Genomic DNA, 55,545 nt, shown 5'->3' with positions numbered 1-55,545 from the left:
TCGACGTCGTCGAGATGTACGTGCCGTTCTCGTGGTTCGAGCCGATGTGGTTGGAGAACCTCGGCTTCGCGCCCCGCGGCGACGGTTGGCGTTGGGTGGAGGACGGCGTCACCGAGATGACCGGCCGCTTGCCGGTCAACCCCTCGGGCGGCGTGCTCTCGACGAACCCGATCGGTGCCTCGGGCACGCTGCGCTTCGGCGAGGCGGCGATGCAGGTGATGGGCAAGGCGGGAGAGCACCAGATCGACGGTGCCCGCCGCGCTCTCGGGCACGCTTACGGAGGCGGCTCGCAGTTCTTCGCGATGTGGGTCGTCTCCTCCACCAAGCCCTGAACCCCGGCGGCTCAGCTGCGTTCGGCGCGGGTGATGTGACTGTGGACCGCCGCCAGCTCGACGTCGGGCGGGAAGTCGTGCAGCACCCACGTCACCCGCAGGTCGACGAACGCGCTCGGCCCGTCGCTCAATCGCACGGCCACGTCGAAGCCCTCCAGCGAGCCGCGCTCGGCGGCGACGGCGTCGAGCATCCTCGCGAGCCGGCTGCGGTCCACCTCGATCGGGAAGAGGCCGTCGCCGTGGCGCCCGGCCCGGCGGGCCGGGCGCAGGGCGTCGCCACGAGCAGCGAACCACGTGGGGATGCGCGGGCGCTGCACCGGTCGTGGCAGGAACGTGACCCCGTCGACCCACACGTCGCGACCGTGCACCGTCGTGCGCTCGCCGCTCCACAGCCCGTGCAGCGCGACGACGGCTTCGTCGGTGTGCTCCCCGCGGCGGCGGGGGTCGGTCTCTTCGCCGAACGCGGACAGCTCCCGCCCGCCGTCCACCCCGAGACCGATGCCGAGCACCAGCCGCCCCTTGCTCAGGTGGTCGAGCGTCACCGTCTGGCGGGCGAGCACCTGCACCCGGCGCCGCACGAGCGGCGTCACCATCGTGCCCAGCCGGATCCGCGTCGTGGCGCAGGCCATCGCGGCGAGGGCGATCCACGCGTCCGCGATGTCCTGGCTCTCGTCGGGCGGTCGGAGCACGTGGTCCCACAAGAACACGCCGTCCCAGCCGGCCTCCTCGGCCGCGGCCGCGACGTCGACGAGCGCGTGGGGATCGGCGAGCTGGTCGAAGGGGGCGAGGAACAGCGCGTGACGCACGGCGCCTACCGACGCCGCCACACGGGGGGCCGCTTCTCGGCGAAGGCCCGTGGTCCCTCTTGCGCATCTTCGGTGGCGAAGATCGGCCAGCCGATCTCGAGCTCGAGCGCGAGCGCCTCGGTCTCGGGAAGCGACGCCGTCTCCTGCACCGAGCGCAGGATCGCCTCGACGGCGAGCGGCCCGTTCGCGCCGATCAGGTCGGCCAGCTCCATCGCCTTCGCGAGCGCCTGCCCGTCGGGCACGACGTGGCCGACGAGACCGATCTCCTTCGCCTCGGTCGCGTTGTAACCACGGGCGGTCAGCAGCATCTCCAGCGCGTTCGTGTAGCCGATCTGGCGCTGCAGCCGCACGGTGCTGCCACCGACGGGGAACAGGCCGCGCCGCGCCTCGAACACGCCGAACGTCGCGCTCTCACCCGCCACGCGGATGTGCGTCGCCTGCAAGATCTCGGTGCCCCCGGCGACCGCATACCCCTCGACGGCCGCGATCAGCGGCTTGCGCAGCCGGTAGTGACGCAGCAACGCCTTCCAGTGCAGGTCGGGCTCCTGCGCCCAGCGCTCCTGGTAGGGGTTCGGTGCGTCGCCGGCGGCACGGGCCTTCAGATCCATGCCGGTGCAGAAAGAGCCCCCTGCACCGGTGAGCACCGCGCAGCGCAGGTCGTCGTCCTCGTTCAGCCGCACCCAGGCGTCGGCCATGCCGACGAGCATCGGCGAGCTCAGCGCGTTCTTCGCCTCCGGCCGATTCATGGTGACGACCAGGGTGTGACCCACCTGTTCGACGAGGAGGTGCTCGGTGCCTGGCGTGTTCGACATGTTGGGTACCCCGGTGTGTTGCGTGTGGCTTTGAACGAGCGCGAGGTCTACTACCCCGAGCGGGTGATGTCCGACTCCGGCGACGGGTCGGAACGGAGCGTCCGGACGTGGTAGACGTGGCGCATGGGGGCGCGCACGTTCAACATCGCCGACCTGTTCGAGCAAGCGGTCGACCGCTGGCCCGACCGGGCCTACCTCGCGGCGTGCTCTGCCAAGCACCCGACGGTTCGGCGCACGTACGCCGAGATGGACGCGCGTGCCAACCAGTTGGCGCACCATCTCGCCGAGCAGGGCATCGGGCCCGGCGACCACGTCGGCATCTACGCCCTCAACTGCGTCGAGTGGGTGGAGGCGCTGTGGGCGGTGTTCAAGCTGCGCGGTGTGTGGATCAACATCAACTACCGCTACGTGGAAGACGAGCTCGCGTACCTGTTCGCGAACGCCGACCTGTCGGCTCTCGTCGTCGCTCCGGAGTACGTCGAGCGGGTCGAGGCGGTGCGCAGCCACCTGCCGCTGCTCTCCCACGTGCTCGTGATCGGCGAGCAGTACGAGGCCGCGCTCGCTGCCCAGTCCGCCGAGCGCGACTTCGAGCCGCGCCGCGGGGACGACCTGTACATCCTCTACACGGGGGGTACCACCGGGATGCCGAAGGGTGTCGTCTGGCGCCACGAAGACGTGGTGATGGCGCTCGGCGGCGGCATCGACGTGCGCACCCACGAGCAGATGCGATCACCGGAGGACTTCGTCAGGAAGGGCGAGGCCGGGTTCCCGATCATCTCGTTCGCCCTGATGCCGCTGATGCACGGGGCCACACAGTGGAGCGTGATGGGACAGAGCTTCGTCGGCAACACCACCGTGCTGATCGACCAGTTCGACCCCGCGCACGTATGGCAGACCGTCGGCGACGAGAAGGTCAACCTGGTGATGATCTCCGGCGACGCGATGGCCCGCCCGCTGTGGGACGAGCTACAGCGCAGCGATGCCGCCTACGACCTCTCGTCGCTGTTCGCGATCTCTTCGAGCGCGGTGCAGTTCTCGGCGACGATGAAGGATGCGTTCCTGGAACGCTTCCCGAACATCGTCCTCACCGACGCGATCGGGTCGTCGGAGTCCGGTGCGACGGGGATCACGATGGTCGCGAAGGGCACCGCCATGTTGGGTGGCCCGACAGTAACCAAGGCCCCCGACGCGGTGGTGCTCGACGACCTGCTGCGCCCACTGCCACCGGGGACGGGCGAGATCGGGGTGCTGGCGCGCACCGGCAACCTGCCGATCGGCTACTACAAGGACCCGGTCAAGACCGCGGCGACGTTCGTCACCGGCGCGGAAGGCCAGCGCTACGCGCTGTCCGGCGACTACGCGATGCTCGAGGCCGACGGCAGCGTCACGCTGCTCGGCAGGGGCTCGGTGTGCATCAACACTGGGGGCGAGAAGGTGTTCCCGGAAGAGGTCGAGAACGCGCTGCGCAGCCATCCGATGATCCTCGACGTGATCGTCGTCGGCGTCCCCGACGAGCGGTGGGGCGAGACGGTGGCGGCGGTGGTGCAGGTGGCCGAGGGCGCGACGCTCGACCTCGACGAGCTGCAAAAGCATGCCCGCAAGCACGTCGCCGGCTACAAGGTCCCCCGCCGGTTGGTCATCGTCGACTCGATCGTGCGCTCGCCCGCGGGTAAGCCCGACTACCCCTGGGCCAAGGCGTTGGCCACCGATCGATGACGGGGCCGCTCGCGGGGTTGCGCGTGGTGGAGCTGGTCGGGCAGGGGCCGGGGCCCTACTGCGCGATGGTGCTCGCCGACATGGGGGCCGACGTCGTCGCCGTGGACCGTCCCGACGTCGCCGCGCGCGTCTCACCCGACGCGCCGGCGACGAACCCGATGATGCGCGGCAAGCGCTCGGTGGCGCTCGACCTGAAGGATGCCGCCGATCGAGAGTCGCTGCTGACGCTGCTCGACCACGCGGACGTGCTCGTCGACCCGTTCCGTCCGGGGGTGTGTGAGCGCCTCGGGATCGGCCCCGAGGTGGTGACGGAGCGCAACCCGCGGCTGATCTACGGCCGGATGACCGGATGGGGCCAGGACGGCCCACTCGCCGAGGTGGCCGGCCACGACATCGACTACATCGCGCTGTCCGGTGCGCTGCACATGATCGGCTACGCCGGCCAGCCGCCGACGATGCCGATCAACCTGCTCGGCGACTTCGCCGGCGGGGGGCTGCTGCTCGCGTTCGGCGTCGCGTGTGCGGCGTTCGAGCGTGAGCGCAGCGGTCGCGGCCAGGTGATCGACGCGGCGATGGTCGACGGCGCGGCGCTGGTGCTCGGCCCGTTCTTCGCGGCCGTGGCGAGCGGCTTCTGGGGGGAGCGGGGCACGAACCATCTCGACGGTGGCGCGCACTTCTACAACGTCTACGCGACGGCCGACGCTAAGTGGGTGGCCGTCGGCGCGATCGAGCCCCAGTTCTACGCCGAGCTGCTGTCCCGGCTCGGCCTCGCCGACGACGGTCGCCAGCACGACCGCGCGGTGTGGCCGCAGTGGAAAGCGCGCCTGCGCGAGCTGTTTCTCACCCGCACGCGCGACGAGTGGTGCGAGCTGCTGGAGGGCTCCGAAGCGTGCTTCGCCCCGGTGCTGGCCCCCGACGAGGCGGCGCGGCATCCGCACCTCGCCGCGCGCGGGACGATCGTCGAGATCAACGGCGTGCCCCAGGCGCAGGCTGCGCCGCGCTTTGGCCGCACCGGCGCGAGCGCGGGGGTGCCGTGCCATCCGGGCGAGCACGACCTCGGCGAGGTCCTCGAGTCGTGGCCGCTGTCGCGCTGAGCGCCCGCTAGCGCAGACCAGCGCCCGATCAGAGCTCGCGGCCGGTCTGGATCGGCGACAGCTCGCTCGCGACCAGCAACTTGTTGCGCCAGTCGCGGGCGAACGCCCGAACGTGGCCGCGCCACAACGCCACCGACGGATCGGCCTCCTGCGCCGCCTCCCAGTGGGCCCACGCGTCCCATGTCGGCACCGCCCAGACGACGAGCGCCTCGGAGTCGTTGACCATCGCCGTGCGGTAAGCCCCGACCAGGCGCCAACCGAAGTGGTCGGCGAGTGCCAGCCGGTATCGCTCGACGAGCTCCAGGTAGTCGCGTGCCCGGCCCGGCACGCACGCGACGAGTTCGTGGTAGTAGCACTCCCCGCGCACGCCGTCGGCGAGCAGCTGCGCGAGCGATGGCGAGTATCCCGCCGGCACCAGCAGCCGGTCGTAGCCGCCGCGGCGCAACGCCGCAGCCGCCGCCCACCACTCGACCAGCACGTCGTCTTGGTGGCTCGGGTTGGAGAACTCGGTGCGGAAGTGAGCGGCGACGCCGGGCCACCCGTTGGCGTACTCCCACAGGTTCGTGCTCTGTGGCCAGGCTTCGGTGCTGCCGACCGTGGAGAAGACCCCCACGCAGTGCAGCCCCCGCCCCTCGCGCGCCTCTCGCCCGAAGTTCGCGGTCATGTGGTGGTTGTACGCGGCGCGCCCCTGGCCGACGATGTCGATCGTCTCGTGGAGGTACACGTGCGGGTTCATCTTCCGGTGCTCCGTCGCATCCTCACCGGCACACCGTCGCCCCGTCGACGAGGATCGACTCGCCGCACACGAACGACGCCCGGTCGCTGCACAGCCACACCGCCGCCTCGGCGATCTCGTCCGGGCGGCCGAGGGTTCCTCGCCCGATGCCGCGGCTGACCATCCGTTCGAGCTCGGGATTACCCGCGACGAAGCCCTCGATCATCGGCGTGCGGGTGGTGCCGGGCAGGATCGCGTTCACCCGGATCCCCTTCGCCGCGTACTCCTGCGCCGCGCACTTGGTCAGCCCGAGCACGCCGTGCTTGGCCGCGGTGTAGTGGGGCAGACCCGGCGCGGCGACGACGCCGGCTCCGGAGGAGGTGTTGACGATCGCGCCCGATCCCTGGACGGCCATCAGCGCGAGCTCGTGCTTCATGCAGAGGAACACGCTGGTCAAGTTGGCGGCGATCATCCGGTTCCACTCGTCGAGCCCGAGCTCGCTGAACGCGCTCGGTGCACCCGAGACGCCGGCGTTGTTGAACGCGCAGTCCAGACGGCCGAACCGATCCTGCACAGCGGCGACCATCGCCGCCACGTCGGACTCGTCGGTGACGTCGGCCACCACCTCTCCCGCGTCGCCCCCCGCAGCCACGATCTCGCGCGCTACGCGCGCGGCGTTCGCGGCGTCGAGATCGGCCACCATCACCTGCGCGCCTTCCCTGGCGAAGAGCTTGGCCGCCGCCTCGCCGATGCCGCTCCCGCCGCCGGTGATCAGCGCGACCTTGCCCTGGATGAGGCCGCTGCTCGACTCGCTCGACATGGCCTCGACCGTAGTGGAGTGCTGCCCGCTACGGTCGTGCCGATGGGGGACGGGGCCGCGCTCAGTGCCGAACGGCAGGTGACGAACCTGCTGCACCGCTACGCCGAGGCCGTAGACGACGGCGACTTCGACGCCGTCGGCGAGCTGTTCGCCGGGGCCGGCTACCACGCTGCCGATCCCGGTGCCCCGGTGCTGCGCGGGGACGAAGTGGCCGCGGTGATGCGCCGCATGGTGCAAGTGCACGAAGGAGGTTCGCCGCGCACCAAGCACGTGGTCAGCAACGTCATCTTCGAGCTCGACGAATCGGGGGAGGTCGCGCACACGCGGTCGTACTTCACGGTGCTGCAGGCGACGAGTGGACTTCCCCTGCAGCCGATCGTCACCGGCCGGTACCTCGACACGTTCCGTGTTGCGGAGGGGGTGTGGCGGTTCAGCGATCGCAGCATCGTCATCGAACATGTCGGTGACGTCTCCCAGCACATGGCCACGGGCACCTTGTGAGCGCATTCGGCGATTCGACCGCCGTGGCCGTCGAGCGGGTCGGGGTCGGAGTGGTGCTGCGACCGGCGTTCGATCCCGTTGCACGCTCGTTCGACTCCCTGACCGACGCCGACTGGGAGCGGGCCTTCGAGCAGCCGTTCCGCGCGACGGTGACCGCGATGCAGGACGCGTACCGATCTGGACTGCGCCGGATCGTCGTCGTCGTGCCGGTGACGGCGATGTCCGGAGGCGCGCGCTACGGCCACGTCGCCGCGCCCGCCGAGGCGCTCCGCGTGCTGGTCAAGTCCGCGGCCAGGCAGTGGGGCGCGCAGGGGGTGACGGTCAACGCCGTCGCGGTGTCGCCCGACGCCGTGCTCGACGACGCCGCGGCGGCAGGACCTGTCGCGATCGCGCCCGCCGCGCTCGGCGCCGCCGACCCTGCCGCGGTGGTCGCGTTCTTGTGCAGCGAGGCCGGCGGTGACGTCACCGGGCAGACGATCACCGTCGACGGGGGGCTGTGGATGTGAGCGCGCCCCGCCTCGCGGGCAGGACGGCGATCGTGACCGGCGCCGGCCAGGGCGTGGGCGAGGGCATCGCCCGCCGCCTGGCGGCCGAGGGTGCGAACGTCGTCGTCGCCGCGCGCCGGCGGGCGACCGGCGAGCCCGTAGCCGAGTCGATCCGGGCCGCCGGCGGCGAGGCGCTGTGCGTCGAGACCGACGTCACCGAGCGAACCTCGGTGAGGTCGTGCGTCGCCGCGGCGGTGCAGCGATTCGGCGGGCTCCAGGTGATGGTGCACAACGCGTTCACCGGCGGCATTCCGCACCGCCTCGAGGACGCCGACCTGACCCGGCACTGGGAGGCAATGTCGCGCACGGCGGTGTGGGGCACGCTGTACTGCGCGCAGGAGGCCCTGGCCCATCTCGGCGCGTCGGGGGGACACGGCCGGCTGCTGCTCGTCACGTCGCCGTCGGGGGTGGAGGGCAGCGCGAACATCCCCCTCTACTCGCCGGCGAAGGCCGCGCAGCGGGCGATCGCGAAGAGCCTCGCTCGCGAGTGGGGCCCGTTCGGGATCACCGTCAACTGCCTGGCGCCGGTCGCCTCCAGCCCGGCGCTGCTCCGGGCGTTCGAGCGTGATCCGGCGCTGCAGGCCGCGATCGAGGCCCGCACACCGCTCGGCCGGGTGGGCGACGTCACGGCCGACATCGGGTCCGTGGCCCTCTTCCTCGCGAGCGACGACGCTGCATACGTGAGCGGCCAGACGATCGTCTGCGACGGCGGTTCCTTCCTCGGGCTCTGACCTTGGTCCGCGGCGTGCGGTAGGCAACACTCGCGGAGATGATCCGTCTGATCGCCCTTCTGAAGCGCAAGCCCGGTACCACCCATGACGAGTTCTTGGAGCACTGGCTCGGCTCACACGGGCCGCTCGTCGCGACCAGCTCGGCCGCGCGCTACTGGCGGCGCTACGAGCAGTACCCCGTCGCCTGGCCGGAGCCGGGCAGCGACGCGGCCGAGCCCGAGTTCGACGGCGTCACGATCCAGGAGTTCGACTCGGTGCGCCAGTTCTGGGCACACACCACCGAGGCGGACTTCGCCGCGGTGTCCGCCGACAACGAGCGCTTCCTCGACGTCGACAGCCTGAAATGGGTGCTCGTCGAGGAACCCCATGTCGTCGTCGCGGCAGCGCCTGCAACAGACGCCCTCGACGCCGACGGTGGCTGACCGCGAGGTGTTCGTCGTCGGCGGGGGCCTCGTCCGGGCCGGAGCCGCCGACGCGCTGCGTGAGCTCGTCGCCCGCAACGGCGGCATCGGCGTGCTGAACACGTTCACCGCGAAGGGGCTGTTCCCCTGGGACAGCGTCGCGCACCTCGGCACGATCGGCCTGCAGGAGCGTGACGTCGAGCTAGCCGGATTGGCCGGGCGGGGAGTCGTCGAGATCGGCGTCGACGACGGTGAACTGCCCTCGGGTGCCGTCCGCTCGTGCGCCGCGTCGTGGCGGGAGATCCCGGCCCATGAGCTGATCGGTGCCGATGCCGCCGAGCTCGGCCTCGCGGACGCCGATCAGCTCGGCCTCCCGCCGCCCCGCCCGCCGCTCTACACCCGGCTGTCCGCTGCCCTCCAGCCCTTCTACGCGGCGCCCGGCGCGCCGCTCAACCCGGCGCGCGCCGCCGCCGACCTTGCCGGGTGGCTGCCGTACGGGGCCAGCGTCGCCGCCGACGCGGGGCGGGCCGGCTTCTTCGTCGGGCGCACGTTCCCGACGCGCGAGCTCGCCAGCGTGCAGCTCCCCGTGCACCACGTTCCCGGCTTCGCCGCCACCCGCGCGCTGACCGCCACACGCACCGGGCGCACCGCGGTCGCCGTCGTCGACGGCATCGACGACGCCACCCAGGCTGCGCTCGACCGTGCTCGCCGCGCCGCTGACGGCGCCGCCGGCTCGGGCTGCCTGGTGGTGGAGGTGTGGTCGTCGGCGGGGCCGCGGCTCGGCGCGGCCGAGCGCCTGGAGCTACTGGACGAGGCCGTCGGGCGCGGCGGTGTCCACGTGCTCGAGCTGGGTGTCGACTTCGGGCCGACGCTCGACGCGCTGGTCGCGGTGGCGGGTCGGCCTCGATGGCACACACTGTGGGGATGATCGAGCCGTTCACCCTCGCCGGCCATCGCGTCACGCTCGAGCCTCTGTCGCCGGCCCACGTCGACGATCTGGTCGCGGCCGCGTCCGAGAACCGGGAGACCTACGGGTGGACGGCGGTCCCCGACGGTGTCGACCCGATGCGTACGTACGTGCAGGGCCTGCTCGCCGACGCCGCGGCGGGGCAGGTGGTGCCGTTCGCGCAGCGGCGGGCGAGCGACGGCGTGATCGTCGGCTGCACCCGCTACATGGAGCTGCGCTTCCGACCCGGGCGCGCGGTGCCCGACGAGGTGGAGGTCGGTGGCACCTGGCTGGCGGCGTCGGCACAGCGCACGACGGTCAACACCGAGGCCAAGCTGCTGCTGTTCTCCCACGCGTTCGACGTCTGGCACGTCCAGCGGCTGCAGCTCTGCACCGACGCCCGCAACGAGCGCAGCCGCAGCGCGATCGCCCGTGTCGGGGCGTCGTTCGAGGGCGTGCTGCGCCAGCACAGGACGTCCCATGTCGTCGGCGAGGAGGGTCGGGCGCGGGACACCGCCGTGTACTCGATCGTCAGCGCCGAATGGCCGGACGTGCGGGCGAGGCTCACCGGCATGCTCGGCGCGGGTTAGCGGCTGGGTAAGTCGCCAGAGGGTCAGCTCGCCCAGGGGCGCAGCACGTCGTCGGTGGTGGTGATCGCCGCGATCGGCCAGATCGCGTTCGCCAGCACCGCCTCGCCGTACTCCGCGGGCACGCCGGCGACTGCATCGCGGGGCACGACCACCGAGTACCCGAGGTTGACGGCCTCGATCACCGTGCCGATCACACCGATGTTCAAGGACACACCGGTGACGACCAAGGTGCGGGTGCCGAACGAGCGCAGCAGGGCGTCGAGCCCGGTGCCGGAGAACGCGCTGACCCCGTGATGACGGTCGACGAACAAGTCACCCGGCTCCGGCCCGAGCGAGGGGAGCAGTTGGGTGGAGGGCGAGCCCTGCTGCATGTAGCCCGGCACCCGGCGAGCGACCGACATCAGCGGGAAGTCGAGACGGGTGCCCGCCTGGTCGGAGCGGATCGAGAACGTGCAGTGCACCACCCGGGCTCCGGTGCGCCGCGTGCAGTGCAGCAACCGCGCGACGTTCGCCTCCACGTGCAGCGCCTCGACCACCTCACGCAGCGCGGGGAACGGGGCGATGTCTCCGCACACACCTCGCTGCAGCTCCATCGTGAGCACGGCTGTCTCCGCCGGTACCAGCTCCATGCTGAGACGGTACGGTGTCCGCCTGCATGCCCGGCAATCCGAGCCGGTGCCGGTGACGAGGGGGAGCGAGTGAAGCAGTACGGGATCCAGCTCGGCACGCTGCTCTTCACCATGGTCGAGCCGTGGAAGGGCCACGAGGTCGAGTACAACCGCTGGTACGAGCGCGACCACTTCTACGGCGGCTGCATGGTCGGCGCCTACAACTTCGCCGGCGACCGCTTCGTCGCCACCCGGTCGCTGAAGGAGCTGCGCTATCCCGCCGACTCGCCGATGACACCCGAGCCGAGCGTCGGCTCGTACCTCGCGATGTACTGGGTGCTGAACGGCCATCACGACGACTGGAACCGCTGGAGCGTCGACAACGTCCACATGCTGCACGCCGCGGGCCGCATGTTCCCCGAGCGCACCCACGTCCACACCGTGCTGTACCAGCACGAGTGGTCGCTGCCGCGAACCCTCACCGGCACGCCGATCGAGCTGGCCCTCGACCGCGACTACGCCGGGCTGGTGGTGAACGTCGGCGAGCTGCGTGAAGGCCACCGCCACGAAGATCTCGAAGCCTGGACGCGAGAGCAGTGGTCGCCGGCGGCGTTCGGCACCGATTGGGGCCCCGACCTCGTGTCCTACGCGACGCCGCTGCCGCTGCTCGACGACGCCCCCGCCGACGTGCCGCGGGTGGCGAACGCCGAACGGCGGTTCCTGCAGCTCCACTTCTGCGACCACGACCCGGCCGCGGGCTGGGACGACGGCTACGGCCGCTTCGGGGAGCAGCTCGAGGCGAGCGGGCTCGCCACACACCTCTGGACGGCGCCGTTCAAGCAGACGGTGTTCGGCACCGACATCTACACCGACGAGCTCTGGTGACCCCATGAGCGCCGCCGACGTGGAGCAGCTGAGCAATGCCCGGATCCTCGTGACGGGGGTCACCGGATGGGTGGGCGGGCCGATCGCCACGTCCCTCGCCGCGGCCGGCAACGAGGTCTACGGTGCGGCCCGCTTCGCCGACCCGGCGGCGCGTGAGCCCTTCGACGCGGCAGGGGTGCAGACGGTCAGCGTCGATCTCGCCGGTGGGCGCTTCGACGAGCTGCCCGCCGACCTCGACCTGGTGTTGCACTTCGCGGTGTCGAAGAGCCGGCGCTTCGACGCCGCCTTCGCGACGAACGCCGAGGGCAGCGCGAACCTGATCGAGGCTGTGAGCGGGCGCAGTGACCGGCTGCGGGCTTTCCTCCACTGCTCGTCGACGGGCGTCTACCAGCCCCAGGGTCACGAGCCGCTCGCGGAGACCGCAGCTCTCGGCGACAGCCACCGGCTGATGCCGGGCATGGCGACGTACAGCATCTCCAAGATCGCGGCTGAGGTGCTGGTGCAGCACACCTGCAAGCGCCTCGGCGTGCCGACGGTGATCGGCCGGCTGAGCGTGCCCTACGGCGACACCTACGGGTGGATGCTGTTCCACCTGGCGATGATGGAGCGCGGCCTGCCGGTGCCCGTCCACCCCGACGCTCCGAGCAGCTACTCGCCGATCCACACCGACGACATCGTGCGCAGCCTCCCTTACCTGCTCTCGCTCGCGTCGGTGCCGGCCGCAGTCGTCAACTGGGGTGGCGATGAGGTGGTCTCGGTCGAGGAGTGGTGCGCCGAGCTCGGCCGGCTCACCGGGCTCACACCCGAGTTCGCGCACACCGAGGCGACGATCCCGGCGATCGTGCCCGAGCTGACGAAGCTGCGGGCGACCGGTTTCCGGCCCCAGGTGGGTTGGCGTGACGGACTTCGCCGCCTCGTCGCCAACTCGCGGCCGGAGCTGTTGCGCGCGTAGCGCAGTACCTCGCGCGTCAGGCCTCGCCGAGCTGGCGGGCGAGGAGGTTGCGGTTCATCAGCAGCTCCTCGGGATCGTCGGGCGCCGGGCGGTTGCCGTAGGCCACCTCGCGGCTCGACGTGCGGACGGAGATGATCGCGAAGCGCATCGACGCGAACAGGCGGTACCAGTCGAGGTCCTCGACGTGCCTGCCGCCGGCGGCCTCGTAGTCGGCGACGAAGTCCTCCGGCCGGCAGAAGTCGGGGAAGCCGGGCAGGTCGAACACACCGGCCAGGCTCTGGAAGAACTCGTGCATGAAGATCGTCCAGCCGACGTCGATGCCGGCCGGCCCGAGGTTGACCATCTCCCAGTCGAGCACGGCCGTGACCTGCAGGTGGTCGTCGAACAGCACGTTGCCCGGGCGGGCGTCACCCCAGTTGAGCACCGTCGGCCCTGGGTCGGAGGGGATGCTCCCCGCGAGCCGGTCGAAGGCGCGCTCGATGATCGGGACCACGTCGTCGCCGCGGGCCCAGTCGTAGTACCGGCGTTGCTCGTCGAGCTGGCGGGCGAGCGCGTCGCCCTCACGAGGGGCGATGAACGACGTGTCGGGCCCGGCGAGGTCGATCGCGTGGAGCTCGGCGAGCACCTGCGCCGTCCGCCGCCCGATCGTGCGCAGCTCGGCCGGCGCCAGCGTGTCGAGGAAGCTGCCGCCGAACACGTACGGCGGCATGTCCGGCAGGGCGCGTCCGTGGACGCGGTCCATCACGATGAACGGCGCGCCGAGGTATTGCTCGTCGCTCTCGACGAAGCGCACGTTGGGGACAGGGACCCGGCTGTGCTCGCCGACGAGGCGCATCGCCCCCGCCTGCACCCCCAGGTCGTAGACGGCGAACACCGGCCAGTCGGACATGTCGGGGCGGACGCGGGCGACGAGGTGTTCGGCGGCCCCGGCCTGTTCGAGCCCGCCGAGCTCGAACAGCAGCGTCTCGCTGGACATCCCCGTGCCCTCGGGGATCGACAGCTCTCCGACGGTGCAGGGCGCACCAAGGCGCTGCGCGAACCAGTGCTCGAGCGAGCGGCGCAGTGCTTCGGGATCGCGCTTGGTCGGCAGTGGCACGGCGGAACCTCGGCTTCCTCAGGCGGGGCGCATGTAGACGAGCTGTTCGAAGCGATCGTCGATGCGCCACCCGTCTCCCGTGCGGCACATCGAGTCCTGGTACCAGCCGCACGCCTCCATGTACGTGGGCTGGGCGGCCGCGTCGCCGGCGGCTGCGGGCACGCGCATGACCATCTTGAACAGCGTCCGCACCCGGGCCGCGTCGTCGGCCGCGAACTCGATGACGACGTTGCCGACGTGGCTGATCGCGACGTCGAACATCGCGAACGTCTGCGCCAGCCATGCGGCGGACTCTGCCGGGGTGCCGGCGATACCGCCCGCCGTCGTCGCGTCGACGCGCGCGGTGGGGGTGAACACCGCCTGCCACGCCTCCCAATCGCGGTCGGCCATCGCCCAGGAGTAGCGGTGGAGCAGCTCGGTGATCTCTATCCGGTCGGCTGTGCGATCGGCCATCGGTGTCCCCCTTAACGATGCGGCGATGCCCCCGCGCACCGTCGGCGTGTGAGGGTAGCCGCGAGGCACCGCCGGTATCTCCGCGGCCGGAGACGACACGGGTCCGTAGAATCCCGAGATGGCCGCCTCGACCGTGCTCGGCACCTGCCACCACGACTGCCCGGACTCGTGCGGCTGGGTGGTCACCGTCGAAGCAGGCGTCGCCGTGTCTATGCGCGGCAACCCCGCCCACCCGTTCTCCCGCGGTGAGCTGTGCCCGAAGGTGAACCGGTTCCTGCACCGGGTGTACAACGCGGATCGCGTGCTGCACCCCCTCGTGCGCACCGGGCCGAAAGGCGAGGGGCAGTTCCGGCGGGCGTCGTGGGACGAAGCGCTCGCGCTCGCCGCCTCACGACTGCACGAGGTGATCGAGCGCTGGGGCGGTGAGGCGGTGCTGCCGTGGGTGGACGCGGGCACGCAGGGGTTGATCCAGCGGTCCTCGCTCGATCGGCGCCTCTTCGCCGCGCTCGGGTCGTCGCGGCTCACCGGCTCGCTGTGCGGAGCCACGGCCGGCGCCGGCGTCGCGTCCACGCTCGGTTCCTCACGCGCGTGCGAACCGACCGACGTCCGCCACGCCCGCCTGGTGCTGCTGTGGGGCACCAACACCAAGCTGACCAACCGCCACCTGTGGCCCTTCGTCGAAGAGGCGCGTCGCACCGGCGCCACCGTCGTCGTCGTCGACCCGCTGCGCACCGCCACCGCCGAGGCCGCCGACTGGCATGTGCAGCCGCTGCCCGGCACCGACGTGGCCTTGATGCTGGCGATCATGCACGTGCTGGTGCGCGACGACCTCGTCGACCACGACTACGTCGATCGGCACACGGAAGGCTTCGCCGACCTCGCCGCGCGGGTCGCCGAGTGGCCGCCGGCGCGGGCGGCCGAGGTGTGCGGCCTCGACGCCGACGAGATCGAACGCCTCGCGGTCGCATACGGCACCACGCGGCCGGCGTTCATCCGCACCCTGATCGGCGCCGAGCACCACGAGCACGGCGCCATGTTCTTCCGCACGCTCGCCTGCCTGCCGACGATCACCGGCGCCTGGCGTCATCGCGGGGGTGGGCTCGCGCGCAGCGTCGGCACGTGGTTCGACGCGGCGGTCGACGACTCGGTCTTCGACATGCCCGACCTCGGGGCCGGCCGCCCCCGGCGCGGGATCAGCATGAACCACCTCGGCCGGGCATTGACCGACACGCACCTCGACCCGCCCGTGCAGGCGCTCGTCGTGTGGAACGGCAACCCCGCGGTGACGGTGCCCAACGCGGCGCTCACGCGCGCCGGCCTCGCCCGCGAAGACCTGTTCACCGTCGTCTCCGAGCAGTTCCTCACGGACACCGCGCGGTACGCCGACGTCGTGTTCCCGGCGACGACGCAGATCGAGCAGGTCGACGTCGTGCCCGCCTGGGGGCACCTCAACCTCGGCTGGAACGAGCCGGCCGTCGCCCCTCTCGGCGAAGCGGTGCCGAACACGGAGCTGTGGCGCCGCCTCGCCGGCGCGCTCGGGCTCACCGACCCCAGCCTGTTCGAGGACGACGAGTCCCTGATCCGCTCCGCCTTGCGCGGGGTCGACGTCGACGCGCTTCGCCGCGACGGCTTCGTGCGAATCGACGTCGACATCGACCTCGTGTACGCGAACGGCGGCTTCGCCACGCCGAGCGGGCGGGCCTTGCTGCGCAACGACGCCCTCGCCGCCATCGGCCAGGACCCGTTGCCCGCGTACGCCCCGCCCGTCGAGGGCCCCGGCAGCGCGACGGCGCAGCGCTTCCCGCTGGTGCTGCTCACCCCGAAGACGCACGTGCGCCTGCTGAACAGCTCGTACACGCACCTGCCTCACCACGGCCCGCCCGAGGGCGGCCCGTTCGTCGAGCTCGATGCCCACGACGCGAAGGAGCGCGGCATCGAGGAGGGCGACACGGTGCGCGTGTGGAACGACCGTGGGTCGCTGACGCTCACCGCGCGGGTCACCGAGCGCGTCCGCCCCGGCGTCGCCGTGGTGCCGTTCGGCTGGTGGGGCGACGACCACCGTGAGGCGGCCACCGCGAACTCGCTGACCAGCGACACCCTCACCGACTGGGGCGGCGGCGTCGCCTTCTTCGACACCCTCGTCGAGGTCGGCCCCGTCGCCTGATCAGGTCTCGGTACCGAGGATGGAGACGAAGCTGACCATCTCGCCGGGGTAGCCGCCGAGGTTGTGGGTCAGCGCGAGGGTGCGGTCGGTTTCGATCTGGCGCTCCGCAGGTGCCTCGCCGCGCAGCTGCAGCCAGGCCTCGAACATCATCCGCAGCCCGGAGGCTCCCACCGGGTGGCCGAACGACTTCAGCCCGCCGTCGGGGTTGACGGGCACCTCCCCGTGCAGGTCGTACACGCCGTCGAGCACGTCACGCCAGGCCTCACCGCGCTTGGACAGCCCGAGATCTTCCATCAGCACGAGCTCGGTGATCGTGAAGCAGTCGTGCACCTCGGCCATCGCCAGTTCACGGCGGGGGTCGCTGATGCCTGCCTGCATGTAGGCGTCCGCCGCGCACGCGGAGATCTCGGGGAACGTGGTGTAGTCGTACTCGGGGTCGATCAGGCCCCCGCCGTTGCCGGCGATGAACGACAGCGCCTTCACGTACAGCGGCTTGTCGGTGTAGCGGTGGGCGTCCTCGGCGCGGCAGATGATCGCGGCTGCGGCGCCGTCGGCGACGCCGGCGCAGTCGAACACGCCGAGATCGCCGGCGACCTTGGGCGACGCGCAGATGGTGTCGATCGACACCTCCTTGCGGAACTGCGCCCGCGGGTTGCGCGCTCCGTTCCAGTGGTTCTTCCACGCGATGCGGGCCATCGCCTCGCGCATCACCGCGGGCTCGACGCCGAACTTGTGGGCGTATGCGGGGGCGACCATCGAGAACATCGCCGCCGCGGTGAGGGTGCGCCCGGTGCCGTCGTTCGGCGGTGGCACCGCGTTCAGCCCCTGGAACCCGGAGTCCTTCGTCTTCTCCACGCCGAGCGCCATCGCGACGTCGTACGCGCCGGAGGCGACGGCATAGGCGGCCTGGCGCAGCGCCTCGGATCCGGTGGCGCAGTAGTTCTCCACCCGGGTCACCGGCTTGGACTGCAGCTGCAGCGGGCGGGCGAGGGTGATCCCGCTCATCCCGCCCTGGGCGGTGCCGAGCCAGTAGGCGTCGACGTCGTCCTTGCCCACTCCGGCCGACGTGTAGCACTCGTTCGCCGCCGCGATGACCAGGTCGTCGAGGCCCTTGTCCCAGTGCTCGACGAAGCTGGTGCAGCCCATACCTACGATCGCGACGCGGTCCTTGATGCCGTGCGATGCCATGGCGGTTCAGCCCTCCTGCCCGCTCGTGACCGCCGCCGTGTCGGCCGAAGCGTCGCGCACGAGACGTGCCTTCCAGAAGTAGTTGGGGATCCCGTCGGCGGTGTAGAGCCGGCGGAAGGTCGGCTCGACCCGGCGCCCGATCTGCACCTCGGCGGGGTCGAGGTCGCACAGCTCGACGGGCAGGCGCCCACCGCCGTCGAAGTCGACGATCGCGAAGACGATCGGCGGGCTCGGCGAGTAGGCGACGCGGTCGATGGTGAAGGTGGCGATCGTGCCGGTGACGGCAGCCATCGGCGCGGGCTGCATCTGGTCGGTGCGCTCGCCGTCGGCCGACACGCGTGCCGGAGGCATGTGGATCATGCCGGTGCCGGGATCGCGGGAGCCGACGAAGCCGTACTTCCACTGCTCGCTGCGCGCCGCCGCGGTGGCCGAGATGCGGGGCGGCTCCGGGCGCCGCGGCGGCTCCAGGGCGATCATCCCGCGCCAGGCGAGGAACTTGCCGTAAGGCAGCGGCGCGCCGCCGGCGACCTGCTCGGCCACCGTCCGGGCCGGCCGGTACGCGCCGAGCGCGGCGGTGGTGCGCAGCAGCACGACGTCGGCGCCGTCGGCCAGCACGACGAGCGCGACGACGCTGCCCGCGGGGAGCGTCCGCGCCTGCTCGAGCAGGGACGCGAGCAGCACCGCCGGGTGGGCGGCGCCGGTGGTGCCGACGGTGGTGGCGAGCGAGTCGATCACCTGCACGCCGCCGAGGCGCCCGCCGACGGTCGACCCAACCCGCGCGCTCGGGGCGGCGACGGCGGCGAGGGCTACGTCTGGCGCCGTCAACCCGGCGCGGTCGAGGGCGAGCTTCCAGGCCCGTTCGCCGAGCGGGCGGTAGGAGACCTCGGAGAACTTCTCGTCCCACACCTTGGTGCGCACCTCACCAGGGGTGCGCCAGCGCTCGACGAACTCGTCGGTGACGCTCGCCGTGGCGACGAGCTCGGCGAGGAGCTGGCCGTCGGCGTCGCTCCCGACGAGCACCGCCGCCGCGGCGTCGCCCCCTGCGGCCTCTTCGCCGGAGCCGGCGAGACCCGTGCGGACGTCTGCGGACACGACGAGCGTCGGCCCACCACCGTCGAGAGCGAGCAGCAGGCCGCCGGACGCGGAACGCACCGAGCAGCCGAGGTCGTAGGCGGCCACGGTGTCGTCGAGGCGCAACGCGGCGTGGACCACGGTGGCGTTCGTCTTGTCGGCATAGGCAGGCGCGACGGTGCCGAACAGCAGCCGGGCCGGCTGCGCGCCGGTGGAGCGCAGCGCCATCTGGGCGGCCTCGACGCCCATCGTCGTCGGGTCTTCGTCGAAGCTCGCCACGGTGCGCGTCCCGCGCCCGCCACCTTGGCCGAGGAACTGCCCGATCTGGGCGCGGTCGAGCCGACGGTAGGGCAGGTAGGCACCCCAGGCCAGGATCCCGTGCATCCCCGCCACCGTATCTGACGGGGCGTCAGAAATCGTCAGTCCTGCTCAGGGCAGACGCCCGATGGTGACGTCGCCGTAGTCGCCGGTGAGCTCGATCACGTTGGCCGGGTCGCAGTGCCAGCCGCCGCCGTTGTCGTCCGCGGAGTCGAGCGCGGGCCAATGGCGCTGCCAGCGCCCGCCGACCACCTCCATGAGCAGCGAGCACTGAGCCGGCCGGTTCGATCCGGGCACGGTCGGCGCGTGCAGGCCACCGCCTGTCCACTCGCTGACCGCGGCCGCTTCTTCGAGCAGGCAAGAGCGGGTCAGCACGCCGCCGTTCGCATCGATGCACTTGGCGGCGGACTGCGCGAAGAGCAGGTACGCCGAAGTCGCCTGCAGCCCGAGCCCGGCCACCTTCCCGCCGGGGCGGTGCTCGGCCATCATCTCCAGGTAAGAGGCGAGGCCGGGGAAGCGGTCGGCCTCCTCGAACGGGGCGTATGCGGTGGTGGCGATGACCCCCTCGGCGCCCTCCGCCGCCTGGGCGATGAGGCTGTCCACGTAGAAGCTCGCCTCCTGCAGGATCAGCTCGGGGCGGAAGCCGAGCTCGTCCATCGCCTTCAGCAGCAGGGCGAACATCTCCGGGGCACCGACGAAGGTGATCGCCCGCACCCCCTTGTCCTTCAGCCGCTGGACGATCGGCGCCCACGTGGCCTCGCCGGCGGAGTTGTAGACGATGCGGTCGACCACCTGGTACTCCGGGATCGTGCCCATCATCTCGACGTACTGCTCTTCGACGAGTCTCGTCGTGGCGATGTCCCCGGTGAGCGTGGCGAAGCTGGCCACGGCGCTCGGATGCTCCCTCGCCGCCCAGCGGAACCAGTTGCCGTTCTTGGCGTCGGACGGGTTGGGCATCGGCTGCACCATCCGGTCGGACATCGCCTTGCCCGTGGTCACGGTGAAGCCGGCGATGTCGATCATCCCGCACTCGTGGAAGCGGGGGAACTGCTGGTCGTCGAACGCCCAACCGCCGCCGACCATCGCGAACGCCTGCGCACATACACGCTCCATGGCCGCGGGCACCTCGAACAGCTTGGCGTCGGCATCGATCACCTCGAGCGGCAAGCCGCGGATACCACCCTGGGCGTTGCACCAACCGGCGAACGCCACTGCCGCGTCGTAGAGCTCGGCGTTCAGCCCGGGGGCCGCCACGGCGCCCTTGTCGCTGGCGGCGGCGACGCGGATCACGTCACCGCCGTTCTCCTCGGCGGCGACACTGGCCGGCAGTGCCGGGTCGCCCGGGCCGCACGGCGACGGGAGCGTGCCGAAGAACACGCCCGGCTCCCCTCCGGGGTCGGTCGTGTCGGGCGTGCCGGTATCGGGTGTACCGGTGCCGGGCGGGTCGGTCGCGGGCGCACCGGTGTCGGGCGCAGCGGTGTCGGGTGGGTCGGTGCTCGGGGTGGCGGTGGTGACGGTGGTGGACTCGCTGTCGTCGCGGTTGGAGCACGCCGCGAGCGCGACGACAGCGACGAGCATGGTGATGGTCGGTAGCGTCGCCGCCCGACGGGCACGGCGCGGGTTCGGGCGGTGGAGCGCGGGCACGGCGCAACGCTATTGCGCACGGGGCACGCCGGCCGCACGGGCGGCGTCACCGCGTAGTGAGACCTGGGGCCGTGAGCGTCGGATCTGCGAGGATCGCCGCCATGGCGTCGCTCTTCGACGGGGTGCAGCTCGGTTCTCTCGCCCTCGCCAACCGCGTGGTGATGGCGCCGATGACGCGCAGCCGCGCAGACGAGCACGACTGCCCGACCGACCTGCACGTGCAGTACTACGGCCAGCGGGCGCAAGCCGGTTTGGTCGTCACAGAGGGCGTGCAGCCCTCGATCGACGGCAAGGGCTACTGCCGCACGCCCGGGCTGCACGACGAGCGCCAAGCGCGGGCCTGGCGCGCGGTCACCGACGCCGTGCACGCGTCCGGCGGGTTGATCGTCGTGCAGCTCATGCACTGCGGTCGGGTGGCGAGCCACCACAACAAGGCGCCCGGCGCGCGGACGGTCGCGCCGAGCGCGATCCGCGCCGAGGTGCAGATGTTCACCGACGCGGTCGGGATGGCGCCCACCGACGAGCCCCACGCGCTGTCCACCGGCGAGGTCGACGCGGTCGTCGCCGAGTACGCCGCAGCCGCGGAGCTGTCGCGTCTCGCCGGCTTCGACGGCGTGGAGCTGCACGCGGCGAGCGGCTACCTGCCGATGCAGTTCCTGTCCACCGGCACGAACCGGCGCACCGACCGCTTCGGCGGCGACACGCACAGGCGCACGCAGTTCACGGTCGAGGTGATGGAGGCGATGGCCGCCGTGCTCGGCGCCGACCGCGTCGGCCTGCGCATCTGCCCCGGCGTCGAGTTCAACGACATCAGCGACGCGGACCCCGTCGACACCTACTCCACGCTGCTGGAGCGTCTGCGCGGCGCCGGGTTCGCGTACGTGCACGTCATCCGCTCCCCGGTGCCCGCCCTGGATGCGTTCGCGCTCGCCCGCGAAGCTTTCGGCGGCGGTCTGATCGCGAACGACGGGTTCGACTTCGAGACGGCCGAGATGGCGATCGACAGCGGCGTCGCCGACGCGGTCAGCTTCGCCCGGCACTTCATCGCCAACCCCGATCTCGTCGAGCGCTTCCGCGCCGGCGCGCCGCTCGCGACGTTCGATCGCAAGACCCTCTACACCCCCGGTCCGGCCGGTTACGTCGACTACCCTCCGCTCCGCCTCGAGGACTGAACGGCGGCTAGCTTTTCGGGCATGGGGGAACACCAGATCACCGCTGAGCAGGTGCGCGACGAGGTGCGCGAATGGGCCGAAGGTGCTTGGGACCCTGAGCTCACCGTGGCCGAGTGGTGGCGGCGTCTGGCCGACGCCGGGTACTCGGCACCGATGCTGCCGACCGAGCTCGGCGGCCGTGGCTACACCCGCGACCTCTCGATGGCCGTCGGCAGCCAGCTCACCGCGAGCGAGGTCCTCGGACCGCCGCTCGGGCTCGGGCTGATGCTCGCCGCACCCACGATCGCCGTGCACGGCGACGAGTCGCTGCAGCAGCGCTTCGTGAGGCGCATCGTCGACGGCACCGACGCCTGGTGCCAGCTGTTCAGCGAGCCCGGCGCGGGCAGCGATCTCGCCGGGCTGCAGTGCAAGGCGGTGCGTGACGGCGACGAGTTCGTGATCACCGGGCAGAAGGTGTGGACCTCGGGCGGCCAGCACGCCGACTGGGGGATGCTGCTCGCCCGCACCGATCCGGAGGTGCCCAAGCACCAGGGCATCACCTACTTCGCGTTCGACATGCACCAGCCCGGGGTCGAGGTTCGCCCGCTGCGTGAGATGACCGGTCGCGCGATGTTCAACGAGGTGTTCATCGACGAGGCCAGGGTGCCGGTCGAGAACGTGATCGGCGGGCTGAACAACGGCTGGGCGGTGGCCAACACGACGCTGATGGTGGAGAGGGCCTCGATCGGCTCCGGCGGCGGTGCCGGGATCGGTGTCGCGCTGCCGGGCTCCGTGGCCGGACATCTGCAGATGAAGGTCGCCAACTTCACCGAGGCCCGCGCGGGAACCGCCGCGGGGGCGCTCGGCGGCGGCACCGTCACCCAGTTCACCGCGCTCGCCAGGCGAACCGGCTGCATCGACGATCCGATCGTGCGCCAGGGCCTGGCCGAGCTGTACACGCTCACCATGCTGAACAGGTTGAACGTGACGAGGGCGCGCAGCCGCCAGTCGCTCACCGGCGTCGAGGGCAACCTCGCCAAGTTGCTGCTGACCCACACCCTGCGCCGGGCCAGAGAGATCGGAAACCAGATCGTCGGCGCGGAAGGCATGTTGTGGGGACCCTCCGCACTGTCGAAGGGCAGCGTGCAGGAGCTCACTGCGTTCTCGCCCGGGCCGGCGATCTACGGCGGCACCGACCAGATCCAGAAGAACATCGCCGCCGAGCGCGGCCTCGGGTTGCCGAAGGAGCCGGGCGACCTGAAGGGCGTGCCGTTCAGCCAGCTCCCGAAGAACGGCTGACCACTACGATCGCCGCCGTGCAACTGGGCGAGATCGCCAACCCTGACGCTGCCGGCAACCAGAAGCCGCTGGCCGGTGTGCGGGTGCTCGCCCTGGAGCAGATGCAGGCCCTGCCCTTCGCCACCCAGCTCCTCGGGCGCCTCGGTGCCGAGGTGGTGAAGATCGAGCACCCGAGCGGTGGCGACCTCGGGCGCGGCTCGCTGCCGGCGATGACCGACCCTCTCGGGCGCCGCGTGGGCGCGACGTTCTTGCGCAACAACTTGTCCAAGCGCAGCATCTGCATCGACTTGAAGTCCCCCTCCGGGCGAGACCTCGTGCTGCGCCTCGCCCCGCGCTTCGACGTGATCGCCGAGAACTTCAAGGGTGGCGCGCTCGCGCGCCTCGGCCTCGGCTACGACGACGTCGCCGCGGTGCACCCGCGCGGCGTGTACCTCTCGATCAGCGGGTTCGGCAACACCACGGCCAGCCCTTACGGCTCTTGGCCGGCGTACGCCGCGGTGGCAGAGGCGATGAGCGGGCTCTACGAGTGGAAGCGGGTGCCCGGTCAGCCGCCTACCGTCGGCCCCGTCGGAGCGCTCGGCGACATCGGCACCGCGCTGTTCGGCGTCATCGGGGTGCTCGCCGCGCTCCGCCACCGCGACGCAACCGGTGTCGGCCAGCACGTCGACGTGGCGATGTTCGACTCGATGGTCGCCTTCGCGGACGTCGTCGTGAACTACTGGAGCATGGGCGAGCGTCCCGAGCCCGGCCGGGGGCTCTCGATGGTGCTCGACGGCTTCCCGGCCGGAGGTGGCGACGGTGCCGGCGGGTGGTTCGTCGTCCAGGTCGGGCGCGAGCACGAGTTCGAGCGTCTCGCTCGCCTCGTCGGCCACGAAGAGTGGCTCACCGACCCCCGCTTCGCCACCCGCGCCGGCTGGCGGGAGCACATCGACGTGATCCGGGAAGGTGTCGCCGGCTGGGCGGCCGAGATGACGAACGTCGAGGCCTGCCACGCGCTCTCGGCTGCCGGGGTGGCGGCGGGGCCGTGCCTCAGTGCCGCCCAGGTGCTCGCCGACCCCCACCTCGCCACCCGGCAGATGCTCGTCGAGGTGCCGCGCACCGACGGCGTCGCCGAGCCGGTGGTCGTGCCCGGCAACCCGGTGAGGATGTCCCGCGTCGCCCAAGGTCCCGAAACCCGCCCGCCGTGGCTCGGCGAGCACACCGACCAGATCCTGCGTGACGAGCTCGCCCTCACCGACGACGAGCTCGCCGCTCTCCGCACAGAAGGAGCCATCGCATGACGATGCAATCCGCCTCGACCCTGCCCGCGGACTTCGAGCGGCGCCGCCTCCTCGATCGCGACCTCTACGTCGGCGATCCCCACGCGTTCTTCACCGTGCTCCGCGCCCACGAGCCCGTCTATCGCGACGACGCCGGCATCTGGGGCCTGACCAAGCTGGAGGACATCCGCTGGGCGGAGCGCCAGCCGGCGATCTTCTCCAACAGCGGCGGCTCACGCCCGAACTCGCCGGTCCAGGAGTCGATGATCGACACCGACGACCCGTTCCACGCCGAGCAGCGCCGCATCGTGTCTCGGGGCTTCACCCGCGAGCAGATGACCGCGCACGAGGGGCACGTGCGCGAGGTGGCGCGTCGCCTCGTCGACCGTCTTCTCGAACGTGGCTCGGGTGACATCGTCACCGACATCGCGAAGCCGCTGCCGATGACGCTGATCGGCGAGATGCTCGCCGCGCCGGAGAGCGACTACGAGATGCTGCAGCGCTGGAGCGACCAGATGATCACCGGGGCGGACGGCCCCGAGAACGTCACCGATGACGTCGTCACGGCGGCGTTCGAGTATCACGAGTACATCACGAAGGTGATCGCCGAGCGCAAGGAGCGCCCCGGTGACGACCTCGTCTCCAAGCTCGTCCACGCCGACGTCTTGGGCGAGGTGATGGATGACGAGCGGGTCATCGGCAACGCCCTGCTCCTGCTCGTCGGCGGCAACGAGACGACGCGCAACGTGATCACCGGAGGTCTCGACGCGTTGCTTCGCCATCCCGAGCAGATGGCGTACACGCTCGCCCGCCTCGACCGCGAGGGCGGCCTCGACACCACCATCGAGGAGTGCCTGCGGTGGGTGACGCCGCTGCTCAACATGAATCGACTCACCATGAGCGACGTCGAGGTGCGCGGGGTCACCATCCCGGCGGGCGCGCAGGTGCTGATGTGCTACGTGTCGGCGAACCGTGACGAGGAAGTGTTCGACGACCCGTTCAAGTTCGACGTGAGCCGCGACCCGAACCCGCACATCGCGTTCGGCTGGGGCCCGCACCTGTGCATGGGCATGGCCCTCGCCCGCCTGGAGATCCGCATCATCTTGGAAGAGCTGCTCGGACGCGCCCGTCAGCGGGGCCTCGAGCTGCGCCTGGCCGACCCCGCCCAAGTACCGGAATACGGCCATTCCTCGTTCGTACGCGGCATCCAGTCGCTGCCGGTGGCGCTCGCGCGGGTCTGATCCGCGGTCCGGCCTACATCCGTTCGTCGCGCAACGCGGACCGACGCACCTTGCCGGCGTCGTCGCGCACCATCTCGTCGACGTGCTCGAACGTGCGCGGGATCTTGTAGCGCACGAGCCTCTCGGCGAGGAATGACCGCAGCTCGTCGTCGGCGACCGGATGCGACATCTGGACGATCGCGTGGATCCTGCTGCCGAGATCCTCGTCGGGCAGGCCGATCACCGCGCACGACACCATCGCCGGGTGCTCGCTGAGCGCCAGCTCCACCTCGGCGGGATAGATGTTGGCGCCCCCCGACAGGATCATGTCGCCGCGCCGGTCGGACAGGTACAGGTATCCGTCGGCGTCCATCGAGCCCATGTCGCCGAGGCTCTCCCAGCCGTCGGGGGACAGGCGCGCCTCCGCGCCCAGGTACTCGTAGGTGGCACGGTCGTTGCGCATGAACACCTCGCCCTGTTCGCCGCGCGGCAGCTCGGTGTACGTGTCGGGATCGAGGATGCGGATCTCGCCGGTGACGCAGCGCCCCACCGAACCGCGGTGCGCCTGCCACTCGTCGCCGCGGATCACGGTGACCGCCTGCGCCTCGGTGCCCGCGTACAGCTCGTACACCTTCTCGCCGCCGATCCACTCGCACCAGCCGTCTTTGACCCACGGCGGGCACGGTGCGGCCATGTGCCACAGCACCTGGAGCGACGACAGGTCGTAGCGCTCGCGGACGGCGAGCGGCAGGCGCAAGATGCGCGACATCATCGTCGGCACCATCAGCGTCCAGTCCACCTGGTGGTGCTCGATCGCGGCGAGCGCGGCTTCGGCGTCGAAGTGGGGCAGCAGCACCAGGTGGTTGCCATGGAACAACCCCGTCGACCCGAAGCTGAACGGGGCGTTGTGGTACAGCGGCCCGGGGATCAGCACCACTCCGTCGCGGCGCTGACCCAACCCGGGTGACTCGGTGTCGACGGTCCCCGGGTCGGCCGCGACGATCAGCTTCGGACGACCCGTCGACCCCCCGGAGGTAGGCGCCTTCCAGTGGGGAGCGATCACGTCGGGCAGGGGAGTGTCGTCGATCGTCGGGTCCGGCTCCCAGCCGAGGGGCAGCACCTGGCGGCCGGGGTGCGCGTCGGGTTCGGCGCCGACCACCACCGGGGAGTCCGCCAGCTCGACGATCTCGCGGCGCTCACGGTCGGGCAGCCGCCAGCTCACCGGCTGGGGAGTGGCGCCGAGCTTCCAGATCGCGAGCGCGGCCTCGTAGAACGCGACCGAGTTGGGCAGCGCGAGGGTGACGTACCGACCCTCGCCGACCCCGAGCTCGGCCAGCGCGCGGGCGATGCGGTTCGTGCGACGCTCGAGCTCGATGCGCGTCACGGTGTCGTCGCCGCAGGTGATCGCCGGGCGGTCCGGGTCGCGCTCGGCGTTCTCGGCGATCGCGCGGCTGATGGAGATGATCGGCATGGTTCGGGTCCCCTCGTCCTATGCGCCGGTGTCGGTGACTTCGACGTCCTCGATGGCTTCGCGCCACACGTGGTGCCAGTGCTGCAGCATCGGCTCGTTGGTGCCGAAGCGGAAGTGGGTGAGACCCACCTCTGCGCCCAGCTGGCACTGCTCGGCGGCGGGGAAGTCCTCGGTGCCGACGACGACCGCGGCGAAGTCAGCCCCGGCCTTGCGCGCCGCGCGCTCGTCCTCGCTGCCCACCGGGCGCAGCGACGCCTCGATGAGCTCGACCGTGCAGACCCCGGGGTGAGCGCCCGGGTAGATGCGGAACATCTGGCTGCTCACCGGCGTCTCCAGCACTATGCAGCTCGGGAAGAACGTGTGGATGATGCTGATCGGGGCCGGGTCGGGCCACTCGTGCTCGGGCACCCCGACGCTCTCGGCCATCGCCCGCGTCGGGAACCCCCAGCGGGCGTGGCGGCCGAACGTGTCGTAGATCGAGTTGTTGACGACGAACGAGTGCAGCGTCTCCCGGTGCAGATGGGCGATGTGGTAGCCCTCCAGGTTCACGTCGAACGCGATCTTCCAGTTCGCCTGCACCTGCCACTCGTGGCGGCAGACGACCTCGTGGTTCGAGTAGCCGCACCACTGCAGATGCGGCGCGATCTCGGCGAACTCGGCCGCCGGGTCGACGTCCTCGCTGAGCCCGACCACGAGCAGGCCGGCCACGTCCGCAAGGGGGAGCGGCTGCAGGCCGAGCTCGGCGGGATCGAGGTCCGCGAACGCGTCGGCATCCGGCTGGCCGGCAAGGCGGCCGGCGAGGTCGAAGCTCCACGAGTGATAGGGGCAGGTGAGCCGCCGCGCCGAGCCGCACTCCTCGTGCGCCACCTGCGCGCCGCGGTGCGTGCACGCGTTGCGGAAGGCGTGCAGCTCGCCGTGCTCGTCGCGCGTGATCAGCACGGGCAGCCCGGCGACGAGCTTGGTGACGTACGTGTTGGGCCCGGCGAGCTCGCCGGTCCAGCCGACGACGTGGGCGCCGTGGCGGAACAGCTCGTCGACCTCGCGCTCGAACCGATCCCGGTCGGTGAACACCGACGCCGGCTCGGTCATCGTGTGCGGCGCGGTGTCGAGCGTGCCGGCTTCCATGTGGGCGACGATGCGCCGCACGAGATCGGGCGGGAACCGTGTCGCCCCCGTCCTCGCCTCACCCTCGACTGCGGTCATCGCCTCGCCCCCCACGCGTTCTCGGTCGGATTCGTCGCGCTATGTGTCACGAATCCGACCGAGAACCTAGGCGAGCGAGGTCTTCGGGTGTCGAGACGTCGAGCGCGACGAGGCCGCGGGAGAGCACCACCCACGCCCCTCCGGCGACGAGCACCGCCGCGTTCAGCGCCAGCGCGCCGCGCATGCCGATCGCGTCGGCGAGGCGGCCGAGCACGAGCGCACCGGTGGGGATCCCGGCGACGACACCGAGCACGTAGAAGCTCATCGCCCGGCCTCGCCACTCGTCGGGCACGATCCCCTGGACGAGGGTGTTCAGGCCGATCGCGATCTGCAGGTGGGCCAGTCCACCGACGAAGTAGGCGACGAGGCCGACCGCATAGATGTCGCTGATCGGCAACAGCGCCACGCTGACCGTGAACAGCGCGATGCCGAGCAGGATCCGGCGCGATCGCCGCAGGCGATCGCCGACCACCACCGAGAAGCCCGACGACACGAGCGCGCCGAGGCCGAGCGCCACCAGCAGGCCGGCGTTGTCGGTGGAGGGGCGCCCGAAGATGCGCCCGGCGACGGCGGGGGCGATGTGCTGCAACGACTGCCCGCAGGCTGCGGTCAAGAACGCGACACCCACTGCGAGGCGCAGTGGGCGGTGGGAGAACACGTACCGGGCGCCGTCGAGCACCACCTGGCCGACGGGCAGCGACCGGTCGGTGACGGCGTTAGCGCGGGGTCGGGTGAAGACGAGGGCGCCGATGACGAGCAGGTACGTGGCGCCGTTGACGAAGAACGCCGCGCCGAAGCCGACCGTCTTCACGACCACCCCCGCGAACGCGGGGCCGAGCGCGCGGGCGAGCGTGAACTGCATCGAGTTGAGCTTGACCGCGTCGAGGATCTCGTCGGCGGGGACGAGCAGCGGCACGAAGCTCTGCCACACCGAGGCCTGGAACCCGGTGGCGACCCCGGCGACGAACGCGAGCGACACGATCACCCCCGGGCGCAGGACGTCTGCGGAGTACAGGGCGAACATCGCGAACGCCGTCGCCATCTGCACCGTCTGCGTGACGAGGAGGATGCTGCGTCGCGACCGGCGGTCGGCGAGCGCGCCCGCATAGGGGGTGATGAACACCGCCGGCAGCAAGGCGGCGAGCGATGCCACGCCGAGCCAGGTGGCCGAGTCGGTGAGGTCGAACAGCAGCGCCGGCATGGCGACCACCTGCATCCAGCTGCCGCCGTTGGAGATCGCCGCGGCCACCCAGAAGACGGCGAAGTCGCGGTGGCGGAACGCGTGCAGCGAGCTGTGTCGCTGGGTCCTGACCGCCTCGGTCACAGGTCGGGGATCGGCAAGGCGAGGTTGGGGGTCAAGAGCCCCCCGTCCACGGCCAGCAGCTGACCTGTCACGTAGTCGGATGCCCTGGACGCGAGGTACAGCACCGCGGCGGCGATGTCGTCGGGTTCGCCGAGCCGGTGCAGGGGGGTGCCCGCTTCGATCGCCGCCTTGATCTCGGGGTTGGCGGCGACCACTTCGAGCGCTTCGGTGAGGATCGCGCCGGGCGCCACCGCGTTGACGCGGATCTTCGGGTTCAGGTCGGCGGCGATGAGCTGGACGGCGTGGTCGAGCGCTCCCTTCGCCGTGCCGTACGCCACGTAACCGCGCCCGACGAGATGGCCGATCGCGCTCGACACCATCACCACCGAGCCTCGCCCCGTGGCCAGCAGGTGGGGTACGGCCTCGCGCACGAGCCGCACGCCGTTGACGACGTTGTGCTCGAACGCGTCGCGCAGGTCGGCGTCGGTGGCCTGCATGAACGGGCGGGGCATCGCCCCGCCGACGACGGAGACGACGACGTCGAGGCGCCCGAGCTCGGCGACCGTGCGTTCGACCGCGGCGTGCACCGCGGCGGGGTCGTTCGCGTCGGTCGGCACCGCGATCGCGCGTCGGCCGAGTGCCTGCGCGCCGGCGGCGACGGCGGCGAGCTGGTCGGCGCTGCGGGCGAGCACCGCGACGTCGGCGCCGGCCTCGGCCAGTGCCAGCGCGCACGCGGCGCCGATGCCGCGCCCCGCGCCGGCGAGCAGTGCCACCTGGCCGTCCATGCGGAAGCGGTCGAGCACACCCATCTCAGTTCATCCACCGCGACAGCGAATCGATGACGCACGCCGGCTTGTCGCCGCCCTCGATCTCGACGGTGATCCGGATCAGCGTCTGCAACCCGTTGGCCAGCTCGGCCACCTCGACCAGTTCCGCGCCGGCACGGATGCGGCTACCCACACGCACGGGTGCGGGGAAGCGCACCTTGTCGACGCCGTAGTTGACGCCCATCGCAAAGCCGCGCACCTCGACGATCTGGGGCAGGAAGTAGTTGGACAGCGCAAGCGTCAGGTACCCGTGGGCGATCGTCGCGCCGAAGGGCCCGGCGGCGGCGCGTGCGGGGTCGACGTGGATCCACTGGTGGTCGCCGGTGGCCTCGGCGAAGAGGTCGACGCGGTCCTGGTCGACCTGCAGCCACCCGCTGTGGCCGAGGTGGCTGCCGACGGCGGCGCGCACCGCGTCGGGTCCGTCGAGGATCGTCCGGGGTGCACTCGCCACCTCGCTCATCCGCCCCCACTTCCCAGTCCGGCGAGCACGTGCTCGGCCTCGGCGACGATCCTTCCTACCAGTTCGGCACAACTCGGCAGATCGTCGATCACGCCTACCACCTGCCCGCTGGCCATGACACCTGACTCCGGATGGCCGTCGACGAGCGCCGCCTTCAACAGCATCGGCGTGTTCGCGGCCATCACCATCTGCGGCCACGACAGCTCCATCGAGCTCTTCATCGCTCTGCCCTCGGTCCACATCTCACGCACTCCGAGACCGGTCAGCTTGCGGAAGCGCAGCGCGTTGCGTGCCGCCCGCGGCAGGGCGAGGACCCTGCCCCGCCCCGATTCGAGCTGGTCGACCAGCTCGGTGCGCAGCACTCGGTGGGGGACGCCGTCGACCTGCGTGGACACCACGGTGTCGAGCACTCCCTTGCCGAGGTAGAAGTCCTTGACCACCTGGGGCACCGCCGAGTCGCTGGTCAGCAGGAAGCGGGTGCCCATCGCGATGCCGTCGGCGCCGTATGCGAGAGCGGCGACGAGTCCCCGCCCGTCGAAGAACCCACCCGCCGCGATCACCGGCACCCGTCCCGCCACGGCGTCGACCACCTGGGGCAGCAGCACGGTGGTGGGCACCGAACCGGTGTGGCCGCCGCCCTCGCCGCCTTGCACGAGCACGGCGTCGACGCCCCACTCCAACACCTTCTCGGCGTGGCGCTTGGCCCCGATCGAAGGGATCACCACCACCCCGGCGTCTTTCAACCTGGCGATCAGCTCGGGCTTGGGTGCCTGGGCGAAGCTCGCCACCTTCACGCCACGGTCGATCATCAGCGCGATGCGGTCGTGCACGTCGGCCGAATCGGCGCGCAGGTTCACGCCGAAGGGCTTGTCGGTGCGCCGACGGACCTCGTCGACGGCGGATTCGAGCCCGGCGAGGTCCATCGTGGCGCTGGCGAGGATGCCGAGCGCCCCCGCATTGGCGGTGGCCGAGACGAGCCGCGGCCCGGCCACCCAGCCCATGCCGGTCTGCACGACGGGGACTTCGACGCCGGTCAGCTCGCACAGCCGGGTGTGCAGGCGGGGATGCATCTTCCTAGGAGACCTCGCGGTGGCGTGAACCGCGGGGGTCGAGGCGCGCGAGCACGGCCAGCTCGTCCAGCGTCGGCAGGCGGGTCTCGGGCACACCGGAGTCAGCGCCGACCACAAGGTCGAAGCCGGTGTTCGCGACGACGTCGTCGACGCTCACGCCGGGGTGGACGCTGCGCAGGCGCATGCGATGGTCGGGCGACTCGAAGTCGAGCACGGCGAGGTTGGTGATCACCCGCGGCAGGCGGTGGTGCGCGGCCACCCACGCCCCGAGCGCGTCGGCACGGTCGTAGCCGAGACCGCTCACCATGTCGACGGCCTCGACGAACACGCGCGTCGTGTGCTTGGGGATCCAGAAGCTCGTCGCGTGGTTGATCGTGTTGCCCGGGCCGCCGCGCACGCCGAGCAGCTGGGCCTTCGGCTGCGCCCACGGGCCGATGTTGGCGATGTTCGAGTTGCCGTACGCGTCCATCTGCGTGGCACCCATCATCACGTGGCGGCGGCCACCCCAGAGGGTGTCGAACACGCTGCGGAACGGGATCCACCCCTCGACCAGCTTCTCGGTACCACCGAGGGGCAGCTCGTTGCCGACGAAGAACGCCTCGCCGTCGGAGACGAGCAGGTCCGGCTCGAACGTCGCCCTCGCCAGGCGGGCGCCGAGCATCGGGATCGTGCCCATCCCCGAGGCGAAGATCTCGCCGTCGCCGCGGAACGCCTCGGCGGCGGCGACCACCACCACGTCGGCGAGGCCGATCTCGCTCATCGCCCCGCCTCCGCGCTCTTGTCGCTCTGCTCGCTCAGCCAATCGCCGACTGCGGCCTGGTACTGCGCCTCGCTGCCGGAGAGGAACCGCGCCTCGAAGGCGTCCCACTTGGCGGCGTCTGCCGCGGCGGCGACGTACGCCGCCTGGAACGCCTCGTCGCGGCCGTAGTCCGGTTCGCACGTGGTGAAGTGGGCGCCGTTCGGGGCCTCGATCACGCCGTCGACCATGGAGCGGTTCACCCGCAGCGTGTGGAACGAGCCCTCGTCGAGCAGGGAATCGGTCGGCACCACGCGCTCGCAGCTGAGGAAGCGCCGGCCGGGCTCACAAGCCGACAGGAACAAGTCGTCGAAGTACAGATCGGGGCCGAGGAACTGGGCGTTGCCACGGGCGTCGCTGCGGTTCAGGTGCACGAGCGCGGCGTCGAGGCGAATCGCCGGCACGGCGAGCAGCTCCTCGGCGTCGTCGTACGGCGAGCGCACCGTCTTCAGCGCCGGGTTCACGTCGACCACACCGCTGCCGAGGCCGGCGCGCGTCGGGAGGAAGGGCAGGCGCAACGAGCCGGCGTAGAGCGCCCACTGGAGCATCCCCTCGTCGTACTCGACGGGTTCGGGGATGGTGGCCGCCTGCCGGGCCGCGCGGAAGTGGGGCTCGAGCGCGATCGAGTCGAGCGACACGAAGCCGTAGACCAGCCGGCGCACCTTGCCCGCCGCGCACAGCAGGCCGACGTCGGGGCCGCCGTAGGAGACCACGGTCAGGTCCTTCACCGGCGAGCGCAGCAGCGCGCGCACGAGGCTCATCGGCTTGCGCCGGCTGCCCCAGCCGCCGATGCCGAGCGTCATCCCGTCCTCGAGCGTCGCGACGGCCTGGTCCTCGGTGATCCGCTTGTCCTGCGTCATCGCGGCGACTCCTCGTTCCCGGTGGCCTTCTTCGTGCCGGCGAAGTCGTCGCGCAGCTCGTCGCTGACCCCGGACAGGTTGAGCTCGAACGTGAACCCCTGCTCGAAGCGGTAGGAGCGCTTCACGTCCCACAGGTCGATGCCGTTCAGGCTCTCCTTCGCGGCGCGGATGACCGTCGGCGACTTGGCCGCGATCTGACCCGCCACCTCGAAGGCCGCGTCGCGCAGCTCTGCGCGGGGTACGACCCGCAGCACGCTGCCCCACGCGTGCAGCTCCTGCGCGGTGGCGTTGGCCGAGGTGTACACCATCGCCCGCATCTTGTGCTGAGGCACCAACCGGGCGAGGTGCGTGGCCGCGCCGAGCGCCCCCCGGTCCACCTCGGGCAGGCCGAAGAACGCGTCGTCGCTGGCCACGATCACGTCGCTGTTGCCGACCAGGCCGATGCCGCCGCCGACGCAGAACCCGTTGACTGCCGAGATCACCGGCACGGCGCAGTCGTAGACCGCGGCGAACGCGGCGTAGCACCCCCGGTTCGCGCCGATCAGGACGGTGAAGCCCTCGGTGTTCTGCATCTCCTTGATGTCGACGCCGGCGTTGAAGCCCCGGCCCTCGGCGCGCAGCACGACGGCGCGCACCATCTCGTTCGCGCCGAGCCGGCGGACGACGTCGGCGAGCTCGAACCACTCGGCCACTGTCAAGGCGTTGACCGGCGGGCAGTCCATGACGACCTCGCCGATGCCAGTGCCGTCGATCGCCGAGGTGATGCCCACGAGGGAGCGATCGTAGCCGCCTTCTGACGCACCGTCAGAAAGCGGCCACGGGCCCCCTGCGGCCTCGCGGCGGGGCTGCGGGCTTTGGTCCCTACCGAGGCCGTCCACCGCGGCGCATGTTGGAGCCGAAAGGATCGGCTCTGCGGAGCTGGGATGGCGATGTCGCGGAAGAGCAATCGCTGGCTGCTGGCGATTGGGGCGCTTCTCCTCGCCGCGGCGGCGGTGCTGGTGGTGACGAAGGTGATCGGCGGCGGTGGGGCCAAGGACGCGCGCGGCGCCCTCGTCGGGTACTGCCGGCGCCAGGCGCCGCTCGCGGTGTTCGAGTACCCGAGCCCGGTCCCGGGAACGCAGTATCAGCTGTCGGTGGCGCCGAGCGAGTGGGACTTCACCGAGCCCGTGCACGAGCACGGCTTTCCCGACGAATCCGGGTTGATCTACCCCGACGCCTGTGGGTCGCTGGAGCCACTCGCGCGCCGCGAAGGCTCCCCGCCGGAGAGCGTCGACCCGACCGAGTCCTCCTCCTACGGCTGGTACTTGGTGCGCCACGCCGATGGTGAGGGGTGGGTGCACTTCTACGATGCCGCGCTCGACGAGGGGATCCGCGCCAGCCTGGCGGGCCTGGAGCTGGCCACCTTCCCCGAGGCCGAGCCGGGGCTCTTCGACCTCGCGGCCGGAATGACGTCGAGCGCGGAGGCAGGTGATCCCTGTGGCGCCGGCACGGTGTGGGTCTTCTACCAACCCACCGTCACCAACACCGGCACCGGTACGGGCCCACGCAGCTTCCAGGTGCAGATGGCCGACTCGTCGGCGGAGCTGGAGCGGGTGGTGACCGTCGAGCTGGTGCGCGGTCTGCAACCGGGTGAGACCCTGCGCTTCGGGTGGATGCGCTCGGGCTGGATGGAGATCGACCCGGACCACCTCCTCGACGAGCCCGACGACGACAACGGTGCCGGCGGCAGCGCAACCGAGCTCGTCTGCCGTAGCTAGGTTGACGCCGGTATGGGCATCGCCATCGACATGTCCGGTCGCGTCGTGCTCGTGACCGGGGGAACGAAGGGTGTCGGGCGGGGGATCGCGCAGCGGTTCGCCGACGCCGGGGCCACCGTTGCCGTGTCAGCCCGCAACGAGCCCGACGACCTCGCGCCGGGCTGGTCGTTCCACCCCGCCGACGTGCGCGACGGCGAAGCTGCGTGGGCGATGGTCGACGACGTCGTCGCCCGCTGCGGACGCCTCGACGTGCTCGTCAACTCCGCCGGAGGGGCTCCGCCGGCCGACACGACGAGCGCCTCCCCCCGGTTCACGGAGCGCATCGTCGCCCTGAACCTGCTGTCGGCGATCTACTGCTCCCAGCGCGCCAACCACCACATGCAGCAGCAGGCCGACGGGGGGTCGATCGTCAACATCGGCAGCGTCACCGCGCAGCGCCCGGCGCCGACCGTCGCTGCCTACGGGGCGGCCAAGGCCGGGCTGGCCAACTTCACGCTCACCGCCGGGCAGGAGTGGCTGCCGAAGGTGAGGGTCAACTGCGTCACGTGCGGCATGATCCGCACCGAGCAGGCAGCCCTGCACTACGGCGACGAAGCGGGGATCGCCCGGGTCGAGGCGACGATCCCCCTCGGCCGTCTGGCGTGGCCGCACGAGGTCGGCGACGCCTGTGTCTTCCTGGCCTCACCCCTCGCGTCGTACGTGAGCGGGGCGAACCTGATGCTGCACGGCGGGGGCGACCGGCCTCCATTCCTCGAAGCCGCCAGCGCCTCGTCGGCCCGCTGAGGCCGCGGCCTCGCTCAGCCGAGGCGGGCGTGCGCGCCGGCGGAAGTGCGATATCTCAAGACAGACGGGTGCTCTGACATATCGCACTTCCAGCCGGACCCGGAGAAGTGCGATATCTCAGGACAGACGGGTGCTCTGAGATATCGCACTTCCGGTGGGGCTCAGCCGGGTACGAGCGTGAGCGGCGCGCGGCGGATGCCGGCGATCACCGGCGAGCGGGTGCGCTCCACCGGGCCGGCCGGCTCGATGCGCTCGAACCGGTCGAGCATCACGTCGAGCACGGCGGTGATCTCGCGCCGGGCCAGCGCGGCGCCGATGCAGTAGTGCGCACCGAAGCCGAAGGCGACGTGGTGGTTGGGGCTCCGCGCGATGTCGAAGCCGGCCGCGCTCGGCCCGAACTCGGCCTCGTCCCGGTTCGCCGAGGCGTACAGCAGCACCACGTGCTCGCCGGCGGCGATGTCGGCCCCACCGAGCGAGGTGTCGGCCACCGCGGTGCGCATGAAGTAGATGACCGGCGTCGCCCAGCGGAGGATCTCTTCGACCGCGGTCGGCAGCAGCGATCGGTCGGCCCGCAACCGCCGCCACTCGCCGGGATGCCCGGCGAACGCCGCCAATCCCGCCGACAGCGTGTTGCGCACCGTCTCGTTGCCGGCGGCGAGCAGCTGCACGGCGAACATCGACACCTCGAGCTCGCTCAGCCCGGCCGCGGCGAGCAGCGAGAACACGTCGTCGGCCGGGTGCTCGCGCTTCTCGGCGACGGCCGCGACGAGATAGCGGATCATCTCCGCCTGCAGCGCCTGGCGCTCGGCCGCGGTGTGCGCGGTGGCTCCCGGGATGGAGATCTCGCTCCAGAGGTAGAACCGCTCCCAGTCCTCCCAGGGGACGCCGAGCAGCTCGCAGATGACGAGCAGCGGGTAGGGCACCGCCAGCTGCTCGACCACGTCGACGGGCTCGCCCGTGGCCACCGCGTCGAGCAGCCTTGCCGCGTGAGCGGCGAGCCGCGGCTCGATGGCGCGCATCGCGGAGGGTCGGAACGCCGGGGCGACGAGCTGGCGGTACCGCGTGTGCTCGGGCGGGTCGGTGTGCATCATCGTCGGGGGCGAGGGGTAGGTGGTGCCGATCTCGAACACGAGGATCCCCTCGCCCGAGCAGAACCGGACCGGATCGACGGAGGCCTCCTGCACCGGAGCGTGGTGGGTGGCGAGCCACCAGCCGCCGACGTCGTTCCACACGACCGGCCCGCGGGCGCGCAGCTCACTCAGATGTGCCCACGGGTCGACGCCGTGGTCACCGGCGAAGAAGCCCTCGACGAGCACAGGCTCGGCAAGCGGCTCGTGCTGGCGGGTCAAGGGCTCAGGCGCCGATCACCGCAGGCTTGCCGAGACCCTGCATCTCGGCGAGCGCGACGTAGGCAGCCAGCGTGCGCTGGGCGTCGGAGACGCTCTCGACGTTGCCGTCCGCGTCGAGGTTCAGGTTCGCGCCGCGCATCACGAAGATGACCTCGGTCTCGACTCCGTCTTCGGGCACCTTCAGCGTGTGCAGGCTGAACGCCGGCTCGTGCACGTAGCAGCCGGCGGTGTAGTCGACGCCGTACTCCACGTAACGCCAGCAGCCGCGGATCGTGTACGCGTCGACGTGGCCGGTGTGGATGTGCTTCGGCGCGCTGAACCCGGGCTGGAACACGTTGTGCACCACCCACTCGCCGATGCCGAGATCCACCCGCACCAGGCGCAGCTTTCCCCCGGGTATCTCCACCCAGGGGGTCGAGGTGCTGTCGGCGGGGACGTACCCGATACCGGGGTCACCGAGGGCTTGGATCGCGAGCGCAGCCATGGCGGGGAAACTAGCCGTGGCCGTGCAGACGTACGCTCAGCGGGCGTGCACGCCGTCTGGTCATCGCGCCATCGCCTCCACGCCCCCGAGCACGAGCTGCACCTCGGCCGGGCGATCCCCACCTACGAGCGCCCGGAGCGGGCCGAGCGCATCCGCGCCGTGCTGGCGGGCGACGAACGCTTCGAGCTCGTCGAGGCCGACGAGCACGGGCGTCAGCCGATCGATGCCGTGCACGACCCGGGCATGGTCGACTTCTTGGAGACCGCGTTCGCCGAGCTGGCTGCGCAAACCGGGAGGACCGAGCTGTTCCCCGAGGTCATCCACCACGCCGGGCTGCGCGAGAAGATGGGCCCGGGCCGGGCCCCGAGCGGAGCCGAGGCGGCGTTCGGGTGGTGGTGCTACGAGACGGCGACGCCGCTCGTCGAAGGCACGTACGCCGCCGCGCGGTCGTCGGTGGACGTCGCGCTGAGCGCAGCAGAGCTCGTGCTCGCCGGGGAGAGCGCCGCGTACGGGCTGTGCCGGCCGCCCGGGCACCACGCGGCCCACGGCGCGTACGGCGGCTTCTGCTTCTTCAACAACGCCGCGGTCGTCGCGCAGCACGTCACGGCGAGGTCGGGGGCCAAGGTGGCGGTGCTCGACGTCGACTACCACCACGGCAACGGCACCCAGCAGATCTTCTACGACCGTGCCGACGTGCAGTTCGTGTCCCTGCACGGCGACCCTGCGCGTGCGTACCCGTGGTTCACGGGCTGGGCCGACGAGACCGGCACCGGTCCCGGCGCCGACACGACGCTGAACTTCCCGCTCGCGGCCGGGACGTCCGACGACGAGTACCTCGCCCGTCTCGCCGACGCGTGTGAGGCGATCGCCCGCTTCGGGGCCGAGCTGCTCGTCGTCTCGCTCGGCGTCGACACGTACTGGAACGACCCGATCTCCGACCTGGCGATGACCGCCGACGGCTACGAGCGCTGCGGCGGCCTCGTCGCCGGGCTCGACCTGCCGACGGTCGTGCTGCAAGAGGGCGGCTACGACATCGATGCCATCGGCGACAACGTGCACCGCTGGCTGACCGGTCTCGCTCGGCGCGGCTGACGCGGGCGCCGAGTGGTCGCGGGTCAGGTCTGGAGGGGCAACAGCACGCCGGCCGCATCCTCGAGGTGAGCGACCCAGTCGTCGTCCGACGCGGGTTCGAGGATCGGGAGCACGACGAACTTCGACGTGCCGACCGCCACGAAGCCGGCGATCAGCTCCACGAGCGCCTTCCACCCGCACGGGACGAGGACCCGCGGGTCGGCGAGGTCTGGGCGTCGGGCGGCGAGGCCGGCGACCAACGCGTCGGGCAGGTCGGCCTCGGTGCGGGCGTAGGGGACCAGCGCTCCGAAGTGCTCGGGGTCGATCGTGCGGCCATGCTCGGCGGCCACCTTCTCGACCGATGCGCGGCCGCGCTCGGCGTCGGCCGGAGTGACGAAGCTCGGCAGCCAGCCGTCACCGACTCGCCCCACCCGGGTGAGCTCCGTCGCGGCGATGCCGCCGAGCCACACGTCGGGCGGTCGCTGCACAGGCTTGGGGAGCACCCGCAGGCCGTCGTAGCGGAAGAAGGTGCCGTCGTGGTGCACGACGTCGTCGGTCCAGCAGGCGCGCACCACCGCGAGCGCCTCGTCGAAGCGGCGCGCCCGCTCCTTGCGCTCCACCCCGAACGCCTGCTGCTCGTTGGGGTCGGCGACACCGAGCCCGAAGGCGGGCAGCAGACGGCCACTGCTCAAGCGGTCGAGCGTGGCGAGCTCCTTCGCGAGTACCACCGGGTTGCGCCCGGGCAGCACCATCACGCTCATCCCGAGCTTCAGCCGGCTCGTGCGTCCCGCCGCGTAAGCGAGAGCTACGAGCGGATCAGGCGCTTCGGCGCCGATGCGCTCCGACAGCCACAAGCTGTCGAACGCCAGCCGCTCCAGCGTGTCGACGAAGGTCGCGAACGAGGTGTCGTTCAACGCGGTGCGCATACCGAGGCCGTAGCCGATCCGGACCTTCATCCTGGCTGTCTAGCGCCCCCGCTGCGCGGCATGCGCAGCGGGAGCGGCTCACCCACGGATCGGGCGTGTGCGCAGCGACCCGGAGGTGTTGAACCAGCCGGCGAGCGAGGCGACGAGGATCGTGCCGACGACGAGAGGCATCTCGGCGACGCCGGCCACGCCGTGGAGGACGAGCGCAGCGAGCGCGGCGACGGTGCTGACGACTGCGGCGAGCAGGAACGGCGACACACGTACGCTCGGGCGGCGCGACACGGTCGTGTGCCTTGGCTGCGTGGCCGACGTGGTGGCCTGGGCGATGGTGGCGGTCGTCATCTCTCGTCCTCCTGAGGTGCCGAGCATCGCGCGGCAATCGCCGATTTCAACCGGATTTCACGTGACTGCAGCGGTCGTCATCGAATCGGAACGCGCGCCTGGCGCCGCTCGTAACCTGCACGTCATGTCCGTCACCGAACCGACCAGTTCGCGCGTTTCTCGTGACCCCGACCACGCGCTCGACCCTCTCGCTCGGTTCCGGTTGGACGGGCGCACGGCCGTCGTCACCGGAGCCTCTTCCGGGCTCGGTGACCGCTTCGCCCGGGTGCTCCACGCGGTGGGTGCGAACGTCGTGCTGGCCGCCAGACGACTCGACCGGCTCGAGGCCCTCGCGGCCGAGCTTCCCGGCGCGCTGGCCGTCACCACCGACGTCGCCGACAGCGCCGCGCGCGAGCGGCTCGTGGCCGCGGCGGTGGAGCGCTTCGGACGAGTCGACGTGCTCGTCAACAACGCCGGTGTCGGCCAGAAGGTGGCCGTGGAGGAAGAGTCGCTCGACGTGTTCCGCGACGCGATCGAGGTGAACGTCACCGCGGTGTGGCACCTCGCCAAGCTGTGCGCCGCGCACATGATCCCCGCCGGTGGCGGCAGCATCGTCAACGTCGCGTCGATGCTCGGCCACGTCGCGTCCACGCCCGTCAAGCAGGCCCACTACTGCGCTTCGAAGGGTGCTGTGGTGAACCTGACGAGAGAGCTGGCGGTGCAGTGGGCCCGCAAGGGCGTGCGGGTGAACGCGCTGTGCCCGGGGTGGTTCCCGTCGGAGATGACCGCCGAGATGCAAGACGACGCCGGCAGCCAGCGCTTCGTGCAGCAGAACTCGCCGATCCCGCGCATGGGCGAGTCGCACGAGCTCGACGGCGCGCTGTTGCTGCTCGCGAGCGACGCCGGCTCGTTCGTCACCGGTCAGAGCATCATCGTCGACGGCGGCTGGACGGCCCGGTGATCTACCACCTCGCCATGCGCGCGGACTGGGAGCACGCCCGGGCTGAAGGCGCCTACACCACGTCGACGCGGGGGCGCACGCTCTTCGAGGAGGGCTTCATCCACGCGAGCACTGCCGCCCAGGTCGCCGGCACCTACCAGCGGTTCTACGCCGACACCGATGCCGGCGAGGTGGTGCTGCTCCTCATCGACGAGGAGCGCCTGCGCGCCCCGGTCGTGGTCGAGCAGCTCGGCGACGCCGCGGAGGCGTACCCCCACGTGTACGGACCGATCGGGCTCGACGCCGTCGTCGAGGTGCGCCCCTACCCCTGAGCCCCCGCAGCGCTCAGCCCGGGTGACGGTCGGCCCACGGGGCGGCCTGCTCCAGCTGAGCGGCGACGCGCAGCAGCAGGTCTTCGCGGCCGTAGGCGGCGACGAGCTGGATGCCGATCGGCAGCCCGTCCGCGTTCCAGTGCAGCGGCAGGCTGATGGCCGGCTGACCGCTCATGTTGAACGCCGGCGTGAACGGCACGTACTGACCGGCGCGGTACATCGGGGCAACCGGGTCGGCGGGGTCGTTGGCGAACGTGCCGATCGGAACGGGCGGCTCGGCGAGCGTCGGCGTCAGCAGCAGGTCCCAACCAAGCGTCCACCACGACTGCACCGCACGCCGGAACGACACCGCCGCGCCGAGCGCGAGCGCGTGGTCGACGGCGCTGAAGTGCTGGGCCATCTCGGATTGCGCCCAGTTGACCCCCTCGACGTCGTCGGCGGTGAGCTTGCGCCCGATCAGTTCGCCGAAGCGCTGCACCGACGTGCCCATGTTCGTCGCCCACAGCGCGCCGAACTGGGCGCCGACGGTCGGGTCGGCGAGGGCGGGCGGGAACCCCGGTTCGACGTCGTGACCGAGCGACGTGAGCAGCCGCGCCGCGACGTGCGCGGCCTCCATGCAGTCGGCGTGCACGGCGTCGCCGCGCGGCGAGCGGTCGAGCAGGCCGATCCGCAGCCTGCCCGGGTCGGCGCCGAGGCTCGAGTACGGGCGGGTCGGAGCGGGGGCGATGACCGTGTCGCCGACGCCGGGTCCCTGCACCGCGTCGAGCAGCGCCGCGGTGTCACGCACCGTGTGGCTGACGCACAGCTCCACGCCGAGGTTGCTCTCGTCGCGCAATGGGCCGAGCGAGATGCGGCCCTGGCTCACCTTCAGCCCGACGAGCCCGCAGCACGACGCGGGGATGCGGATCGAGCCCCCGCCGTCGCTCGCGTGGGCGATCGGCACCATCCCTGCGGCGACGGCCGCGGCCGCTCCCCCGCTCGACCCGCCCGGCGAGCGCGACGTGTCCCACGGGTTCCGGCACGGCCCCCACGCCTCGGGCTCGGTCGTCGGCAGGCTGCCGAGCTCGGGGCTGGAGGTGCGCCCGAGGGTGACGAGCCCCGCCGCCTTGAAGCGGCTGACGAGCGTCGTGTCGATGTCGGCGACGTAACCGGCCTCCTTCAGCGCGCGGTTGCCGTTGGTGACGGGCGTGCCGGCCTCGTAGGCCCACAGGTCCTTCAGCAGGAACGGCACGCCCCGGAACGGCCCCGCGGGCAGATCGCCCGCCGCTCGTTCACGGGCGCGGTCGAACCAGCGGATGATCACCGCGTTCAGTGGTCCGTCGAGCGCCTCGATGCGTTCGATGGCGGCCTCGACCAACTCCGGAGCGCTGACCTCGCCGGAGGAGACCAGCTCTGCCTGAGCGGTCGCGTCCAACCAGCGGGTGTCGTCGGCAAGTGCGGACATGGGGCCGAGGTCTAGCACGGCGCCTAGGGCTAGCTTGCCCGGATGGTGGACGACGCCCCTGCCGGCCGAGCGCCGGCAGACGGCCTTCCGTCGGGGCGGGAAGTGCTCGCCGACCGCACGGTCAGGTCGTTCCTCGTCGCGGCCACCGTCGCTTCGCTCGGCTCGATGCTGCAGGCCGCCGCTCTCGCCAAGCAGCTCTACGACATCACCGACTCCGAGCTCGCGCTCGGTCTGCTCGGCCTGGCCGAGTTCCTGCCGGCGGCCTTGCTCGTCGCCGTCACCGGATCGGTCGCCGATCGCTTCGACCGCCGCAAGGTGGCCGCGATCGGTCTCGTCGGCGAAGGCATCTGTAGCGCCCTGCTCGCCTGGTACGCGCTCGGCGACCCGACCTCCGCGATTCCGATCTACGGCCTTGCCCTCGCCTTCGGGGCCTCACGCGCGTTCGTCAGCCCTTCGGTGCGCTCCATCCCCCCACTGATCGGCCCGGCCGGGGGGCTGCCCCGCCTGGTCGCGCTGTACTCGGTCACGTGGCAGTTCGGCTTGATCGTCGGGCCTGCGTCCTCCGGCTTCCTGTACGACGTCGATGCCGCCGTGCCCTATCTCGTCGCGGTGACGATGTTCGTCACCGCGTCGGCGGCCGTGCTCTCGCTGCGCCTCTCCCGGCCCCAGCACCGCACGCCGGCGAGCGAGCGGCCGAGCTTCCACCACGCGATGGAGGGGCTGCGCTTCGTGCGTGGCAACCCGGTGCTGCTCGGGGCGATCGCCCTCGACCTGTTCGCGGTGCTGTTCGGCGGCGCCGTCGCCCTGCTGCCGGCGATCGCCGAGGACAGGCTCGGCGTCGGCAACGTCGCCTACGGCTGGCTGCGCGCGGCGCCGGGCATCGGCGCGGTGTTCGTCACGCTCTTGCTCGCCGTTCGTCCGGTGCAGCGCCGCGTCGGCCGCGTGCTGCTCGTGTCGGTCGGGGTGTTCGGCGTGGCGACGATCGTGTTCGGCCTGACGACGAGCTACGCGGTCGCGTTCGGCGCCCTGCTCGTGCTGTCCGGCGTCGACGCGATCAGCGTGTTCATCCGCGCCACCATCGTGCCGCTCGCCACCCCCGACGAGATGCGAGGTCGGGTGATGGCGGTGGAGAACGTCTTCATCGGCGCGTCGAACGAGCTCGGCGCGTTCGAGTCCGGTGTGACCGCGCACCTGCTCGGCGTCGCGCCGGCGGTCGTCCTCGGCGGGGTGCTGACGTGCGTCGTGGTGGGCATCTGGTGGACGCGGTTCACGGAGCTGCGCGACATCGATCGCTTCCAGGACCTCTACTCCCATGACCCCTAGGGGTCGTCAGCGGATGATGCTGACCAGGACCGTGCCGGCGATGGGGACGATGATCGCGGCGAGCACGAGGAAGACGAGCGCGTAGACGGCGAAGTTGTACGACTGGTCGCGCGGCGGGTTGCCACAGGCGCCGATCGTCTCGTACAGCGCCTTCATCGGCTGGTCGACGCACTTGTGGATCCGCCGGCGTGACACCGCCGCCGCGTAGAGGACCACCCAGGCCAGGGCGAACAACAGCAGGACGACGGCGGCGACGATGACGACCTGCACCCAGGCGCTGCCGTCGTCGCCGAACACCCCGCTCACCAAGCGGCTGACGCCGCTGACGATGCTCGACAAGAAGGCGCCGCCGAGAAGGAACGTCGGCAGGCCGAGGGCCTTGCCCTTCAGACCCCCTTCCACCTGCTCGGCGTCCGTCCGCGCGAGCTTCAGCAGGTACCGCTCCGGGCTGTCCCAGGGGGCGTTCGCCTCGCGGCGCTCGTAGAGCCGGCGAACACGCTCGACGAGGGTGTTCTGGTGGCTCTTCACGATCCAGCGGTTCACCTGCTGCACCGCGAACTGGGCGATCGGGGTCAGCGGCCCGAGGCGGGGCATCTTCGCCGGGCGGGCCCCGTTGCGGTCGAGCACCTCGAGCGAGCGCATCGCCAGGTGGTGCGCTTCCTCGAAGCGATCCGGGCGCCACAGCGGCCTGATCTTGGACAACTCACGGACGATGTCCTGCTCCGGCTTGCCCGTGCCGCCGATCTCCTCGAGCAGACGCCCCTTCTCCTCCGGGGTGTCGGCGCGCAGCACCCGCAGCGCGTCGATCCGGTCGAGGAGGAGATCGCTCTCGTCGGACGCCTTGTCCATGCTCGGAAAGTAGCGGTTCGCGCGTCCCGGCTCCGTGGTGTGCTCCAATGACGCCACACCCGACCAGCCGGGACCGCGTGGTCCCGGAACTTGAGGAGCACTACATGAAGAACCTCTGGGAAGACTTCAAGGCGTTCGTCAACAAGGGCAGCTTCTTGGAGATCGCCATCGCGTTCGTGATGGCGCTCTTCTTCGCGCCGGTCATCATCGCGATCGTGGACGGCGTGATCATGAACCTGATCGCGGCGATCTTCGGTCAGCCGAACTTCGACTCGATCACCATCGACGTCGGCGACAGCAAGCTGATGATCGGCAGCGTGCTGACGGCGATCGTGCAGTTCGTGATCGTCGCGTTCGTGCTGTTCTTGATCCTGAAGGCTTACAACAAGATGCGCCCACCGGCGGAGGCGGGCCCGACCGAGGTCGAGCTGCTGACCGAGATCCGCGACGCGCTGCGCAACCGCTGAGCAACCGCTCCGCCGTGGCGTCAGCCGACGGGACGTCGGTCACACTCTAGGGATCTCCGTTCCCCGCGGGGCGTTGGAGGGGCATACTCCAACGCCAGTTCGCTCGCGGCCCTCCCCGCCGCCTGACCCCCTCGGGAGCTTCCCGTGTTCGCTCGTCTCGGTTCTTGGTGTCACCGGCGTCGCCGTCTGGTGGTGTTGCTGTGGCTCGTCACGCTCTTCGCGCTCGGCGGTATCTCGGGCGCGGTGGGGTCGGACTTCCGTGAGGAGTTCACGATGCCCGACGTCGAGAGCCGCAGCGGCTTCGACGTCCTCGACGAGCGCTTCGGTGGTGAGGGGGCGGGCGTCGCGGGCACGATCGTCTTCCGCGCCGAGCAGGGCGTCGACGACCCCGAGGTGCGGGCCGCGATGGAGGATCTCTTCGCGGAGCTCGACGCGCGTGACGACATCACGGTGGCCAGCCCGTACGCCGAGGGGGGTGAGTTCCGCATCGCCCAGCAGGGTCCCGAGGCCGGCCTCATCGCGTTCGCCGACATCGAGATGCCCGAACACACCTCGTTCTCCGACTCCGCCGCGGTAGGGGAGCTGATCCTCGAGCGCGTCCCCGTAATCGAAGGCCTCCAGGTGGAGGTGGGCGGGCAGCCCTTCGCGGAGTTCGAGACTCCCGAGTCCGAGGTGCTCGGGCTGGCGTTCGCGATCGTCATCTTGATCGTGGCCTTCGGATCGGTGCTCGCGATGGGTCTACCCGTCGGCGTCGCCCTGGCCGGGATCAGCGTCGGCACGATGCTGCTGCTGCTGTCGACGAACTTCCTCGCGGTGCCGGACTTCGCGCAGTTCCTCGGTCTGATGATCGGCCTCGGCGTCGGCATCGACTACGCGCTGTTCATCGTCACCAGGTACCGGGAGAACCTGCACCATGGCCACTCGGTGGAGGAGGCGTCGTCGATCGCCATCGACACCGCCGGGCGGGCCGTCGCCTTCGCCGGGATCACGGTGGTGATCTCCTTCCTTGGCATGCTCGTGATGAACGTCGCGTTCGTGTCGGGCCTCGCGATCGGTGCCGCGCTCGTCGTGCTCACCACCGTCGTCGCTTCGCTCACCTTGCTGCCCGCGCTGCTCGGCTTCGCCGGCGAGCGCATCGAGGTCACCAGGTGGCGAGGCCTGATCTCAGCCGGGCTGGTCGCGATCGCCCTGGTCGGCGTCGGCCTGAAGATCTCGCCGCTGCTGCTCGGCATCCCGCTGGCGGCCGTCGTCCTCGTGGCCAGCTTCGCCATCCGCCCCCTGCGCAACCAGGTGCCACGGCGCCCGCCGCGCCCGCTGCGCCAGACGATCGCCTACCGCTGGAGCCGGCTCATCCAGCGTCGCCCTTGGCCGGCGGCCATCGCCGGCACGCTCGTGCTCGCCATCGTCGCGTTGCCCGTGTTCGGCATGCGGCTCGGGTTCTCCGACGAGGGCAACTTCGCGGAAGGCACCAGCACGCGGCGCGCGTACGACCTGCTCTCCGACGGGTTCGGGCCGGGATTCAACGGACCGCTGCTCTTGACGACCGTCCTCGCCGACGGGCAGTCCTTCGCGGAGCTGGAACCGGTCACCGCGACGCTCAGCGCCGACCCGGGCGTGGCATTTGTGTCACCGGCCATCCCGAACGACCCCGCGGCACCGACGGCCGTGGTGTGGCGCGTGATCCCGAAGACCTCGCCTCAGGACGCGGAGACGACCGAGCTCGTCAACCGTCTGCGTGGCGATGTGCTGCCCCCGATCGAGGACTCCATCGGATCCGACGTGTTCGTCACCGGCTTCACCGCCGTCGGCGTCGACTTCTCCGATTACCTCGCCTCGCGACTGCCGTACTTCTTCGTCGCCGTGCTGGTGCTCTCGTTCCTGCTGCTGATGACGGTCTTCCGCAGCGTGCTGGTGCCGCTGAAGGCAGTGATCATGAACCTGCTGTCCATCGGTGCGGCCTACGGCGTCGTGGTGGCGGTGTTCCAATGGGGTTGGTTCTCGGACCTCACCGGTGTGGAGCCGGCACCGATCGAGCCGTTCATGCCGATGATGCTCTTCGCCATCGTGTTCGGGCTGTCGATGGACTACGAGGTGTTCCTGCTCTCGCGGGTGAAGGAGGAGTGGAACCGCACCCGCGACAGCCACCTGTCCGTGGCCAACGGCCTCGCCGCCACGGCGCGGGTGATCTCGGCCGCCGCGGCGATCATGGTGTTCGTGTTCGGCAGCTTCCTGCTCGAGTCGGACCGGGTGATCAAGCTCTTCGGAGTAGGGCTGTCGGTGGCCGTCCTCCTCGACGCAACGATCGTGCGCATGCTGCTCGTGCCGGCCACGATGGAGCTGCTCGGCGACCGCAACTGGTGGCTGCCGCGCTGGCTCGACCGCATCCTGCCGACGATCAACGTCGAGGGGCATCCCGACGAGGTCGACGAGTGGGATGACGACACCGGCGAGCCGCGCATCCCGGTCGGGGCGAGTCAGGCGCAGGGGTAGGCGCGGCCAGCGCTCGGGCGCCCTGGCCGGGGCGTTCGGCGCGGTGACTTGAACCGCGTCCGCCCGTCCGGTGGACTTGACCGACCATGCCGCTTCGCCCGACGATCGCCGCGCTGCTCCTCGCGGCGCTCGCCCCCGCGCTGATCGGCTGCGCGCCGAGCGGCGACGCGGTCGCGAGCGAGGGTGGTGACCTGGGTGCTGGTGGGCGCAGCACCGTGGCCGGAGTCGGTCAGGCGCCGCCGTCGGTGCCGACGGTCGACACCTTGCCCGTGACGCCGGGCACGTTCTCGAGCGGCGAGTCGATCCCCGAACGCGACCTCCTCGTCGGCGGCTCCGCGGATGGCAACCGGGTGCTGCTGCTCGGCGACTCGATCCTGTCCGGGTTGTCGCGACGGCAGACGAACCTGGCCTGCCAGACGCTCGTCCCGCTCGGGTGGGCCGTCGCTGTCGAGGCCGAGACCGGCCGCTTCGTGGACTTCGGCCTCGAGGTGCTCGAGGACCGCCCCGGGTCCACCTGGGACGCCGCGGTCGTGCTGCTCGGGACGAACTACCGCGGCGACCAGCTCGAGTACGCGGCAACCCTCGGACAGATCCTCGACGAGCTGGGCGACATACCGGTGGTGTTGCTCACGGTGAGCGAGTTCGAGCCCGACCGTGCCGAGGTCAACGCGGCGATCGCTCGAGAAGTATTCACCCGGGACAACATCTGGGTCGTCGACTGGGCGAGCATCTCGCAGGCCTCCGGCGTGCTCGCCGGCGACCGCATCCATCCCACGTCGAAGGGCCAGGGCCTGCTGGCGACGGCGATCGCGCTGGTTCTCGGACGCGCGCCCGAGGGGTCGGGCGCGGGTCAATGCCTCGGCTCGGAGCACACCGACGACTCGTCCGGCGGCGGCTCGGGTGCGTCAGGCGGGGGCGGGTCCGCGCCGTCGAGTACGCCAGGTGGGAGCTCGGGCAGCTCAGGCGGCGGTTCCAGCGTGACGGCGACCACGAGCGCGCCGCCGGGCAGCGACGTCGAGACGACGGTGCCCAGCCCGCCGGCGACCGACGTACCCGTGACCGACCCGCCGACGACAGCCGAACCGCCGCCGACGGAGCCCGCCGAAGAAACCGGGTGACTCGCTGAGGGGGCATCCGAGGGTCGCGCCGTGATCCGTCAGGGGGCGAGGGCGTCGAAGGCGGCGAAGTTGCGCAACACGGTGAAGGTGCCTACCGCCACGGCGAGTGCAGCCCACACTCCGGCCGGGACTCGCCGCGCCCAGGTGGGGGCCGGGCGCCCGAGCGAGACCGCGAGGGTGGCCCACCAGCCGAGGGCGATCGCGGCGAGGACGAGCGGCACGAGGAGGTTGGAACCGAGTGCCGCGGCCACGTCGCCGCGCAGCAGGTGGTGGGTGGCCCTCGTCAGCCCACAACCCGGGCACCAGAGACCGGTGGCCGCATGGAGCGGGCACGGCGGCAACCATCCGCCTCGGCCCGGCTCGACCATCCCGACGTACACGGCTGCACCGGCGAGCGTGGCGCCGGTCGCGACCACCCCGCGAACCGGGTAGGGCGCCGGTCGAGCTGCGTGCATCGGCGTCGATCCTAGAAGCAGGCCGGCCGGCGCGCTGGCGACGTCGGTTGTCACCTGCGGGCCGCTCCCACACACTGGTGCGGTGCTGCAGGCCCACGGCGTATCGGTAGAGGTAGGTGGCCGGCTCGTCGTCGAGTCGGCCAGCTTCACCGTGATGCCGAAGGACAAGGTGGGCATCGTCGGTCGCAACGGCGCCGGCAAGACCAGCCTGCTGCGCGTGCTCGGCGGTGCTGCCGAGCCGGCTGCGGGCCGCATCGTGCGCAAGGGCGGCATCGGCTACCTCCCCCAGGATCCGCGCATCGAGGGGGTCCCCGACAGCCGCCAAGGAGTCACCCACGTGCTCTCCGGGCGCGGGGTGGACGACGAGCTGGTGCGCATCGAGAAGCTGCGCATCGCGATGGAAGAGGCGCCGACCGACCGCAACGTCGCGCGGTTCAGCCGCGCCGAAGAGGCGTTCGCGATGAACGGCGGGTACGCGGCCGAGGCCGAGGCCCGCTCGATCGCCGCCGGGCTCGGCCTCGGCGCCGACCGCATGGACCTGCCGATCGGCGTGCTGTCCGGCGGCGAGCGACGACGGGTGGAGCTCGCCCGCATCCTGTTCGCGGGCAGCGATGTGCTGCTGCTCGACGAGCCGACCAACCACCTCGACCTCGACGCGAAGTCGTGGCTGATGGGCTTCCTGCGCAGCTATCGCGGCGCGCTGCTGGTGATCAGCCACGACCTCGGCCTGCTCGACGAGGCGATCACCAGGGTGCTGCACGTCGACCGCGCGTCCGAGGATGCCATCGGCAGCGTCGTCGAGTACCGCGGCACCTATAGCCAGTACCGAGCAGCGCGTGCCGCCGACGAGGTGCGTCTCGCGAAGAAGGCCTTGCTGCAGCAGAAGGAGATCGCCAGGCTGCAGACGGTCGTCGACCGCTTCGGGGCGAAGGCGACGAAGGCCTCGATGGCCCACAGCATCGAAAAGCGCATCGACCGGCTGGAACACGACCGGGTGCACGCCCCCCGTCACGGCAAGCAGATCGCGGTCAGGTTCCCAGACCCGCCGCCGTGCGGGGAGACCGTGCTGACCGCGAGCGGGCTGTGCAAGGCGTACGGCGGGCCGCCGATCTTCGAGGACCTGGGCTTCGACGTCGGCCGTGGCGAGCGCCTGCTGGTGCTCGGGCTGAACGGCGCCGGCAAGACCAGCCTGCTGCGCATCCTGGCCGGCGAGACCGACGCCGACCTCGGCGACTTCCGCTTCGGCCACCAGGTGACGGTCGGCTACTACGCGCAAGAGCACGACAACCTGGACCCCTCGGCCTCCTTGCTCGACAACCTGCGCGCCGAGGTGCCGGCGAACCTGGTGCTCACCGAGACGGTGCTGCGCGGGCTGCTCGGCATGTTCGGACTGTCGGGAGAGAAGGCGTTCCAGGACGCGGGCACGCTCTCTGGCGGCGAGAAGACCAAGCTGGCGCTCGCGATGCTGATGGTCGGGCGCAACAACCTGTTGCTGCTCGACGAACCGACGAACAACCTCGATCCGCCGAGCCGCGACGCGGTCGCCGACGCCGTCGCCGCATGGAAGGGCACGGTGGTGTTCGTCAGCCACGACGCCGAGTTCGTCGGCCGCCTCTCACCGACGAAGGTGCTGCTGATGCCAGACGGCCAGCTCGACTACTTCGGCGACGACTGGCTCGAGCTCGTCTCGCTGGCCTGAGCGACCCGGTACGGTTCCCGAGATGCACTTCGGGATCTTCGGTGGTTCCTTCGGCGACGGCACCATCGACGCGGCGGTCGCCGAGGCGAAGGCGGTGGAGGCGGCCGGCTTCGACAGCTTCTGGCTGCCGCAGATCTTCGGCCACGACGCGCTCACCGTGCTCGCCGTGATCGCGCGCGAGGTGCCGCGGATCGAGCTCGGTACGAGCGCCGTACCGACCTACCCTCGCCACCCGATGATGCTCGCCCAGCAGGCGCTGAGCGTGAACGCGGCCGCTGCGGGCCGGCTGTGCCTGGGCATCGGCCTGTCGCACCAGATCGTCGTCGAGGGGATGTGGGGCCAGTCGTTCGAGAAGCCGGTGCGCCACATGCGTGAGTACCTGAGCGTGTTGATGCCTCTGCTCGAGAGCGGCACCGTCGGTTTCGACGGGGAAGCCTTCCGCGTCCACGGCACGGTCGCCGTCCCCGGCGGCACGCGACCGGGTGTCGTCGTCGCCGCGCTCGGGGAGCAGATGCTGAACGTCACCGCGGCGCTGGCCGACGGCACGCTCACGTGGTGCACCGGGCCGAAGACGCTGGCCAGCCACACCGTGCCCACGCTGCGCGCCGCCGCCGAAGCTGCCGGGCGCGAGCAGCCCCGCGTCGTGGCCGCGCTGCCGGTGTGCGTCACCGACGACGTCGCCGCCGCCCACGACCGTGCCGCAGCGGTGTTCCAGGTGTACGGCCACCTCCCGAGCTACCGGGCGATGCTCGACCGCGAGGGTGCCGCCGGGCCCGCCGACATCGCCTTCGTCGGCGGCGAGGCCGAAGTCGAAGACCGCATTCGCGCGTTGGCCGGGATCGGCGTCACCGATTTCGTCGCTGCCGAGTTCCCCGCCCACGCGGACGAGGCCAAGCGCACGCGTGCTCTGCTCGCGAGCATCGCCGCGGGCTGAGCGAGAGCTAATCTCGGCAGCGGTTGGAGCGGGGCCGAGGCGCCCAGATCCTGGAGCGGGCAGGGAACATGCGCAGACGAACGCTGCTGGTGGCGACTGCGCTCGGCGCCGCGCTCGCGTCCCAGGCGGTCCTCGCGACACCGGCTGCACCCGCCACGCTGCCTCCGGCGACGACCGGGCCCACATCGACCACGACGACCACGACTCCGACGACGACGACGACGCCCACGACGACGACGCCGCCGCCGACTCCCACGACGACGACGCCGACGACGACACCGGGCGGGGGGGTGTCGATCGGGCTCGCGACCGGCCCGTACCGTCTCGCCGGGCGGGGCACCGTGGTGCAGGTCACCCCGACATCGGCGCCGCCGCCGGTCACGGACTGGAAGACGGGTTCGGTGCCGAATTGCACCCCCGGCTCCTTGATCCGCGGCGTCGATACCGGCGGGCGGCGGATGGTCTCGTTCACCTTCGACGACGGGCCGTGGCCGCACCACACGCAGGCGATCATGGACTCCTTCGCGGCGCGCGGGCTGACGGCGACGTTCTTCATGATCGGCCAGAACCTGGCCAGCTACCCCGACATCGGGCGCAGCGTCGTCGCCCGCGGCTTCGCCGTCGGCAACCACGCGATGTCGCACCGGTACAGCACGTCGGTGATCGCCGCCGAGGTCGCGCAGATGAACTCCTTGATCGCGGTGGTGCTCGGGGTGCGCACCCCCTACTTCCGCTCCCCGGGGCTAACCGAGGGCTCGTCGATCCAGTGGGCGCTCGCCAACTCCGGGCAGTGCAACCTGTTCACCAACGTCGACCTACGTGACTGGATCACGCCCCGCCGCACCGCGTCGCAGCTCTGCGCGTCGTTCGCGAACAGCCTCGGGCCGGGCCAGATCGTGTTGCTGCACGACGGAGGTAGTCACTCCCAGACCGTGGCGGCGGTGCCCTGCATGCTCGACGTCGCGGCCGCCCGCGGGTACGAGGTGGTGCCGTTGCACGAGTTGCTGGCTGCCGGCCGACCGTTCGAGCGTCGCGGCCTCGCGACGTCGCCCGCCGTGTTCGAGTGAGGCGCGGCGTGATCAGCCGAGCGTGACCGGAGTTCCCGGGAACTTCGCCGCGTCGACGAGGTCGAAGAAGTCGTTGCCCTTGTCGTCGACGACGACGAACGCGGGGAAGTCCTCGACCTCGATCCGCCACACCGCCTCCATGCCGAGCTCGGGGTACTCGAGCACCTCGACCCGGCGGATGCAGTCCTGCGCCAGGCGGGCCGCGGGGCCACCGATCGAGCCCAGGTAGAAGCCGCCGTGGCGCTGGCACGCGTCGGTCACCTGCCGGCTGCGGTTGCCCTTGGCGAGCATCACCATCGAGCCACCGGCGGCCTGGAACTGGTCGACGTAGCTGTCCATGCGGCCCGCGGTGGTCGGCCCGAAGGAGCCACTCGCGTACCCGGCGGGCGTCTTCGCCGGGCCGGCGTAGTAGACGCAGTGATCCCGCATGTACTGGGGCATGCCCTGCCCGGTGGCGAGGCGTTCGGCGATCTTCGCGTGCGCGATGTCACGGGCGACCACCATCGGGCCGGTCAACATCACCCGGGTCTTCACCGGGTACCTCGACAGCTCGGCGCGGATCTCCTCCATCGGGCGGTTCAGGTCGATCCGCACGACGGCTGCACCGTCGAGCTCTCTGCCGGTGATGTCGGGCAGGAACCGAGCCGGGTCGGTCTCGAGCTGCTCGAGGAACACCCCCTCGGCGGTGATCTTGCCGATCGCCTGGCGATCGGCACTGCACGAGACCGCGATCGCGACGGGGCAGCTCGCCCCGTGGCGGGGCAGGCGCACCACCCGGACATCGTGGCAGAAGTACTTCCCCCCGAACTGCGCGCCGATGCCGGTCTGCTGGGCGAGGCGCAGCACCTGTGCCTCGAGCCCGACGTCACGGAAGCCGTTGCCGGCCGGGCTGCCCTCGCGGGGGAGGGTGTCGAGGTACAGGGCGCTCGCGAGCTTCGCGGTCTCGAGCGCGATCTCTCCCGACGTGCCCCCGATCACGACCGCCAGGTGGTACGGCGGGCAAGCCGCGGTGCCGAGCGACTTCATCTTGTCGAACAGCCACGGCAGCAACGCCTTCTCGTTCAGCAGCGCCTTCGTCTCCTGGAACAGGTAGCTCTTGTTCGCGCTGCCGCCGCCCTTGGCCATGAACAAGAACTTGTAGCTGTCGCCGTCGACGGCGGCGATCTTGATCTCGGCGGGCAGGTTGTTGTCGGTGTTGCGCTCGTCGTACACGGTGATCGGCGCGAGCTGGCTGTAGCGCAGGTTGCTGGTGCGATACGTGTTGTAGACGCCGCGGGCGATGGCCTCTTCGTCTCCGCCGCCGGTGAACACCATCTGGCCCTTCTTCGCCTTCACGATCGCCGTGCCCGTGTCCTGGCACATCGGCAGCACACCGCCGGCGGCGATGTTCGCGTTCTGCATCAGGTCCATCGCCACGAAGCGGTCGTTCTCGCTCGCCTCGGGATCATCGAGGATGTTGCGCAACTGCTGCAGGTGTCCCGGGCGCAGGAAGTGCGCGATGTCGTGCATCGCCTGCTGCGTGAGCAGCGTGAGCGCCTCCGGTGCGACCTTCACGAATCGCCCCTCAGGCGTGTCGAAGCTGGAGACCCCCTCGGTGGTGAGCAGGCGCAAGGGGGTGTCGTCGGGCCCGAGCGGCAGCATCTCGGTGAAGGCGAAGTCGGCCATGGCGGTCACGCTAGGCCCGAGCGCCCTCCAGCCCGAAGGGTCAAGAGTCCTTCGCGCGGCGCGGCTGCGCCGTGGCCGGGTCTTGCGGCCAATGGTGCTTGGGGTAGCGCCCCGCCATCTCCTTGCGGACCTCCACCCAGGAGCCGGTCCAGAAGCCGGGCAGGTCGGCGGTGACCTGCAGCGGGCGGCCCGCGGGTGAGAGCAGGTGGAGCACCAGCGGCACACGACCCCCGGCCACGCTCGGATGGACCGTCGTGCCGTACACGTCCTGCACCTGCACGGCCAGCACCGGCGCGCCTTCCCCGCGCGCCGGTGGGCCGTAGTCGACGGGCACTCGGCGCCCGCTCGCCACCGCCACGGTCGGGGGAGCGAGCTCGTCCAGCTCGGCGCCGGCGGGCCAGGGGAGCTGGGAGCGCAGCAGCACCGCGAGGTCGAGCCGGGCGAGGTCATCGCGCCCCGTGGCGGCGCCGAGGTACGGCGTGAGCCAGTCGTCGAGCGAGCGGACGAGCGTGGCGTCGCTCCAGTCGGGCCACGGGTCGCCGAGCGTCGTCCGCAGGAACTGGACTCGTTCGCGCAGCGAGGCTGCCGTCTTCGTCCACACCAGCGCGCCGAGGCGGGTGGAGACGATGCGCTCGACCAGCGCAGCCGTGGTCTCCGGGCCGGGGCTGGGGCGCTCCACCCGCTCGTCGAGCAGCATCCGGTCCAGGCGCACCTCCACCCGCTGGACGAGGTCGTCGCGTTCGCGGTCCCACTGCAAGGTGCGT

General features: G+C 71.2%; 57 protein-coding genes (2 of these 57 running past the window's edge). 28 read left to right on the top strand and 29 right to left on the bottom strand.

What is annotated here, in order from left to right; all coding sequences use genetic code 11:
• Positions 1-332, top strand: the final stretch of a protein-coding gene (locus tag IPM43_04420) for a thiolase domain-containing protein (protein ID QQS25624.1). The gene continues 826 nt to the left of window position 1, outside the view; 332 of the gene's 1,158 nt are visible here — the last part of the coding sequence; the start codon falls outside the window, past its left edge; it ends in the stop codon at positions 330-332.
• Positions 333-343: 11 nt separating this feature from the next.
• Here IPM43_04420 and IPM43_04415 read toward each other — a convergent pair whose 3' ends face one another.
• Together IPM43_04415 and IPM43_04410 are read right to left on the bottom strand one after the other, a co-directional pair.
• Complete coding sequence (locus IPM43_04415; GenBank protein ID QQS25623.1) at positions 344-1,159, bottom strand: LLM class flavin-dependent oxidoreductase; 816 nt, start codon at positions 1,157-1,159, stop codon at positions 344-346.
• The gene (locus IPM43_04410; GenBank protein QQS25622.1) at positions 1,144-1,950 is read right to left on the bottom strand and encodes a crotonase/enoyl-CoA hydratase family protein; all 807 of its coding nucleotides are present in this window, start codon (positions 1,948-1,950) and stop codon (positions 1,144-1,146) included. The genes IPM43_04415 and IPM43_04410 overlap by 16 nt, the downstream gene beginning before the upstream one ends.
• A gap of 123 nt (positions 1,951-2,073) precedes the next feature.
• Between IPM43_04410 and IPM43_04405 the strand changes: the two genes are divergently transcribed.
• Positions 2,074-3,666, top strand: a complete 1,593-nt coding sequence (locus IPM43_04405; protein ID QQS25621.1) for an acyl-CoA synthetase — start codon at positions 2,074-2,076, stop codon at positions 3,664-3,666.
• Positions 3,663-4,760: a CoA transferase gene (locus IPM43_04400; GenBank protein ID QQS25620.1), complete on the top strand. Its 1,098-nt coding sequence runs from the start codon at positions 3,663-3,665 to the stop codon at positions 4,758-4,760. Before IPM43_04405 ends, IPM43_04400 begins: the two co-directional genes overlap by 4 nt.
• Positions 4,761-4,788: 28 nt before the next feature.
• Here IPM43_04400 and IPM43_04395 read toward each other — a convergent pair whose 3' ends face one another.
• Positions 4,789-5,496: an NIPSNAP family containing protein gene (locus IPM43_04395; protein ID QQS25619.1), complete on the bottom strand. Its 708-nt coding sequence runs from the start codon at positions 5,494-5,496 to the stop codon at positions 4,789-4,791.
• A 22-nt stretch (positions 5,497-5,518) separates the two neighbouring features.
• Entirely contained in the window at positions 5,519-6,295 is a 777-nt protein-coding gene (locus IPM43_04390) for a glucose 1-dehydrogenase (protein ID QQS25618.1), read from the bottom strand.
• 42 nt (positions 6,296-6,337) lie between these two features.
• On the opposite strand from IPM43_04390, the gene IPM43_04385 reads away from it, so the two are divergent.
• Genes IPM43_04385 through IPM43_04360 form a run of 6 tightly spaced genes read left to right on the top strand, consistent with a single transcriptional unit; the run spans position 6,338 to position 10,009 of the window.
• Entirely contained in the window at positions 6,338-6,796 is a 459-nt protein-coding gene (locus tag IPM43_04385; protein ID QQS25617.1) for a nuclear transport factor 2 family protein, read from the top strand.
• Positions 6,793-7,302, top strand: coding sequence for an SDR family oxidoreductase (locus IPM43_04380; GenBank protein ID QQS25616.1), 510 nt, complete (start codon positions 6,793-6,795; stop codon positions 7,300-7,302). The genes IPM43_04385 and IPM43_04380 overlap by 4 nt, the downstream gene beginning before the upstream one ends.
• Positions 7,299-8,072 carry an SDR family oxidoreductase gene (locus tag IPM43_04375; protein ID QQS25615.1) on the top strand — a complete coding sequence of 258 codons (774 nt, stop codon included), beginning with the start codon at positions 7,299-7,301 and terminating at the stop codon, positions 8,070-8,072. The genes IPM43_04380 and IPM43_04375 overlap by 4 nt, the downstream gene beginning before the upstream one ends.
• Before the next feature lie 38 nt (positions 8,073-8,110).
• Positions 8,111-8,494: an EthD domain-containing protein gene (locus IPM43_04370; protein ID QQS25614.1), complete on the top strand. Its 384-nt coding sequence runs from the start codon at positions 8,111-8,113 to the stop codon at positions 8,492-8,494.
• Positions 8,439-9,401, top strand: coding sequence for a hypothetical protein (locus IPM43_04365; GenBank protein QQS25613.1), 963 nt, complete (start codon positions 8,439-8,441; stop codon positions 9,399-9,401). The genes IPM43_04370 and IPM43_04365 overlap by 56 nt, the downstream gene beginning before the upstream one ends.
• Entirely contained in the window at positions 9,398-10,009 is a 612-nt protein-coding gene (locus IPM43_04360) for a GNAT family N-acetyltransferase (GenBank protein ID QQS25612.1), read from the top strand. The genes IPM43_04365 and IPM43_04360 overlap by 4 nt, the downstream gene beginning before the upstream one ends.
• 23 nt (positions 10,010-10,032) lie before the next feature.
• On the opposite strand, the gene IPM43_04355 is transcribed toward IPM43_04360, so the two are convergent.
• A complete protein-coding gene (locus IPM43_04355; protein ID QQS25611.1) occupies positions 10,033-10,638 on the bottom strand; it encodes a cysteine hydrolase in 606 nt (201 codons plus the stop codon).
• 69 nt (positions 10,639-10,707) lie between these two features.
• Between IPM43_04355 and IPM43_04350 the strand changes: the two genes are divergently transcribed.
• Complete coding sequence (locus IPM43_04350) at positions 10,708-11,502, top strand: hypothetical protein (protein QQS25610.1); 795 nt, start codon at positions 10,708-10,710, stop codon at positions 11,500-11,502.
• A 28-nt stretch (positions 11,503-11,530) separates the two neighbouring features.
• Positions 11,531-12,454 (top strand): NAD(P)-dependent oxidoreductase, encoded by a 924-nt coding sequence (locus IPM43_04345; GenBank protein QQS26328.1) that lies wholly within the window; start codon positions 11,531-11,533, stop codon positions 12,452-12,454.
• 16 nt (positions 12,455-12,470) lie between these two features.
• Here IPM43_04345 and IPM43_04340 read toward each other — a convergent pair whose 3' ends face one another.
• Both IPM43_04340 and IPM43_04335 read right to left on the bottom strand, forming a co-directional pair.
• Positions 12,471-13,550 (bottom strand): phosphotransferase family protein, encoded by a 1,080-nt coding sequence (locus tag IPM43_04340; GenBank protein ID QQS25609.1) that lies wholly within the window; start codon positions 13,548-13,550, stop codon positions 12,471-12,473.
• 18 nt (positions 13,551-13,568) lie between these two features.
• Positions 13,569-14,003 (bottom strand): nuclear transport factor 2 family protein, encoded by a 435-nt coding sequence (locus IPM43_04335; protein ID QQS25608.1) that lies wholly within the window; start codon positions 14,001-14,003, stop codon positions 13,569-13,571.
• 118 nt (positions 14,004-14,121) lie between these two features.
• On the opposite strand from IPM43_04335, the gene IPM43_04330 reads away from it, so the two are divergent.
• A complete protein-coding gene (locus IPM43_04330; GenBank protein QQS25607.1) occupies positions 14,122-16,167 on the top strand; it encodes a molybdopterin-dependent oxidoreductase in 2,046 nt (681 codons plus the stop codon).
• Here IPM43_04330 and IPM43_04325 read toward each other — a convergent pair whose 3' ends face one another.
• From IPM43_04325 to IPM43_04315, 3 genes are read right to left on the bottom strand one after another with little or no spacing between them, the layout of a single operon-like run.
• On the bottom strand, positions 16,168-17,355 hold the full coding sequence (locus IPM43_04325) for an acetyl-CoA acetyltransferase (GenBank protein QQS25606.1): 1,188 nt from the start codon (positions 17,353-17,355) through the stop codon (positions 16,168-16,170).
• A gap of 6 nt (positions 17,356-17,361) precedes the next feature.
• A complete protein-coding gene (locus IPM43_04320) occupies positions 17,362-18,810 on the bottom strand; it encodes an OB-fold domain-containing protein (GenBank protein ID QQS25605.1) in 1,449 nt (482 codons plus the stop codon).
• 45 nt (positions 18,811-18,855) lie between these two features.
• Positions 18,856-20,388: an ABC transporter substrate-binding protein gene (locus tag IPM43_04315; protein QQS25604.1), complete on the bottom strand. Its 1,533-nt coding sequence runs from the start codon at positions 20,386-20,388 to the stop codon at positions 18,856-18,858.
• Between the two features lie 101 nt (positions 20,389-20,489).
• Between IPM43_04315 and IPM43_04310 the strand changes: the two genes are divergently transcribed.
• The 4 genes from IPM43_04310 (at position 20,490) to IPM43_04295 (ending at position 25,338) form a co-directional block, all read left to right on the top strand.
• On the top strand, positions 20,490-21,560 hold the full coding sequence (locus tag IPM43_04310) for an alkene reductase (GenBank protein ID QQS25603.1): 1,071 nt from the start codon (positions 20,490-20,492) through the stop codon (positions 21,558-21,560).
• A 21-nt stretch (positions 21,561-21,581) separates the two neighbouring features.
• Entirely contained in the window at positions 21,582-22,838 is a 1,257-nt protein-coding gene (locus IPM43_04305) for an acyl-CoA dehydrogenase family protein (GenBank protein ID QQS25602.1), read from the top strand.
• Between the two features lie 101 nt (positions 22,839-22,939).
• Positions 22,940-24,118, top strand: a complete 1,179-nt coding sequence (locus tag IPM43_04300) for a CoA transferase (GenBank protein ID QQS26327.1) — start codon at positions 22,940-22,942, stop codon at positions 24,116-24,118.
• Positions 24,115-25,338, top strand: coding sequence for a cytochrome P450 (locus tag IPM43_04295; protein ID QQS25601.1), 1,224 nt, complete (start codon positions 24,115-24,117; stop codon positions 25,336-25,338). The genes IPM43_04300 and IPM43_04295 overlap by 4 nt, the downstream gene beginning before the upstream one ends.
• Positions 25,339-25,351: 13 nt before the next feature.
• Here IPM43_04295 and IPM43_04290 read toward each other — a convergent pair whose 3' ends face one another.
• The 9 genes from IPM43_04290 to IPM43_04250 are packed head-to-tail and all read right to left on the bottom strand — an operon-like array spanning position 25,352 to position 34,029.
• Positions 25,352-26,788 (bottom strand): AMP-binding protein, encoded by a 1,437-nt coding sequence (locus IPM43_04290; GenBank protein ID QQS25600.1) that lies wholly within the window; start codon positions 26,786-26,788, stop codon positions 25,352-25,354.
• 18 nt (positions 26,789-26,806) lie between these two features.
• Positions 26,807-27,991, bottom strand: a complete 1,185-nt coding sequence (locus IPM43_04285) for an aromatic ring-hydroxylating dioxygenase subunit alpha (GenBank protein ID QQS25599.1) — start codon at positions 27,989-27,991, stop codon at positions 26,807-26,809.
• Positions 27,992-28,037: 46 nt separating this feature from the next.
• On the bottom strand, positions 28,038-29,315 hold the full coding sequence (locus tag IPM43_04280) for an MFS transporter (protein QQS25598.1): 1,278 nt from the start codon (positions 29,313-29,315) through the stop codon (positions 28,038-28,040).
• Positions 29,312-30,103 (bottom strand): SDR family oxidoreductase, encoded by a 792-nt coding sequence (locus IPM43_04275; protein ID QQS25597.1) that lies wholly within the window; start codon positions 30,101-30,103, stop codon positions 29,312-29,314. The genes IPM43_04280 and IPM43_04275 overlap by 4 nt, the downstream gene beginning before the upstream one ends.
• Position 30,104: 1 nt before the next feature.
• Entirely contained in the window at positions 30,105-30,581 is a 477-nt protein-coding gene (locus IPM43_04270; protein ID QQS25596.1) for a MaoC family dehydratase, read from the bottom strand.
• Positions 30,578-31,651: a nitronate monooxygenase gene (locus IPM43_04265; protein QQS25595.1), complete on the bottom strand. Its 1,074-nt coding sequence runs from the start codon at positions 31,649-31,651 to the stop codon at positions 30,578-30,580. The genes IPM43_04270 and IPM43_04265 overlap by 4 nt, the downstream gene beginning before the upstream one ends.
• A 4-nt stretch (positions 31,652-31,655) precedes the next feature.
• The gene (locus tag IPM43_04260) at positions 31,656-32,411 is read right to left on the bottom strand and encodes a CoA-transferase (protein ID QQS25594.1); all 756 of its coding nucleotides are present in this window, start codon (positions 32,409-32,411) and stop codon (positions 31,656-31,658) included.
• The gene (locus IPM43_04255) at positions 32,408-33,307 is read right to left on the bottom strand and encodes a CoA transferase subunit A (protein ID QQS25593.1); all 900 of its coding nucleotides are present in this window, start codon (positions 33,305-33,307) and stop codon (positions 32,408-32,410) included. Before IPM43_04255 ends, IPM43_04260 begins: the two co-directional genes overlap by 4 nt.
• Complete coding sequence (locus tag IPM43_04250; GenBank protein QQS26326.1) at positions 33,304-34,029, bottom strand: enoyl-CoA hydratase family protein; 726 nt, start codon at positions 34,027-34,029, stop codon at positions 33,304-33,306. Before IPM43_04250 ends, IPM43_04255 begins: the two co-directional genes overlap by 4 nt.
• Before the next feature lie 207 nt (positions 34,030-34,236).
• Between IPM43_04250 and IPM43_04245 the strand changes: the two genes are divergently transcribed.
• Positions 34,237-35,064: a hypothetical protein gene (locus tag IPM43_04245; protein QQS25592.1), complete on the top strand. Its 828-nt coding sequence runs from the start codon at positions 34,237-34,239 to the stop codon at positions 35,062-35,064.
• Between the two features lie 12 nt (positions 35,065-35,076).
• The gene (locus tag IPM43_04240; protein QQS25591.1) at positions 35,077-35,847 is read left to right on the top strand and encodes an SDR family oxidoreductase; all 771 of its coding nucleotides are present in this window, start codon (positions 35,077-35,079) and stop codon (positions 35,845-35,847) included.
• Positions 35,848-36,008: 161 nt separating this feature from the next.
• On the opposite strand, the gene IPM43_04235 is transcribed toward IPM43_04240, so the two are convergent.
• A complete protein-coding gene (locus IPM43_04235) occupies positions 36,009-37,196 on the bottom strand; it encodes a cytochrome P450 (GenBank protein QQS25590.1) in 1,188 nt (395 codons plus the stop codon).
• Between the two features lie 4 nt (positions 37,197-37,200).
• A complete protein-coding gene (locus tag IPM43_04230; protein ID QQS26325.1) occupies positions 37,201-37,641 on the bottom strand; it encodes a 2,4'-dihydroxyacetophenone dioxygenase family protein in 441 nt (146 codons plus the stop codon).
• A gap of 84 nt (positions 37,642-37,725) precedes the next feature.
• Between IPM43_04230 and IPM43_04225 the strand changes: the two genes are divergently transcribed.
• Entirely contained in the window at positions 37,726-38,772 is a 1,047-nt protein-coding gene (locus IPM43_04225; protein QQS25589.1) for a histone deacetylase family protein, read from the top strand.
• A gap of 23 nt (positions 38,773-38,795) precedes the next feature.
• On the opposite strand, the gene IPM43_04220 is transcribed toward IPM43_04225, so the two are convergent.
• On the bottom strand, positions 38,796-39,707 hold the full coding sequence (locus tag IPM43_04220; GenBank protein ID QQS25588.1) for a TIGR03619 family F420-dependent LLM class oxidoreductase: 912 nt from the start codon (positions 39,705-39,707) through the stop codon (positions 38,796-38,798).
• Positions 39,708-39,755: 48 nt separating this feature from the next.
• Positions 39,756-40,019: a hypothetical protein gene (locus tag IPM43_04215; GenBank protein QQS25587.1), complete on the bottom strand. Its 264-nt coding sequence runs from the start codon at positions 40,017-40,019 to the stop codon at positions 39,756-39,758.
• 124 nt (positions 40,020-40,143) lie between these two features.
• Here IPM43_04215 and IPM43_04210 point away from each other — a divergent pair, with 124 nt between their 5' ends.
• On the top strand, positions 40,144-40,959 hold the full coding sequence (locus IPM43_04210; GenBank protein ID QQS25586.1) for a glucose 1-dehydrogenase: 816 nt from the start codon (positions 40,144-40,146) through the stop codon (positions 40,957-40,959).
• 14 nt (positions 40,960-40,973) lie between these two features.
• A complete protein-coding gene (locus tag IPM43_04205) occupies positions 40,974-41,270 on the top strand; it encodes a DUF952 domain-containing protein (GenBank protein ID QQS25585.1) in 297 nt (98 codons plus the stop codon).
• A 13-nt stretch (positions 41,271-41,283) separates the two neighbouring features.
• Here IPM43_04205 and IPM43_04200 read toward each other — a convergent pair whose 3' ends face one another.
• Entirely contained in the window at positions 41,284-42,714 is a 1,431-nt protein-coding gene (locus IPM43_04200) for an amidase (protein QQS25584.1), read from the bottom strand.
• Positions 42,715-42,756: 42 nt separating this feature from the next.
• Here IPM43_04200 and IPM43_04195 point away from each other — a divergent pair, with 42 nt between their 5' ends.
• Positions 42,757-44,037 (top strand): MFS transporter, encoded by a 1,281-nt coding sequence (locus IPM43_04195; GenBank protein QQS25583.1) that lies wholly within the window; start codon positions 42,757-42,759, stop codon positions 44,035-44,037.
• A 6-nt stretch (positions 44,038-44,043) separates the two neighbouring features.
• Here the strand turns inward: IPM43_04195 and IPM43_04190 are convergent, their stop codons facing one another.
• Complete coding sequence (locus IPM43_04190) at positions 44,044-44,886, bottom strand: hypothetical protein (GenBank protein QQS25582.1); 843 nt, start codon at positions 44,884-44,886, stop codon at positions 44,044-44,046.
• Between the two features lie 104 nt (positions 44,887-44,990).
• Between IPM43_04190 and IPM43_04185 the strand changes: the two genes are divergently transcribed.
• The 3 genes from IPM43_04185 (at position 44,991) to IPM43_04175 (ending at position 48,961) form a co-directional block, all read left to right on the top strand.
• Positions 44,991-45,353, top strand: coding sequence for an MscL family protein (locus tag IPM43_04185; GenBank protein QQS25581.1), 363 nt, complete (start codon positions 44,991-44,993; stop codon positions 45,351-45,353).
• Between the two features lie 144 nt (positions 45,354-45,497).
• Entirely contained in the window at positions 45,498-47,843 is a 2,346-nt protein-coding gene (locus IPM43_04180; protein QQS25580.1) for an MMPL family transporter, read from the top strand.
• 86 nt (positions 47,844-47,929) lie between these two features.
• Entirely contained in the window at positions 47,930-48,961 is a 1,032-nt protein-coding gene (locus IPM43_04175; protein ID QQS25579.1) for a hypothetical protein, read from the top strand.
• Between the two features lie 38 nt (positions 48,962-48,999).
• On the opposite strand, the gene IPM43_04170 is transcribed toward IPM43_04175, so the two are convergent.
• A complete protein-coding gene (locus IPM43_04170) occupies positions 49,000-49,416 on the bottom strand; it encodes a DUF2752 domain-containing protein (protein ID QQS25578.1) in 417 nt (138 codons plus the stop codon).
• Between the two features lie 82 nt (positions 49,417-49,498).
• Here IPM43_04170 and IPM43_04165 point away from each other — a divergent pair, with 82 nt between their 5' ends.
• Positions 49,499-51,115, top strand: a complete 1,617-nt coding sequence (locus IPM43_04165) for an ABC-F family ATP-binding cassette domain-containing protein (protein ID QQS25577.1) — start codon at positions 49,499-49,501, stop codon at positions 51,113-51,115.
• 22 nt (positions 51,116-51,137) lie between these two features.
• Positions 51,138-52,049, top strand: coding sequence for a TIGR03564 family F420-dependent LLM class oxidoreductase (locus tag IPM43_04160; GenBank protein QQS25576.1), 912 nt, complete (start codon positions 51,138-51,140; stop codon positions 52,047-52,049).
• Positions 52,050-52,056: 7 nt separating this feature from the next.
• Here IPM43_04160 and IPM43_04155 read toward each other — a convergent pair whose 3' ends face one another.
• Positions 52,057-52,521, bottom strand: coding sequence for a hypothetical protein (locus IPM43_04155; protein ID QQS25575.1), 465 nt, complete (start codon positions 52,519-52,521; stop codon positions 52,057-52,059).
• Here IPM43_04155 and IPM43_04150 point away from each other — a divergent pair.
• On the top strand, positions 52,508-53,116 hold the full coding sequence (locus tag IPM43_04150) for a polysaccharide deacetylase family protein (GenBank protein QQS25574.1): 609 nt from the start codon (positions 52,508-52,510) through the stop codon (positions 53,114-53,116). The two genes, IPM43_04155 and IPM43_04150, sit on opposite strands and share 14 nt — an antisense overlap.
• 12 nt (positions 53,117-53,128) lie before the next feature.
• Here IPM43_04150 and IPM43_04145 read toward each other — a convergent pair whose 3' ends face one another.
• The gene (locus tag IPM43_04145; protein ID QQS25573.1) at positions 53,129-54,781 is read right to left on the bottom strand and encodes a fumarate hydratase; all 1,653 of its coding nucleotides are present in this window, start codon (positions 54,779-54,781) and stop codon (positions 53,129-53,131) included.
• A 40-nt stretch (positions 54,782-54,821) separates the two neighbouring features.
• Positions 54,822-55,545, bottom strand: the end of a protein-coding gene (hrpB, locus tag IPM43_04140) for an ATP-dependent helicase HrpB (protein ID QQS25572.1). 1,880 nt of this gene lie beyond the right edge of the window; 724 of the gene's 2,604 nt are visible here — the last part of the coding sequence; the start codon falls outside the window, past its right edge — the gene reads right to left on this strand; its stop codon occupies positions 54,822-54,824.

Source organism: Actinomycetota bacterium (assembly GCA_016700055.1).
Lineage (GTDB): Bacteria > Actinomycetota > Acidimicrobiia > Acidimicrobiales > Ilumatobacteraceae > Kalu-18.
The sequence above is the reverse complement of the archived record's forward strand: the minus strand, read 5'-3'. Positions and strand labels throughout refer to the sequence as shown.

Excerpts from the sequence above, each read along its gene's own strand:
- IPM43_04400 (QQS25620.1), top strand. The coding sequence starts at position 3,663 with ATGACGGGGCCGCTCGCGGGGTTGCGCGTGGTGGAGCTGGTCGGGCAG.
- IPM43_04145 (QQS25573.1), bottom strand. The coding sequence starts at position 54,781 with ATGGCCGACTTCGCCTTCACCGAGATGCTGCCGCTCGGGCCCGACGAC.
- IPM43_04360 (QQS25612.1), top strand. The coding sequence starts at position 9,398 with ATGATCGAGCCGTTCACCCTCGCCGGCCATCGCGTCACGCTCGAGCCT.
- IPM43_04245 (QQS25592.1), top strand. The coding sequence starts at position 34,237 with ATGTCGCGGAAGAGCAATCGCTGGCTGCTGGCGATTGGGGCGCTTCTC.
- IPM43_04175 (QQS25579.1), top strand. The coding sequence starts at position 47,930 with ATGCCGCTTCGCCCGACGATCGCCGCGCTGCTCCTCGCGGCGCTCGCC.
- IPM43_04265 (QQS25595.1), bottom strand. The coding sequence starts at position 31,651 with ATGCATCCCCGCCTGCACACCCGGCTGTGCGAGCTGACCGGCGTCGAA.
- IPM43_04200 (QQS25584.1), bottom strand. The coding sequence starts at position 42,714 with ATGTCCGCACTTGCCGACGACACCCGCTGGTTGGACGCGACCGCTCAG.
- IPM43_04260 (QQS25594.1), bottom strand. The coding sequence starts at position 32,411 with ATGAGCGAGATCGGCCTCGCCGACGTGGTGGTGGTCGCCGCCGCCGAG.
- IPM43_04320 (QQS25605.1), bottom strand. The coding sequence starts at position 18,810 with ATGCACGGGATCCTGGCCTGGGGTGCCTACCTGCCCTACCGTCGGCTC.
- IPM43_04325 (QQS25606.1), bottom strand. The coding sequence starts at position 17,355 with ATGGCATCGCACGGCATCAAGGACCGCGTCGCGATCGTAGGTATGGGC.
- IPM43_04270 (QQS25596.1), bottom strand. The coding sequence starts at position 30,581 with ATGAGCGAGGTGGCGAGTGCACCCCGGACGATCCTCGACGGACCCGAC.
- IPM43_04290 (QQS25600.1), bottom strand. The coding sequence starts at position 26,788 with ATGCCGATCATCTCCATCAGCCGCGCGATCGCCGAGAACGCCGAGCGC.
- IPM43_04370 (QQS25614.1), top strand. The coding sequence starts at position 8,111 with ATGATCCGTCTGATCGCCCTTCTGAAGCGCAAGCCCGGTACCACCCAT.
- IPM43_04275 (QQS25597.1), bottom strand. The coding sequence starts at position 30,103 with ATGGGTGTGCTCGACCGCTTCCGCATGGACGGCCAGGTGGCACTGCTC.
- IPM43_04220 (QQS25588.1), bottom strand. The coding sequence starts at position 39,707 with ATGAAGGTCCGGATCGGCTACGGCCTCGGTATGCGCACCGCGTTGAAC.
- IPM43_04365 (QQS25613.1), top strand. The coding sequence starts at position 8,439 with ATGTCGTCGTCGCGGCAGCGCCTGCAACAGACGCCCTCGACGCCGACG.
- IPM43_04160 (QQS25576.1), top strand. The coding sequence starts at position 51,138 with ATGCACTTCGGGATCTTCGGTGGTTCCTTCGGCGACGGCACCATCGAC.
- IPM43_04305 (QQS25602.1), top strand. The coding sequence starts at position 21,582 with ATGGGGGAACACCAGATCACCGCTGAGCAGGTGCGCGACGAGGTGCGC.
- IPM43_04190 (QQS25582.1), bottom strand. The coding sequence starts at position 44,886 with ATGGACAAGGCGTCCGACGAGAGCGATCTCCTCCTCGACCGGATCGAC.
- IPM43_04205 (QQS25585.1), top strand. The coding sequence starts at position 40,974 with ATGCGCGCGGACTGGGAGCACGCCCGGGCTGAAGGCGCCTACACCACG.
- IPM43_04255 (QQS25593.1), bottom strand. The coding sequence starts at position 33,307 with ATGACGCAGGACAAGCGGATCACCGAGGACCAGGCCGTCGCGACGCTC.
- IPM43_04240 (QQS25591.1), top strand. The coding sequence starts at position 35,077 with ATGGGCATCGCCATCGACATGTCCGGTCGCGTCGTGCTCGTGACCGGG.
- IPM43_04385 (QQS25617.1), top strand. The coding sequence starts at position 6,338 with ATGGGGGACGGGGCCGCGCTCAGTGCCGAACGGCAGGTGACGAACCTG.
- IPM43_04395 (QQS25619.1), bottom strand. The coding sequence starts at position 5,496 with ATGAACCCGCACGTGTACCTCCACGAGACGATCGACATCGTCGGCCAG.
- IPM43_04185 (QQS25581.1), top strand. The coding sequence starts at position 44,991 with ATGAAGAACCTCTGGGAAGACTTCAAGGCGTTCGTCAACAAGGGCAGC.
- IPM43_04310 (QQS25603.1), top strand. The coding sequence starts at position 20,490 with ATGGCGTCGCTCTTCGACGGGGTGCAGCTCGGTTCTCTCGCCCTCGCC.
- IPM43_04410 (QQS25622.1), bottom strand. The coding sequence starts at position 1,950 with ATGTCGAACACGCCAGGCACCGAGCACCTCCTCGTCGAACAGGTGGGT.
- IPM43_04390 (QQS25618.1), bottom strand. The coding sequence starts at position 6,295 with ATGTCGAGCGAGTCGAGCAGCGGCCTCATCCAGGGCAAGGTCGCGCTG.
- IPM43_04195 (QQS25583.1), top strand. The coding sequence starts at position 42,757 with ATGGTGGACGACGCCCCTGCCGGCCGAGCGCCGGCAGACGGCCTTCCG.
- IPM43_04250 (QQS26326.1), bottom strand. The coding sequence starts at position 34,029 with ATGGACTGCCCGCCGGTCAACGCCTTGACAGTGGCCGAGTGGTTCGAG.
- IPM43_04170 (QQS25578.1), bottom strand. The coding sequence starts at position 49,416 with ATGCACGCAGCTCGACCGGCGCCCTACCCGGTTCGCGGGGTGGTCGCG.
- IPM43_04295 (QQS25601.1), top strand. The coding sequence starts at position 24,115 with ATGACGATGCAATCCGCCTCGACCCTGCCCGCGGACTTCGAGCGGCGC.
- IPM43_04355 (QQS25611.1), bottom strand. The coding sequence starts at position 10,638 with ATGGAGCTGGTACCGGCGGAGACAGCCGTGCTCACGATGGAGCTGCAG.
- IPM43_04285 (QQS25599.1), bottom strand. The coding sequence starts at position 27,991 with ATGACCGCAGTCGAGGGTGAGGCGAGGACGGGGGCGACACGGTTCCCG.
- IPM43_04210 (QQS25586.1), top strand. The coding sequence starts at position 40,144 with ATGTCCGTCACCGAACCGACCAGTTCGCGCGTTTCTCGTGACCCCGAC.
- IPM43_04335 (QQS25608.1), bottom strand. The coding sequence starts at position 14,003 with ATGGCCGATCGCACAGCCGACCGGATAGAGATCACCGAGCTGCTCCAC.
- IPM43_04330 (QQS25607.1), top strand. The coding sequence starts at position 14,122 with ATGGCCGCCTCGACCGTGCTCGGCACCTGCCACCACGACTGCCCGGAC.
- IPM43_04150 (QQS25574.1), top strand. The coding sequence starts at position 52,508 with ATGGTCTCGTTCACCTTCGACGACGGGCCGTGGCCGCACCACACGCAG.
- IPM43_04405 (QQS25621.1), top strand. The coding sequence starts at position 2,074 with ATGGGGGCGCGCACGTTCAACATCGCCGACCTGTTCGAGCAAGCGGTC.
- IPM43_04215 (QQS25587.1), bottom strand. The coding sequence starts at position 40,019 with ATGACGACCGCCACCATCGCCCAGGCCACCACGTCGGCCACGCAGCCA.
- IPM43_04300 (QQS26327.1), top strand. The coding sequence starts at position 22,940 with ATGCAGGCCCTGCCCTTCGCCACCCAGCTCCTCGGGCGCCTCGGTGCC.